Raw genomic sequence first — 57671 nt, 5'->3', positions numbered from 1 at the left:
TTGGATGCCTTCACCGCATCATCCTTGTAGGTCTCATAGAAGTCACCGCAGCGAAACAAAAGAATGGCATCAGGATGCTTCTTCTTCAAGTCAAGATATTGTTGGACAAGGGGAGAGACAGCAGCCTTGACAGCCTTTTCATCCTTCTTTTCTTCTTTCTTTTCCTCTTGTTTCTTCTCTTCCCTTTGTTCAGAGCTTTTATCTTCCTTAAGTACCACTTCCTTCTGTTCATCATGCTTATCGACAATTGCCGTCTCCGCTTGCTTCACCTCCGTCGCTTCTTCCTGCTTCTCTTGTGTACTTTGCTCGACATTGTTGTCTTTCTGCAATACATCAGCAAACAGCGAGGCGGCAAGGTTCTGCTTGTAGGAATCCCTGTCAGGAGCCACCCACAATCGTTGCCATTGTGACGGACTGACACTTCTCGGCTGCAACTTCTTGCCGTCAATAGTGGCTGCACACAGGCATTCGCCCGATTTGGCACGGAATACTGCCACACGCTGGATGCGGTTCAAATCAACCTCCTGCTCATTACCTCCGAAGATGTCCACCTTCAGGTCGGGTTTCGCCTCTGCCATAGCATAATACTTCTGTGCCAGTTCCTCACGCACACGCTCGATGTTGTCCATCGACTGCTTCAAGGTGGTGAAGAAATGATTGAGGTCTCCTTTGTCGGGATAGACGGCAAAGCCCTCCTTACCTTCGGGCTTGATGTACAATGCCCACCGCTCCTTGTCATCCTTTACCAACTGCACATTGTCGAAACCGATGTCACGGCTGTGGGTTACGGCCTCAGAAGCATCCAACGAGGATAGGTCTTCGATAGACCAGTTGCGCAGTCTTGATACCGTGATTTTCTTGTCGGCGAAATAACTGTCGTCGGGACGGAAGCCCAAGGCTCCGTCGGGATTGTAGAAACGCACGTTGTCATAACCCTCTTTCTGCAAGGCATTGGTGAAGCGTTGCTTGTTCATGCCCTTGATCTCGTTGTTCACCTCCAACGATGCACCCTGTGGCAGCACCACATCGGCGGTCTTGCTGGCATCATCACGCACGATGACCACAGTACGCTGCTCCTCGTTGGGATGCTGCTTGATTTCGTCTGCTACGAAGTAGTGGTTGGGCAACTGCACCTGTATCTGCGCCGTCTCTCGCTGATGCTGGTCGGTGGCATACTCCACCTTTTCACCCAGTTCGGCTTTCTTCAACACCTTCAGCGCACCGTTCACCTCACTCTCGATGGCATCAATCAGACAAGGGTCTTCCTTCAGTTCCCTCGTCCAATAGTCCACCATGCTAAGGCTGTCCTTTGACAGACGGGCAGGCAGTCCCAGTTCGAGCATCTTCACGCCCGAAGCTATCTCAGTGATGAGTCGTTCCTTCTTCACGGCATCCTCCGACGGGGCTTTGCCGTTCTTCATGACCATGCCCTCACGTGCCAACCGCTGCTGATGACCGGTGGCAGACACCAACTGACGCATCATCTCCTGTACATAGTCATTGTAGTGCTCGAAGTCACGCTGCCGTGGCAGGTAGATGACATCCTTCTCGGTGTCGTAGTGCGCCACACCCGTGCCGTCCTGACGTACATTCACGAGGTTGTCCTTCATCTTCTGAAGGAATCCGTTGACGCACCCATGCAGCTGCTTGTCCTCCTTGTCGCCATAACCTCTATCCTCCACCGTGCCATCCTTCTTCAATGCCGTAGTGTAGGCTGTTTCGTTAGCCATAGGCAGTAGCGTCTGGTCGATATTGAACAGCACACGGATCTCACGGTTTTTCACTCCCTTGTACTGCTGTTTGTCCTGTTCCGACAGTTCTGCGTATGCCTCCTTGGTGATGACATCGTCGGGATTGTTGCGGTTGACGTACTTATTCCAATTGTAATACAGGAACGGCACACCTTTCTCATGCTCCCTCACGCTCTCACCCCGTGCCTTCGCTTCGGAGAACTGCGTAAACAGATTGCTCTTGCAACCCTTGGCATCGGAGTCAAGGGCAAGGACAAGGGCATTGAACGGACTGACCGAAAAGCCCTTGGGATAGAGCTTCGGATAGAGTTTGCCGCTTGCATTCAACCAATGTCCCTTGGCATCCACCGCACTCGTCAGTGCCTCAGTGAGCAGCGACACCTGCTTCTCCGCCGTCCGCTTCTCAAATTCTGATTTCTCTTTCATGCTTTTATCTTTTTGTTTATCTCAATCACATTCTATAATTGGCTTACCAAGCCACCGTTCCCGACAATTTTGTTGTCGGGCTTCACTGTATTCCCCTCGGTCGCACCACGCTCTCCCGTGCCTGCTCTTCGTACTGCATTGCTGCCATCTGTCGCATCTGGTCGTTCTTGGCAAGTATGGCGTTAGCCAATGTATTCAGCGGCAATGCCCCCGACTGATGCGCCCCAATCACACTGTCAGGCAGTTGAATGGTACAAGGCACATGGTCAATGTTGGCAACGAGACACCGCCCTTGCAGCATCGGGTTGCTGATACGAGGATTGAGTGGTTCATCAGGATATTGGCGGTACTGAATGCGAGATGCAGCAGGACTAACTGTAGGTGCAATGCCTTCCTGCTGTTTCCTGCCCAGCACCTCATGTCCCGCTTTGTTGAGCAGATTGGCACCTCCCATACCCATCAACAGCATCTTCAGTATAGGATTCTTCACGAACATTCCAGCCACGATAGAGGCCAAAGGAAGGAGGCTATTGTCCATATTCAGCGATTTTGTCTTGCCAGTGAACAGTCCCACCAGTACATCGGGCAGCATCGCCAACACATAACCAAGGTTCTTGCCGATGTCTGAAAAGCCGTTCAGTCCAAAACTCTGCAACAGCCCGTCCCATCCATTTTCGTTTGTTTGTAAGGCTGTTTCCTCCTGCTGGACTACAGATGGTGTTGCCTCTTCAGTCGATGAATCAGGAGTTTCTTTCGGTTCTGCCTTCTTCTCCTTCTCAGCCTCTGCATCCAGTCTCGCCTTAACCTCCAGATACTCGTCTTCCTGTCCAGGCGCAACTATCAAGGGCACATCCTTGTACTTGCCTGTACGTTTGGTTGCTTCGTTTCTCTGAGGGTCAAGGAACGTACCTTTGTTCCAAGGAAAAGAGGTCTGCTCGGTTTGTTTCGTCCAATCCATAAAAGTGATATTGCTCGTGGGAATCTTGTTCTTGAAATGGCTGTTGGTAGCCTTGATATAGCTGTTCTCGTGGTTCTTGATGACTTTTGCCTGTTTGCGGAATGAGGCGAAGACGTTGGTGCCCGTACCGAAAACTCCCTTGCTGATACACTCCTCGACACAGACCTCTTGGCTGCTGCCTTTCTTGCTTAGGTGCTCCATGCCGACATTCATCACCATATCGATACCGACAAACTTGGCGAAGGTTGCCCATGAGCCAATCCCTCCCATGGCCACGACATCGGCACCCGCTCCGGCTGCCCATCCCGCTGCCTTCTCTGTTCGAGAGGGCTTATAGGCTGCCTCTCCTTTGGCTTCTATCTCTGCGGCAAGGGGTGACTTGTTCAGTTCGTAGGGCAGACCGAACAGACTGCTTTGTGCCGCCTTGCGGATGATATAGTCGGCAGAAGATGTTGGCATACGGTCTTTCACCATTTTTTCTATCATCAGCTGCTCCATGCGGTGATCGATATAGGCGTATGCCAAATCACAACCGAGTTGTTTAGAGAGTGCATCGTACCGCTCTCGTCCTATCTCCGTCACCACCGCCTTGCGCCATTCCTCAGCCATCACGGCAAGGTCACGCTGCATATCCTTGTTGCCGACAATAGCCTCCTTGCACATCGCCAGATAGTCTTCGGTGGTCTTGCTGTTCCACTTGCCTGTAATCTTCAGCGTGGCGTATGGGTCATCACCAGGCATATTGGCAGTGGCCAATGAGCGTAGGATGCCAGCCGTACTGTTGGAGTAGGCTCGCATCTCGTCTGCCTGTCTGTTGGACAAGTCCCGTTGCACCCTGCCCATCACGGGGGCAAGGTGACACCCGAAGTAGTCGCCCATCAGACGCTCTATCTCTGCGAATCGCTGACTGTTCTTAACTGCCATATACCTTGTTTATATATTATACTGCTGTAATATCTGTTCCTTTGTCTGCTCGATGGCATTGTGATATATCTCCATCTGCTTAGGATAGTGTTCCTCCAACCATGCGTCCTTGTCCACTTGGCAGTGGATGAACTGCACGGCCATACGTTCCTCAATCTCCACGGAGGGTTCCCCCTCTTCCTTACCATTGAACCATGCCTTTGTCCACCATCTCACGCCAGCCCGGTCGGGATAGACGCTCACTATCCTCGGAATGTCGAAGCTCTGGATATCCACGTCCAAGTCGGCAAGAGGGTCGATGATGCCGTCATGCGTCAGGGCTTGCTCTTGGAGTTTTTTTTTAACACCTCGTCCATCGTGGAGAGATATACCTGATGTCGCATGGCAAGATAGTTGAGAAAGTCGGCAATGAGCAGGTTCTGCACCTTAGTCGCCAAAGGCATACAGCGGTTGCCGATGCCCAAGGGATTAGCCATGCTCGGCATGGTCTCGTAGAAATAATGCTTGCTCGCTCCCAACGAGAAGATGTTTCTCAACGACTGCTCCGTATGTTCGGGCAGAGAGTATGCTCCTTGTTGAAGGTCCTCGAAGTAGGAGGGAAGGAAGCGGAGCATCAATGCCTCTATCTCCTGACGGTCGGTGTCGTAGGGTGAAGGGATGTTCATGTCCAGTTCATTGATGCCCATTTGGGAATTGTGCTCCAATGCCTTGATATTGCCGTAGAGCATGGTGAGGAACTCCAACGGATTGATTTCCTCTCCGTCAAACCTCACCTCCATGTGCAGCAGGTCGCCACTGATGGCGATGGTCTGACCGGCCTTGACGCTTTGGGAGAAGTTGGCGAAGACATTGGAGAGATGCCTGTAAGTCACTTCGTATTTGCCGTAGCGGATGGTCTGGTAGATGCCATGCTCCGCGTCCGACCCAATGGCAGAGACGGTTCCCGTTGCCACCGCCGACAGCAGGTAATGGTTCACTGAGAAGTCTATGCCGTGATGGAAGAATGTTTCTCCCGTCACGGGATTTTTCTGCTCTCCGTAACCCAAGGACATCTGCACGTCCTGCTTTATAGGCTCCTCAAACGGCATACAGTAGCCGCTCGATGAGCGCAGTATCATTTCTTCTGTATATCTCATATCACTGTATATTGGTTATCGTTTCATCCCTCTGCTTTGGGTCTCTGCTTCTTTCATGTTCTGCCCATGTGAAGACGTACCGCCTCTGTTAGGCAGAGTTTGCGCCACCTTAGAATTGTTCCCGATGATCATCGCTCCAAGCAGGGCACCCGCAATCTTGCTCATCCAACCAAAGCGTCCGAATACCATGAAGGCGGCAGCCACCAGTCCGACGATGCTCATACCCGACACGTTGCCCTTGCCGATATTGCCAAAGAGATTGCCTATCATGTCGCATCCTACGCCTCCGAACATATTCCTAAAGAAATCACTGATGCCGCTGAACTGGGTGTCCATCTTTCCGGCTACAGTGTTCACCGCATCAACGGCTTCACCAGCCTTGCCCGTCAGACGTTGCACATCGTTGGCGGTTTGTGCCACCGCTTCCGTGGCATTCTCGCCGATGACAGCATCACCTACGATGCGTGCCACGCTCTTGTCTGTGGTCAGCTTCTCCCATGTCACATAGCCTGCGGCACTACCCACTGCGGCCGTCTGCATAGCCTTGCCGGCTCCCATAAGGGTGCGTTGCGGGTGGAGTGCCGCACTGCCTAAGGTCTTTCCAGTTACTCCGATGACATGGCCAGTACCTCGTGCCGCCTTGCCACCATATTTCAATAATGAACTCCAAAATCCCATATCTTATCGTTTTTTAATCACGGTTTGACTTCGTCTTCTTCTGTCACGACTCGGCATAGCTCGAACAAGTTCGGCTCTGCTCTCGCTGCTCCATCAGTTTACGTTCTTGCCCACCTGCTTCCACCGCCTCTTGGCAGCCGCTGCTATCTCGGCTTTGTTCGCTTTGGTGGGTCTTGCCCCTTCGTCTATCTCCATCCAAACATCGCCCATGGTGGTGTATTTCACCGCCCTCGTCAGTCGCTTCAACTGCTTGTTCATCTTCTTCAGTTTGGGTCGGATGCCGAAGACTATCTCCACACGCTCCTTCTCGGTCATCTTGTTGCCCGACAGGCATACCGTGCGTATGTCATTAACTATCTCGATGCTGTTCATAATCAGCTCGCGGTATATCTTGTTGCGCTTGGCTGACAGGGCTACGGCAAGTCCGTTGGCAGGATGGGCATCCAACTGCGCCACCAATCCACCCATATTGTCCACCAACTGACCTATCTCGTGATAGAAACCATATATCTGTGCGGCATAGCTGACGATGGAACGGAAGGAGTCCAGATAGTTGTTGAACTCCCGCTGCAGGTCGGTAGTGGCTTCCACTTCCTCCTTGGTCCAGATATGGCCGGTGGATTGTAGCAGCATCACTTTCTCCTGATTCTTCAGTTCTTTCTCCGCCTTGTTGGTGTACATCAGAATCATCCCCGCAAGAGTCGGGTCGTTCTGCGCCCGCACTCCTGCAAAAGATGATATAAACATAAAAATGGCAATTGATATGAAATACTTCATGACTGATTCCTTTATCGTTAATCACTGATGGTCATACGTCCTGCTCTGCGCCATCTGCTAAGGGCTTGGGTGGCTATCTCTCCATTGCTTCGGTCTATCATCCCTGCCGTCACGCCGTTCCACACATCGGTCATGGTGTAATATCGTATAGACAGATAAAGACGATGCAGCTTCTTGCTGAAGGCACTCAGCTTGTCGTTCAGTGCCCACAGCGTCTTGCTCCTTTCCGCACCAGTCAGCATGTTCTCTTTGCCTCCTTTGGCGACTGCATCTTTCAGCAGTGTGAAGACGGACACCAATTCCGTGGCGGTCTCCATATACAGGTTGTTCATCGAGAGGGTGGCAACGATGCCTTGCGGATTATTGTTGATGGCCTTGCGCATCTTACACAAGGTGATGAATATCTTCACTCCATCGTCGTACAGATAGGTACAGGCTTTGAGGGAAGAGGCATAACCACTGGCGGTTTTCAGATAACTGTTGTACTTCTTCTCCCATTCGTGTATCTTGGTGAACTCTGCGGCGATGGTATTCTGCAACAGGGCAGTCTTGGTCTGACCTTTGATTTCCTTCTCTATCTCACCGTTGATGGCTTCGTTGCCCTCTGCTAATGCCATCCATTCCAAAGGGTTGGCAGTCACAATCTGTGCATGGGCTGACGGCACGCTCAGTACCAATGCCACGACAATGAACCAAATCTTATCTATTCGTAATCTCATATACGCCCTTTCTTCGTTTGTTCGTTTCTACTCTTGTTCGTATCACACTCACCACGTCATAGCTGTTGCTGATGCCGGTCATTTCCAGTTTCGGTGTCGTTCTATCCATCGACAACACGGTCACGCTTTTCAGTCCGCATAACTGTTGTATCAATGTCTGATGCTCGGCAAAGTCCACCACTCGGTACAACTCCATGTAGTTCACGCTCCGCTGAAACACTCCGTGCTCACAGATGAGTTGCTCGCTCCCGATATGGTAGCGGATACTCCTCAGATAGATGAATCGGTAGAGTAAACAGAGGGAGAACAGGAGGCTGAAGACAAGCAACAGGGTACTATATGCACAACCGGGCAATCCTCCGATTAGGAGCATTGCCACGCACAACAGCAACAGAGGCAGTTCGTTGATGAAAAACTGTCCGATGCTGGGGCACAAGGTGATGATGCTATTATCTTCTTGTCTCATACGCTTCTATGATATGTGTTCTTTTCTTCTTTTTCCCTTTGTTTCTCTGCCTTGCCGGCTGCGATAAACTCGGCATAGTCGAAGGTATCTGGTTCGCCCTTGGCAATCAGTTCTGCTGATTTCTTGTTGAGCAGCGCATCGTTCCAGTCCTTGTAGCAACCCAATGGATGATAGGCTTGCACATGCTCGTGACGGAAGCCCATCTCTGCTGCCACCTTCCTGAAGTTTGCAACAAACTGCCGCCCTGCATCGTCCTTGTCAAAACCCAAATAGTGCCGTGCGTTGGGAGTAACGGACAGAAGTCCTCGCATCTGTCCCTCGGTGGGTGTGCCGCCCGTAGATACATACACCATCTTTACAGGATTTATCTGATACTCTGCCATGGCATCGTAGGCACTCTCAAACCATACAATTTCGCTTGCTTTATCCAACGGCTCGCCCGTGAGGTTGGCAATCCACAGTCCTTCACTGCTGTTGCTTCCTTCTGCCTTGCCCTTGTAACCGCCGCTACCGTCCATCTTCGGTCGTCCTCGTTCCTCAAAGCCCACAGTCTTGTCGGGTGTCTTGGGCAGTACAAGCGGAAAGGCAAGGTTGGCAAAGGTAAGTCCATCCGTCCGATGCTTAGTAGCCAGACAGAAATGCCGATGAAAAGCATACTGCGTATAGAGGTCGATGCCTCGGAACTTAAAATAGGGATAAAACCTTTTCTGCGTTTCCCTGTCCTGCGGATTGAACTTGTGGATGTCGTAGTCATTCAGGTTGAATGGCTTTCCGTCCTTTCTTGGTTCTGTAATCTTCGATGGTCTGTCCTCTATGGGTTGGTTGAGCAGTCGGTTGCAGACGAGGTTGACGAGTCGGTCAGGAGACATTCCCACCTTGTTCTCTGAAAACATTTCTGGATGCTCCTTGATGAACGAAATGACATTATACACCTTCTGCTGCGGTGGTTGGAAGCAACATTTCCCATTCTGCGTGACAATGAACTTATCACCACGCACCCGTCTGCCCTCACTGTCAGTACGCACATACGACGGATAACGCAAGCCATCTCTCTTGTTCAGATGATACCCTGCGTCCACCAGTACTTCCTGTATGCTCAACCTGTCCAGAAAGTCATCGTATGTCAGTTCACTACTCATTATAAATTATAAATTGTAAATTATACATTGTTAATATCCTCTCCTTATCTCCGTGGCAACATGATTTGCTTCTGCCTCAAAGTACCTTGCCGCAATCTCCTGTGGCGAATCCACTCCCGGTTTGAAGTAAGGACGTGGACCGCCATGATGCTCTGCATAGAACTCCGGGGCTGGATGGTGATGATGGTGGCTTATGTCATGCGCCACCTCTGCTGTAACGACTGCTCCTGCCGTCAGAGCCGCCAATATCTTCGTGCCCAGTCCGGCGTTGGTTTCGGGGCGTGTCTTCATATCCACTTCACTGAAAACCTTGGAGAAGAGTTTCATGCGATGGTAGTCATCCACCGCCAAGAACTTGTCGTAGTCCTTCTGCTTGATTTCGTGCGTGATGGCTTCTCCATTGATAATGGCGGTCATGCGATACTTATCTTCGCCTTTCTTATCTCCCTCCATCGGAGGCACTTTCTCCACCATGATGTCACCGACTTTCACTTCACGCCCATGCGCTCCCTCACGATACCAACCCTTGTTCTCATTAATCAAGGCAAGGTCTTCACCTCTCACCATGGCATCGCCTTGCAACACGTCACGTCTGACAGTCTCGTCCTCTTCCAACGGAAGCAACCGTTCCTCGTCTTGTTGCTGACGCTGCTGCAACTCCTGTTCAAGTTCGGGATGCAGATGCAGGTCGATGCGCTCCTTGCTATTCAGTGTGTCCATCAGGATTTTGTCAGCAAAGTCGTCCTTGATGATGCCATTCAGCAGTTCCAAGCGTTGAACGACGGGCACTTCCTTGATGGAGTTGGAGGTGAGTTTCTTCAGTTCCTCATCTGTCAGGTCATACACCATGTCGGCATTGACGCTGTTCGACTGAATGGTCAGCGTCTTCGCATTCTCATCAATGATGATGCCATGCGATGCCAGACACTCCTGCCACTTCTCATTGGTGAAATAGACAGGCGAGGTAATCAGTTCCTTATAAGGCTTGGCTGGCTCCGTGCTTCTCGTGCGGCTGATGGAAGGCATTATGATTCCCTCCAAATCTTTCAGCACATCCTGTTGCTGAGGGCTATAACTCTGTTGCTGTCCCTTATAATAGAACCCATAACCGCCGCTCTGCAATTCGCCAGGCTTCATTCTGCCGTCCCAACGTTCAGGCACAATCGGGGCTTCGGGGAAGAACAATCGTCCTCCAACTCTGCGAAGATGGAATCCCTCCTGACTGCGTGGTGTCCAACCTAAAAAGGGTGGTGGCATATCGATGCGCCCCATCCGTCCATACTCGCCGATACCAACACGATAGCCGTGCAGCCCCATAGCTACACGACCGTTGGCATTGCGTGCATGAACGAAGTTCTTGGGCATATAGAAGTCGTTGCCCACAATGCCCGTAAAGGTATTGTAGGCTAACTTGTTGGCATGATTCGTACCCCAGTCGGTCAGAGCCAACATCTGCTTCTCGGTGATGTTATAGGTAAGCAGCGGACTGTCATGCCCTTGCACCACAAGCTGATAGCCGCTGCCATTACTCACCACATGAGCCTGCATACCATTGCGCATGAGCAAGTCACGCATCTCTGGTTGCAGGTCCATCTGTTGGGGATTCGTATTCTTTCTTATCGCCATACTTATTCTTCACTCTTCATTCTTCACTCTTCATTTATCATGCTTCACCGTTCTCTATTGCCTTCTCCAGTTCCTCATCTTTGTGATGGACAAACTGCTCCGCACTCTCTTCACAAATGCAGAGTCCGTTGTTCAGACAATAGCTCTCATATTCTTCCTGCCATTCAGCAGAATGATGGTTGACATACTCCAACCAACCGTACTCGCCGCTCTGTATCTTCTCGACGAGCACATCCTCTGGATAATATTTATTTGATGCCATATACTTATTATATTATGTGTAGATTATTTGTGCATGGAAAAAGAGGCGCGGTTGCGCTCTCCATTCTTCTTCTGCTCATTCCAAAGTTCTTCCGTGTATTCCTCTTCAGGCACATAGTCAAGATTACCGTCATCGCCCATTACCCAACAGCCATAGCACCCGAAGGTGTATTTGTCCCACTCTCGCTTGGTGTTCTCCTTCCACTTCTGACTGTCGCCTTGATTAATCCTTATGCCGGTCTTATCGTTCAGGTCAATACCCACCGTCACCTGTTCGTCCTCCATGATGAGCGTGAGCGGCTCACCCTTCTGCATCACGGTCAGTTCTGCCGAACTCAGTTTCAGTTCATCCTTCAGCACCTCCAAGTTGCGCCCGATGACAGGCGTAGGTACCGACATCACCTGATTGGTCTCCGTGTCAATCTGCACGAAAGCCTTGCTGCTCCTGCCATCAGCATCCTTAACATCGGCAAGGATAGCCTTTCCAGCCAGCAAGTCCTCCTGCTGTTCCTGAGTAAAAGCCTCCAATGGTGATTTCTCCAACTGCGGATAGAAGACCACATCCACCTTGCCGTCCTCCATACGGACCAACGCAAATCGGGTGCGGCTCTTCAATGTCTCGCCCTCATCATTATTCACCTGAATGGGCAGCAACGGTGAACGTCGTCCCTGACCAATATCTTCCAACGCCCACATGGGCAGGTCTTCAATCTTCTCTTGTGTGAGACCAAAACGAGCCAGTGTCTGATAAGGCACCTCGCTCTCTTCAAATCGTACTTGCTTCATACTTTAACTTTGAATTTGAAATTAAACTCATGCAAAGTTATATACCTATTCAGAGACAAGCAGAATTGCATAAGATAATGCGTGTTATTTTTGACGATTATTATTATTTGAGTTTGATTTCTGCTCAAAAATCAAACTCGATTGCTATATTATGTTACAATCTTCTTGTCTTCCCTTTGTTCTTTATGCCAGTCAAAGAATTGCTTGTTACTTTTGCACCATGAAACGATTTCTACTCATCACAATAGCAGCAATATTCTGTTCATCAGCAACAGTATGCGCTCAGTTCAATACCGTCACACAGACTAAGGTACACCGCAAGGCTGTGCCAAAAACGACGCAGTCCGCAACATCCGAACAACTGCCTCCGTGCTCGCCGCATCAGCGGCGAGACTCTCTTGCCTTTGCCCCATTACAAACCCAAACGGAGCAGACCGACCGCCACACGGCACTTGTCAGTCCACTCCGTCATATCTCTGTCACCAGCCCTTTCGGCTACCGCAGAGACCCATTTACAAAAAGAAAAGCCCTACACAACGGGCTTGATTTGAAGGCAAATTACGAACCCACATACGCCATGATGCACGGCGAGGTCATCAAGGTAGGCAAGGACAAACGTTCAGGCCTCTATGTCACCCTCCGTCACGGCGACTTCACCGTCAGCTATTGCCACCTCTCCCAAACTCTCGTCACCAAAGGCACCCACGTCCGTCCCGGCATCATCATCGCGCTGACAGGCAACAGTGGTCGCAGTACTGGTCCCCACCTGCACCTCACACTCAAAGACACAAAAAAAGGACGAGCCATCGACCCGTCCATTCTTCTCAATCTTATCAAGCATCCACTCTAATAGAACGCCTTGTCTTTTGTCGTTCACATCACCCCTTCCGCATTGCAATAATGTCTTAAATATCTAATCCTCAACAATTTCTATTCTTGAAAAACAAGTGTTTTATTCACGAATATAATATGATTTCGTGAAAGATGTCATAAGATGATACTAATATCTATGCTATTTGTCAATAAAGAACCCGTTTCTATGCAGATATTCTGAAACGGTTAGTGTTCCAATCCCTATCTGCTCACACAACAAAGGAAGTTTCTTGAACAACTTACCGTCATTCTGCTGCCTTGTTTCCTCCGTCATTACTTGCATCTCTTCCAGATGGATAGCGTCCGAGTGTCGTACATTCAGTGCATAAATGATAATCTTAGCATCACCTGTTTTAAGGTATTCTTCCTTTTGCTCTATGTATTCTTCTTCAGTCAGTTCCTGCTTCTTCAGTCTTACACAGAAATTGTTGTCTATCATGTTGCTGAATCTCTCTGGGGCACATGGAAATAGATCCTTTGTCGGAATGACCAATTTCTTGTCTTTGAGGAAAGGCATCTTTTCAACTGCAATTCCTTTGGAGGTGCGTTTTGATTCATCCAGAATCACATCAAGTAGCATCAAATCCTTGCGGGAGAACGCCTCTTCCAGGAATGAGTACAACTGTCCGTCCTTATCCAAGGGAAGATAATTCTTGGCAATCATCACCAATGAGCATGTATCAACAACTATCGCCATAACTCCCTCTCAAAATTTGCTGGTTTGACATTGAGTCTCGAACAGAAAGTGGTCTCGTTGACCACTCCATTGAAATAGGCATATTGCATGGTTTTCAAGAATAGCGGAGAAATGATGGGCTTTGGTGTTCGCCCGCCTCTCTTCTCAGAGTTTTTCAACTTTTCCTGTTCCTCTCTTCTTCTGTATTCCTCTGCCAATTCACTCTTGACATTGCTGTAGCTCGAATAGCTGATTTTCCTGTCGATATACATCCTTGTATATAAGGCAAGACGGCTAATGTGCGTCCGTGCACTGATAGCCTTGAAGAGGTCAATGCAGTAGTCGTTACGGGAATCTACACATGCTATGTTAGCAAGTGTTTCTGCTTCTTGTCCCATAATGAACTGATATGCAAAATCATTGCACCATCTTTCGACATCACTGTATGAAGTCTGTGCCGAGATGTCCATCATGTCCACCGACTCCACTTCTTCAATCCCCAATAGACAATGCCCCAATTCATGCGCCAGAGTGAATATTTCTCGCTTGTAATGCTTATGATGCTTAAGCACTATCACATTGGGCTTAAGGTAAAAACCGTCAATGTTGGTTTTCTCTTTCTTGTTCCATGTCTCTATGTATTCAAAGACAAAAATGCCATGATCGGCGATTTTTTCTATCATCTTCACAAGAAACTGCCTATGATTGACAGTTTCCCCGGGATAAAAAAAATCTCTTGCACGTACGGCTACTGTCTTAGGGTCATCTTGTAGGGTGTAGTGTTCTATGTCAAACTTCACATCCAGTTGCGACAGTTTGTTGTATGCATCCAAAGCGTTTTTCAGACTCTCGAATCGGTTTACAGTACGGATCGACTCCAAGTTCAGCTCTGTTCCGAATGAGGTCTTGCGGAAGAAGATACTGCTGCTTGCATTGGTTGACAACTTAGAATAGTCTTGAAAGAAACTGACTTCTTTGTCGAATATCTCACCTATACGCTTCAACACCCCCAAATCAATAGAATCTCCACTGATGTCTGCGGCTCCTGTTATCCGTTTCCTGCCTTTGTTCAGAAGAGACAACAAGTCATCCACCGACATCTTGTATAATGCCAGCAGGTATTCTAAACGTTTCTTGTTAATCTCTACTTTCATATCAGCCTCGATTGAACTATTGTTGTTTTGATGCAAATGCTTAGGCACAATTTTGCGTTGCAAAATTACACATTTTCACTTAAATGGGCGAATTTTCATGCTGAATATCACTGGAATTTATGTTTATTTTGCTAAATCGCTACATTTCGCCACCAAAAAGACACAAAAATAGGACGAATCATCGACCCGTCCTTTTGTTTTTAGCCTTTTTCGTTCTAACCACAGCCTGCAATGTTATTCATCAACTGGTTCATCACTCGCATGTCTCATTTCGTAAACTGTCCATAAGGCTAACACACATTCAATGGCTATCACGGTAATGGCCGCAGTCATGCCCCACCAGTGGGCAATAAGCATAAAGATGCCAGCCTCAATGCACAACGCAAAGAGGATGGTAACAATAAGTGATAATATTCTATTCATTCTACGGTAACTGATTTAGCAAGGTTTCTTGGCTGGTCAACATTCCTATCCTTGTTGATGGCGATGTAATAGGCCAGCAACTGCAATGGGACGGAAACAACGAGAGGTGTAAGGCATTCGGGTACGTCGGGCACTTCAAGGCAATGGTCGGCGATGTCCTTCATTGCGTCATTGCCCTTGGTAATGATGGCGACAACCGTACCGCCACGCGCCTTCACCTGCCTTACATTACTGATTATCTTGTCATACAGCGAGTCCGTTGGAGCAATGACCACCGTGGGCATCTCGCTATCTACAAGTGCAATCGGTCCATGCTTCATTTCCGCAGCAGGATAACCCTCCGCATGGATATAGGATATTTCTTTCAGCTTCAACGCACCTTCAAGGGCGGTGGGGTAGTTGTACCCACGACCGAGATAAAGGAAGTTGCGGGCATAGGTGTATATCTTCGACAAGTTCTTGATTTTGTCAGCAAGTCCCAACACATCTTTTATATACCTTAATTCCGCAACACTATTATAAATATAACTTTTTAAGTACCTGAGCAACAAAAAGTTGCTCAGGATTTTGTCATGTCAGATTTTTCACCTATCTTAGTGTTGCAAATCAAAATATGTATCAAACCCGACAGACATGGCAAAGAAAGCAATAAAATCTGAGAAACTCACTCCTTTTGGAGGAATATTTGCAATGATGGAGCAATTTGACTCCACATTGTCATATGTAATTGACACAACCCTCGGTCTAAGATGCAGGCTGTATGGTTATCAATACAGCGAAATCATCCGTTCTCTCATGAGCATCTACTTCTGTGGCGGCTCATGTATTGAGGATGTCACAACTCATTTGATGCCCCATCTCTCGCTTCATCCGACACTTCGTACCTGCAGCTCTGACACTATCCTCAGAGCGATAAAGGAACTGACGCAGGAGAACATTTCATACACGTCAGATACGGGTAAGAACTACGATTTCAATACGGCTGACACCCTCAATACCTTACTGCTCAATTGTATGTGTGCAGCTGGTCAGCTGAAAGAGGGTGAGATGTATGATGTTGATTTCGACCACCAGTTCATAGAAACAGAGAAATATGATGCAAAGCATACATACAAGAAGTTCCTTGGTTATCGACCAGGTGTGGCGGTTATTGGAGATTTGATTGTCGGCATTGAGAACAGCGACGGCAACACAAACGTCCGTTTCCATCAGAAGGACACGCTGAAGAGATTCTTCGAAAGGTTTGAACAGAACAATCTTGTTATCAATCGTTTCAGAGCTGATTGCGGCTCGTGCTCTGAAGAGATCGTGGAAGAGGTTGCCACCCACTGCAAGACCTTCTATATCCGTGCCAACCGCTGTAGTTCGCTCTACAATGACCTCTTCGCTCTCAGAGGCTGGAAGAGGGGAGAAATCAACGGCATTGAGTTTGAGCTGAATTCCATTCTTGTAGAGAAGTGGAAAGGCAAGACATACCGGCTTGTGATTCAAAGGCGGAAACGGATGGACGGTGAGCTTGACCTCTGGGAAGGAGAATACACATACCGCTGCATCCTGACCAACGACTACGAGCCTTCCGTAAGAGAGATTGTCGAGTTCTATAACCTCCGCGGAGGAAAGGAGCGCATCTTCGATGACATGAACAATGGTTTCGGATGGTCCAGATTGCCCAAATCCTTCATGGCAGAGAACACAGTGTTCCTTCTTCTTACAGCACTTATCCGTAACTTCTACAAGGTCATTATCCAAAGACTTGACGTAAAGAGGTTCGGACCCAATAAAACAAGTCGCATAAAAGCGTTTGTCTTCAGATTTGTCTCTGTACCAGCCAAATGGATCAGAACATCAAGGTGGTATGTGCTGAATATCTATACCTGTAATAATGCTTACGCAGATGTATTCCAGACTGATTTTGGATGACGACTACAACTTATGGGTATGATACTGCGTATTGTCTCAAGTCGCATTGTGGGGTAAGGGGGTATTGTAGGCAGAAGTGGGTATTTCAGCCTCAATTTATCTAATAATTCAGTAATGAGAGAACGTGTACACGTAAATAGGACGATGAAGGACTTAGTTGCGGATTTGAGGCTTATGAAAAGCGTATTGCTTTCTCAATACATGCCGTTCCTCTTCGCTCAGCGACAGGAAATAGGCTTTCCATCCCGGACAGAAATTGATGTGCCATCGCCAAAAACGACCCAACAATGACTTGGGTGAACGGTCGTATCGCCGCCTCAGTGGGCACTGCTGACAGTTATGTTTCTTTTCCAATACTTTATCTATTTATCTTTCGTAAAACTCTCGTGGCAAAAATAAGGATTATTTTCAGTGATCAAGCACACAGTTCATTAAAAAAGAGAGGATTTGCTAAGATTCAGAATAACGACGAGCCATCGACCCCAACGGGAGTCGAACTTCAAGTAACCGCACATGATACAATGTGCGGGTCGAAGTGCCTTCCCAATCCACGACCCCAACGGAGGTCGAACCTTTCTACAGATTATATGGTTCGACCCCGTTGGGGTCGGATGTATAGGAGTCATCTGGCCATCCGCAAGTCTTTGACATTGCGGTTAACGGGGGTGAGACCCTTTTCAGGGTCTGTTTGTTTGCACACCTTCATTCTACATAAACGGCTAAATTCAAATATTAAAAGCGTTTACATATTGCAACGTATTTATCTGTTATGCTCCTATTAAATTGTTCTATATCCTTATACTTTTCAACTAAATCCTTTATCACAGGCGCATTTAAATCGACGTTTAGGGTATATTGAACAAAAGCACGTAGCATCTCATAATTATAATTTACTCAAGTTTCGGATTTAGGTTGAGAGGATAGATTTGGGCATAAAAAAGGCTTTGAGGATTTCCGTATGTCACGGAAATTTAGTAATTTAGAGGTGCCCAAACAACTAATTACAATCACTCAAAGCCATGAGCAAAATTACAAAAATTCCATCGGAGATCCGCAACTTTTTCACGGGAAAACGAATCAATCCCGCATTTTCCAAGTTTATGACCCTCCTTGAGGGGATGAGGATTTCAGACAAAGATCTCGGAGGGAAAAAACGTGAGAACTGTCAGCTTACCAACCTTCAACTTTTCCAGATCATATTGATTCTGCCGTTTATGGCCGTCCCGGGTTTTTCTCATTATGCCGGATCGTCAATCTCGAAACTGTTCGGGGGTAAGAAGGACCTACTCTATTCGTTTATGGCCAAGGACAATATAGACTAGCAACATCATCTGGCACATCGCCTGTCATCTCATCAAGGCCGTGACCATAAGGAAAGACTATCAAAAGAGCCATCTTCCGGCAGTGCTTATTGTGGATGATTCCGACCTGCCGAAGACCGGATTGAGGATGGAGTGTATTGGCAAGATATTCTCGCACGTGTTTCAGCGGTGCATTCTCGGCTACAAGCTGCTGGCCCTGTGCTGGAGCGACGGCCGCTCTCAATTTGTCGTGGACTTCTCGATTCACGGCGAGAGAGGGAAGGTCGATGGCAAGGAACAAGGTCTTACGGCCCGGCAGCGCGAGAGGCGCTACAACCGCAAGCGTGACAGAGACTGCCAGACCGAAAAACGCAAGGAAGAGTATTTCGTATCCAAGCTTGAGCGCCTGAAGAGCATGGTGAAGAGACCATTGGAGGATTGTTCGCCGATATATATGAAGGCGTACACGAGCTCACCGTCGTGGAAAAGATCTGGTCAATCATTATTGATGTAATAGCAATCGTGGCTGAGATTTTTACCATTGACGAGAACGAATTGATGGAGCAAATTATACGGGATAACCGCAGGTTCAAGGCCATGCAACTGATCGCTCAGACTGCATAAAACCTAAATCCGAAACTTGAGTAAAATACATAACTGTAATAATCTACTACTAATCTAAAATAAAGCGATTATAAGCTATCCTTTTTCCTGTGTTTGTTTTAAAGTTTTCATCTATACACTTTTTTATCTTTTCCTGTTCTTTTTCTTTATCCATAACCGTTAAATTTTCAAGCAAATCAGCTTCCCATTGTATTTGAAAATCAAGTCCATCAATTTTAGATGGAGTATGATGGTTGCCTATTATAAAGCATATTCTATCAATATTTTTGTTATAGCCTACCTTTTTTAATATTTCTTTCGCTACTTCTGGTCCTTCCTTTTCTTGATAGACACCATCAATAGAACCGTATTTTTTTTGTGCTTCAACCGCACCAATATCATGTAGTATAGCAATAATACTGATGAATTCTTTTTCTTCCTCTCCGATATTTTCTCCTTTCATTATATCTTCTGCATTTTTCAAAACTTTGAAAGTATGCTCTATGCCAAAAGGAATTTCTTTGAATACTTCTTTCATCTCTATAATAATTTTTTCTTTAAACATAAATTACCTCCATTTATATCTTATAGGTGTTTTAGTTCTATCTATACACTTTTTTGTTCGCCGATACAATCAGCATCATGGGACGGCGCATTTCATCCTGCATCCCCGGAATATCCATCATGTTTTCCGGCGGCTGCGGCTCCACAATATGATTTATTATAAAACCATTTGAAAGCAGTGTATTTAGATATGTGGTCAGTGTTCTATGATATTTTGTAACCTTTTCTCCCAAAAACACAGCTGTCCGTTTGCCCTCATAATAATAATTATCCACCGGAAAATGCAGTATTTCTCCTTTTTCGTTATAATGCCAGTCTTGTGTTCCATAGGCAGTAAAAACAGGATGTTCAACCGTAAAAACTAGATTACCACCAGACTTCAGTATTCTATATATCTTTTTTACTAAAATCTCATAATCTGCTACATAGTGAAACGCAAGTGAACTTAATATTACATCAAAACTCTCCTCTGGGAATTCCACATCTTCTATAGCACAGCATTTATATTCAACCTGTGGAAAATGTGTTTTTTCTTTGGCTACCTCGAGCATTTTATGAGAAATATCAACACCTACAACAGAAGACGCTCCGTGTTCCATCGCATAAATACAGTGCCATCCATAGCCGCATCCTAAATCAAGCACACGCTTATCTTTAAAATCCGGCAGCAGCTTTCTCAATGTTTCCCATTCTCCTGCACCGGCTAGTCCCTGCTGTGAGCGACTCATTTGACTGTATTTTTGAAAAAATATATTATCATCATATTTGTTTTCTTTCATCTGAATTCCCCCTCGTTTAAAAAGTTATTTCTCTCCGTTCTTCTTCTCTTAGGTTATGGCAATGGTCTTATGTCAATATTTTTGTCTATCCAACCCCAAATCAACACTTCTGTCTATCCAACTATAAAAATTCATCTCTTTGCAGCCTCTAAAACGCGGAAAATCCGAGGACCTGGATTTACGTCCAAATCCTCGGATAAGCCTTATATTTCAAGCATTTTCACACTATCAATTATGTACTTTAGTCAACAGAACCACGCTCTCAACATGGCTCGAGAGGACAGAATGAATGTCATTTGAGCGTATCCGTTCTCGGAAACATATCCACTACGTTTTTGGCACTATCGGTAGGCGGGAACATATCCAATCTCTCTCTGGAATGTATACCATACTTTTAAAAGGCAGAATAGCATTTTAACTTATGCTACCCTACCTATAACTAAACATTTACAGTTGCATGTGGCCTATTGTTTTTAGCCGTTAAATATTTTATAACTATTAAATAGCGATACAAATTGTTCGAAACTAATATTGTTTATATCATATATTCTCGCATATTTTAAAGCTTTATTAAATTGATTTTTTGTAAACAGTTTTTCATACTCTTTGTTAACCCATTTCATTACAAAAGTTTCATATTTTTTTCTCTCTTTAAATGCCATTTTTGCTGGCTTTCTTTTTAATACAATTAATGCGCTATCCACTTTAGGTTTTGGATGGAAATAATACCTGGGAATTTTTGCTAATATAGAAATATCTACCTCTGCCATTAACAGCAATGCTAGTGATCTGTTTGTATCTAATAAACTTTTAGCAAAACCATATTCCACTATTAAATAACTTATTGTGGCTGAACTTTCAAAAACAATTTTTCGAATTATATTTGTGCTTATGTTGTAAGGTATGTTGCCAAATATTTTATATGGATTGTGGCTAGGAAATGTAAATTTTAGTATATCATCATTTACTATTTGATAGTTAGGATAATTTAAGAGCTTATTACGAGTTACCTCACATAATTTAGAATCAATTTCTATCGCCGTAACAAAATTACATCTCTTTACCAATTCAGCAGTAAAATGACCTTTCCCTGCACCTATTTCAAAGATGTTATCTTTTTCATCTAAACTTAGAAGCTGTTTTGATTTCATTCGATAAATCTGTTAAGCATGATTTGGATGAATGCAATCTGTACCATAGCTTCTGCGGTTTCAGCAAGGAATTCGTAATCGATGGTCAGCCTTCTGAAGTTTTCCAGCCATGAGAAAGAGCGTTCCACAATCCAGCGTTTGGGCAGTACCTGAAATTTGGATGGACATTCGTCCGGTCTGAGTACGACCTCCAATATCCATCCGAATTTCTTCTTGACCCAATCAGCCAAATCTCCCCTGTAGCCTCCGTCCGCCAGGATTTTCACCAAACGCGGAAATTTATAAGCGAGTTTTTCTATGGCTTGTGGGGCGCCCTTGCTGTCATGCAGGTTGGCCTCATGGATTGCGACGGCTAACGGAAGGCCAAGCGTATCGACAATGATGTGCTCTTTCCGTCCTTTGATTTTCTTGTTCCCGTCTATACCACGGTCTGAATCAACATGATGGGAAGTCTTTACGCTTCTGGAATCCATGATGCCAAGACTGGGACTTTCCTGCCGTCCTGCCTGTTTACGGATGAAAGCGTGCAAGGTATCCATCACTTCTTCAAACACGCCTTCAAGCTTCCATTTACGGAAGTAGTAATAGACGGTTTGCCAAGGGGCGAAGTCAGAAGGAAGCATACGCCACTGGCAGCCGGTCTTGTTGATATAAAGGATGGCATTCATTATCTCTTTAAGCGAATGTTTTCGGTTCCTCGCTTGCGGCTCTAAAATATTTTTTATAACTTGCCACTGTTTTTCAGTCAGGTCGGTTGGATACTGTGTCATAACTTTATTGTTTGGTACCTTTAAAGATATAACATTTTTCCAATTGACCGGCTGATTCTGAATTGTATGTAGCCCTATAACATTATTCTTAAATCAATTCAAAACAGTTTCTTATGCAATTCATTATTTTTTCTATGTGATATTTTGAAGTAATAAAATTTTGACTATCTTTTATATTTACTTTGTTCATTATAACCCCTCCTTAATTTATTTCATCTCTTTTCGAATATTTATTCATTAATTCCTCTAACCCTGCTTCGGATGTTAGAATTTCAAGATTATCAAATATTTCCTCTTCGCTCCAGTTCCACCACTCTAGCTTTAGCAAGAATTCAATCTTTTCGTCACTAAAGCGTTTTTTGATAAACTTAGCTGGATTCCCACCATATATTGAATAGGGTTCAACACTTTTTACTACTGTTGAGTTAGCAGCAATAATCGCACCATCTCCAATTTTAACACCTGGCATTATGGTTACATTTTGACATATCCACACATCATTGCCAATCACTGTGTCACCCTTAAAAGGAAGTTGTTCTATTGTAGGAGTCACTTTTTCCCATCCACAGCCAAAGATATTAAAGGGATAGGTTGTAATTCCATCCATTCTATGATTTGCACCATTCATGATAAACTTAACACCCGCTGCAATTGCACAGAACTTGCCTATAATGAGTTTATCTCCAAGAAATTCGTAGTGGTGCTCTATATTATCATAAAATTTCTCAGGAGATTTATTATTGTCGCTGTAATAAGTGTATTCACCAATCTCAACATTTGGTCTTTTAGGTAGATTACTTATATAGCAAACCGTCTTTATATTTTCATTCGGATAAAGCTTTTTCTTATCTGGCCCCGTCATTGAATATGGGCTCCTTTCAGGTATTCAACCTCATTTACTAGTCTTTGAAGAATCTCTATTCCTTTTCTTGTACAATCTACATTAGTTGATATTAAGGAAATAACCTTATCGACCCTTTCCTTGTAATCGCTTGGCTTGATCTTAAAATCCTCGATCATCTTAACAGCCTTTTTTTCATTTATACAGTATTCTTTATTTACTGCAAATAAGACTTGATTAAGGGAAGATATGCTTCGAAAGCAATGCCCGCAAACATAGGATACATCGTCTTTATCTATATTGTTCTCAGCAAACATTAAAGAGAAACCTGCCTCAAACATAAAAAATTCAGTTAATCCTTTCTGCAAAGCGGTTGGATAACGTTCTGCTTGCTTTTTAAACTCATAAAAGTTTTCATCATTAGCATATAGTATTTTGCTAATCGCTAATTCTCCTCGATACATAGCACTTATATATCCATGGGGATGCCCCGTCTGATAATTAGCAGTAGCAATTCCTTGCTCCGTATCTTTGATTATTTGTACCACCCGTTTAATATCACGTAAAATTAAGTCAACATGATACCCGTTAATAACTAACCATCCGCCTCCATTGACCCAATCACCCCACGCTCCGGGAGGTACAACAAGGTTGTTTCTATTCTCATCATCCAACTCTGTAGCAATTTGGTTAATCGCTGTCAGGTCAAATGATTCTTGATTGTAATAAATTCCGATATCTATATCAGAATCCTCTGTATGGGTACCTCTTGCACGGGATCCCCCTAATACGATGCCTTCTATAAAAGGCAAAGAGGATAATTTTTCTGTCACTGATTGAATAATATTATATATCATACGAACACACTCCTTTATTTTGCATCTAATTTTCTAATCTCAGTTATCATTGGGCAAACGATAGCAATGCAAATAATTAAAATACCTGATAGTAAAAACCAATGATTTACACCGATTCTATCAGCAAAGAATCCAGAAAGAATTAACCCAATTGGCATAGCAAGAGACATGATACTTCCAGTTAAAGAAAATACACGTCCTAAATATTCAAGCTTAATTTTCTCCTGAAAAAGAGCTGTTTGCACACCGCTATAAAATGGCACCGAAAGCCCCATTATTGCACAGCAGACTACAAATATGAAAAATCCACTTTGGGGAAGTAATCCTGAAATGGTTAAGCTTATCCCCATCATAAAAATGGATGCCGTTATTAATAAGATTCGCTTTTGGTAATTCCCAAATAACCCTAATAATAGACCCCCTATCAACATACCAGAGGCATAAGCAATCTCCGTAATAGAAATATGCATCGGTGTACCATTAAAATATTCCATAGTGATTAAAGGATATAAAGCATTTATGGGCATATAAACAAACATATATAATGTTCCAACGAGTAATAAAGCAAATAATCCTTTATTTTGCCGTAGTACAGCCATTCCTTCTTTCATTTCTCGTATGAAATTTGGTTTCAAACTTTGCACTTGATCACCCAGCTTAGGAATACGTACAATTGCTACCGTAATAGATGCAATCACAGCACCCAATACATCGATGGCAATAATAGCATTTAGTCCCCAAACGGAGTATAAGAGTGCTGCAACCGCCGGACTAACAATATAGCTTATAGACTGCAAAGACTGACTATAGCCTGCACATTTCGTAAGCTGCTCTTCTGGTACTAAAAGTGGCGTAACCGCATTGAGAGCCGGGGTATGAAAAGCTGTTCCAATGCTACGGATAAACAATACTACCATAACCATCCAGATAGGTAACTCCATATACAATGCAACAATAGCTAGCACGGCCCCAGCTGCTGCGATAATTAAATCAGCACCAATCATTATCTTCTTCCTATCATGACGATCCACTAATACACCAATGGCTGGTCCAAAGACCGCATAGGGTAAAAAACCAACTAGTGAAGCCATAGACAAGACCATCGCAGATCCTGTTTTTTCTGTAAGGTAAAAAATAATCGCCATTTGCAGGATGGCACTAGTGATTAATGATACTGCCTGCCCTGCCCATATTGTATAAAACTTAAGTTTCCAATTGTTGTATTTTTCCATTTATATTATCTCCCTTAATTCCGCAACACTTTGATTTAACTTTATTTATAAGTTCCTGAGCAACAAAAAGTTGCAGGATTTTGTCATGTCAGATTTTTCACTTATCTTAGTGTTGTAATTCAAAACAAGCGTAAATCGTAACAAGACATGGCAAAGGTACAAATTTAATCCGAAAAACTCACATCTTTTGGAGGAATTTTTTCAATCATGGAGCAATTTGACTCCATGCTTTCACCTATTATCGACCAGACACTTGGTCAGAGATGCCGCAGTATCATCGGATACCAGTACAGCGAAATTATTCGTTCTCTGATGAGCGTATACTACTGTGGCGGTTCATGCGTGGAGGATGTAACATCGCATCTGATGCGTCATCTCTCGTATAATCCGACCTTGCGCACATGCAGCTCTGATACCATCCTCAGAGCCATCAAGGAACTGACACAGGAAAACATCTCATATACTTCCGATAAGGGCAAGACCTATGATTTCAATACGGCAGACAAGCTCAACACCTTACTTGTAAACGCCTTGGTTTCCACCGGTGAGCTGAATGAGGTGGAATCCTACGATGTTGATTTCGACCATCAGTTCCTTGAAACAGAGAAGTATGATGCCAAACCGACATACAAGAAGTTCCTCGGCTACAGATCTGGCGTATATGTCATCGGTGACATGATTGTCTATGTCGAGAACAGCGATGGCAACACAAATGTGCGCTTTTATCAGGCTGAGACCCACAAGAGATTCTTTGCCCTACTGGAAGCCAAGAGCATCCGTGTGAATCGCTTCAGAGCCGACTGTGGTTCGTGCTCGAAGGAAATTGTCAGTGAGATAGAGAAGCATTGCACGCACTTCTACATCCGCGCCAACAGATACAGTTCGCTCTACGATGACTTGTTTGCACTGAGGGGATGGAAGACGGAGGAAATCAACGGCATCCAGTTTGAACTCAATTCCATTCTCGTTGAGAAATGGGAAGGCAAGTGCTATCGTCTTGTCATTCAGAGACAAAAGCGCATGGATGGAGAGCTTGACTTGTGGGAAGGTGAATACACCTACAGATGCATTCTTACCAACGATTACGACTCATCAACAAGAGACATCGTCGAATTTTACAACAAGCGTGGGGGCAAAGAGCGTATATTCGATGATATGAACAACGGATTCGGCTGGAACAGGCTCCCCAAGTCGTTCATGGCAGAGAACACCGTATTCCTTCTGCTTACGGCATTGATATACAATTTCTATAAGACCATCATTAGCAAGCTTGACACCAAGGCTTTCGGGCTCAAGGAAACGAGTCGCATAAAGGCTTTTGTCTTCAGCTTCATCTCCGTACCTGCCAAGTGGATCATGACAGCAAGGCAATACGTGCTGAATATCTATACTGAAAACCGGGCTTATGCAAGACCTTTCAAAACTGGATTCGGATAAAGTCCGTTCCTTATGGTTTTAATCTGCGTATTGCCTCAAGTCGCATTGTGGGGTAAGGGGAAGGTATGCACAAATCGGACAAAATTCACGCTCATACTATCATGATGCATAGTGTTCAAGCTCTTTACTGCAATTGAGATTGCCATTGAGATTGCTTGCGGATTTTAGGATATATAGGGGCATGTTCTTCAACTCCCGGACAATCCTCTCTACGGTTGCATCATCCACAGTACCACGCATCTGTCCCACGCAGAGGGCAAGCAGCATCAGCACCGTTACCTGTCCTGTAAAAGCCTTGGTAGAAGCCACACCTATCTCAGGTCCTACATGGATGTATGTCCCGGAATCCGTATTTCTTGGGATAGAGGCACCCACGACGTTGCAGATGCCATACACAAAAGCCCCCTTGCTCCGTGCCAACTGTATGGCGGCAACGGTTCCGAGCGGTCATACTTCCTTTGTAACTCCATACACTTCTCAAAGGAGAAGTCGGATGCCTCAAAAAGAGGCTGGATAAGGTGGGCGCATTCGTTCAGCAGTCCCTTGACGATGTGGATGTTCATCTCGTGGCAGTTTCGGCAAATTGCACTGTTGCAGTTGATATACCGATGACTGTTGATGAAGTCATCCACATAGCGGTCATACCGCTTGCCATTCAAAATCACATCCTGAAGATAGAGTTCTCTCGCTTCTAAGAGTAACTCAAACAATTCTTCTGCTACATCCTGTTCGGTAGCGAAGTGGGTCAGGTGTTGCTTCTCTTCAAAAAAAGAGAAGACTTTTTAATTTGTTTTTGCATACTAAATTACTTATTTATAAGTTTATGACGACTGAAATATAAAAATTACACAACATGGTTCAGTATTAGGTTATAATTCTTGTAAAGTTACATTCCTCCTCCCAACGCATGGTAAAGTTTAATTATACTTTGTATGCGTTCAAAACGAGTTTGTAACTGTTGCACTTCCGCTTCGAGAAGAGACTGTTTGGCGGTCAGCACTTCCAGATAGGTGGTATTGGAATGACGCATCAGCGATTCTGTCTTTCGCACAGCGTCGCATAATGTTTCAACCTGCCGAGCATTGATTTCAATTTGCGATTTTGCCGTCTGCCATGCGGTCAGAGCATCGTTCACTTCCTTTCCTGCGTTCAGTAATGATTGCCGGAACAACAGTTTGGCTTCTTCCTGACGGCTTTTGGCTATCTTCAAGTTGGCGATGTTTACGCCCCGGTTGAATAACGGCTGTGTCAGGGAACCGATGGCATTAAGTAACCATTGTCCGGGATTTACGATTACGCCACCGCCGTTATTAGTCCATCCAAGAATTCCCGAGAGGGTAATATTGGGATAGAAGGCGGCACGGGCCGCATTGGTGGCGTAGAATGCTTGCGCCAGTTCCATTTCAGCCTGACGCACGTCGGGACGGTTGGAAAGCAGTTGCAAAGGGACTCCGATCGAGACAGTATCGGGGAAAGCAGCCTCGGCCAGATCACTTCGTCCAATCGAGTGTGACGGCATGGCAAGTATCGCAGACAGGGCGTTTTCTGTTTCGGAAATACTCTTGCGTATGGATAACAGGGATGCTTCGAGTCGCATCACGTTCGCCTTTGCCTGCAATACGCCAGCCTCGTTTGATTTCCCCACTTTTTTCAACGCTTCAAGAGTGCGTACGGTAGTCCGCCAGTTCTCCAAAGTCCGGTTACTTATTGTCATTTGTGCGTCAAGCATGGCAAGGGTGTAGTAACTGTCTGCAATAGTGGCGACAAGCTGTGTCTGTACGGCCTGCCGGTAGGCACGGCTTCCTTGTAATGCGGCGGCTGCGCCACGCTTTGCCGCCGTAAGTTTGCCGAAGATGTCCAGTTCCCAGCTTGCCGACGCTCCCACATTATATGTCTTTGCCGTTGCTCCGTCATGTTTATTGGCATTACCTTCGGCAGTCAGTCCCAGTGATGGAAGATATGATAGTCTGGCAGTCATCAGGACGGCTTCTGCCGCTTCCACGCGTAACCGTGCCACATTGAGGTCTGCGTTCCGTTCAAGTCCGGTTTCAATCAAGGACTGGAGTTTCGGGTCGGTAAACATTTCCCGCCACGACAGGGACGCGATGGTCATTGTATCAATGTCCGCCGGCATGTCCCGATACAGATTCTCCGTTGAGAGGTCAGGGCGATGATACCGGCTGTATGTGCCACAGCCGGCAAGCATCCATCCCGACAATATGATATATATTACTGTCTTCTTCATTTAATTATGCTTAACACGTTCTTGGATATATTGGAATACAATAAACAATGACGGCACAAGGAACAACAGAGCCAAAGTACCTACAATCATTCCACCGATTACACCTGTGGCAAGCGAACGGCTGCCGTTGGCACCCACTCCGTGCGCCATCATCAGCGGGACAAGACCGAACACCATGGACAACACAGTCATCAATATGGGGCGCAGGCGGACTTTTGCCGCACTGTATGCCGCCTGTGCCAGCGTCATGCCTTCCGACCGCCGTTTACCGGCGTATTCGGTAAGCAGGATCGCTGTCTTGGCAAGCAGGCCTATAATCATGATAAGTCCGGTCTGCATGTAGATGTTGTTCTCCAGACCGAAGAGCCACGCAAACAGGAAACTGCCCATCAGTCCGCAAGGCACCGACAACAGAACCGCGAAGGGTATGAACACGCTCTCATACAAGGCGCACAGAATCAGATAGACCAGAACCATGCAGAGCAGGAATATAAGCGTGGCATTGTTGGTCGTCTTGCTTTCCTCACGCGAAATGCCGCCAAACTCGTATGTGTAATTTGACGGAAGCACTTCACGTGCCGTCTCGCCGATGGCTTCGAGCACCTGCCCCGAACTGTAGCCCTGAGCCGGAGACCCGCTAATCGAGATGGCGTTGAACAGGTTGAAACGGGTGAGGTCTGACGGGCCGTTGGTCTTGGTCAGGCGCACGAACCGGCTCAAAGGCGACATGCCGCCATCGGTGGCACGCACATACATGTGGTGCAGGGATTCCGCATTCACACGATATTCCGCCGGAGCCTGCATGGTCACATGGTAGAGCTTGGAGAACCGGTTGAAGTCGGAAACATATTGTCCGGTATAATAGCCCGACAATGTGGAAAGCACATCTGCGGGCGACACACCCGACTGTTCGCATTTGGCGGCATCGATATCCACCCAGTATTGCGGATAATCCGTGGCAAAGGAGGAATAGACTTCGCCGATTTCGGGTCGCTGCGACAAGGCTTCGACAAACTTGTCTGCCTCTTCCTTGAAGGCGGCGATGTTTCCGCCCGCCTTGTCCTGCAAATAAAGCTCGAAACCGTTTCCCATGCCGTACCCGGCAATCATCGGAGGCGACATGGCGAACACCGTGGCATCGGGAATATCCGAAGTGGCGGCATAAATCTTTCCGATGACATCATTGACCGACTGCCCCTCTCCCTTACGCTGCTCCCAGTCTTTGAGTGTCACGAAATACATCGCCTGCGAGGGACCGGAACCGCTGAAAGAGAAACCGGCGACCGCACCGCTGTATTCAATCTCGCCGATGCTGTCGAGACGGCTGTTGATACGCTCCATCACCTTACTTGTCTGAGCCATGGATGTGCCGGGCTTCGTGTTCATGCTCACCATGACCGTCCCGGTGTCCTCTTCGGGAATAAGTCCCGTCTTTGTGACATTGACCAGCAGCACCAGCAACCCGAAAGAAATGCCTATGATGCTCCACAACAGCCATCGGCGATGGATAATGAACATCACTCCACGTACATAGCGTCGGCTCAGACGGTCGAAGACGGCATTGAACGCTTTACGGAAACGGGCTGCAAAATTGTTCTTGGTGTTGCCCTGCTCATCGATATAGGGTTTCAGCAGCAGCGCGCAAAGTGCCGGTGAGAGTGTGAAGGCATTGACTGCCGAGATTCCCACGGCAACAGCCATCGTGATACCGAACTGCGTGTAGAACGCTCCCGAAGTCCCGCCCATCATGGCAACGGGGAAAAACACTGCCATAAAGATGATGGTAGAGGTCAGGATAGCCGACGAAACGCCTTTCATGGCATCATCAGCCGCGAGAACCGCAGACTGATAGCCCTCGTCGAACTTCGCCTGCACCGCTTCCACCACCACAATGGCATCATCGACCACAGTTCCGATGGCAAGCACAAGCGCGAACAGGGTGAGCAGGTTGACGGAGAAGCCGATCATGGACATCACGGCGAACGTACCGATAATGGAGACGAAAATGGATATCGTAGGAATAAGCGTGGACTTAATATCTTGCAAAAATACATATACCACCACGATAACCAGAAGTATCGCTTCAATAAGTGTCCGGATAACAGAATTGATGGAAGCATACAGGAACTTGTTGGTATCGGTAAGCACCACGAATTCCGTCCCTTCGGGCAAGTCCCGGCTGAGGTCGTCAAGCACTTCGTGAATCTCCTTGATGGTGCTTGAAGCATTGGACCCGGCTTTCTGGTTGATGAGCATCATGGCTGCCGGATGCCCGTTCACTTCGGAGGAATAGTTGTAGTATTCATCGCCCAGTTCCACATCGGCAACCTCCTTCAGCCGAAGCACATTGCCGCCCGGCAGTGACTTGATGACCAACTCACCGAACTCTTCCGCGCCGGACAAGCGTCCGCGGTATTTCATCGTGTATTCATTGGCGGTAGGATGATTGGCACCGAAGGAGCCGGTGGCGGCCTCGATGTTCTGTCGTGCGAGTACGGTGGATATGTCATCGGGGATAAGCCCGTATTGCGCCATCTTGTCGGGACGCAGCCAAAGTCGCATGCTGTAGTTGGAACCGAACAACTGTGCCTTTCCCACGCCGCTGATACGTTTCAGCCTCGGCTCGACATTGATTTTCACGTAATTGTTCAGGAAGGTCTGGTCGAAGCGGTCATCGGGCGAATAGAGCGCGAAAGTCATCAGTTCGGCATTCTGCTGCTTTTCAGTGGTGACACCGGTCTTGGTGGCTTCCGCCGGAAGCTGGCTCAGCGCGCCGTTCACGCGGTTCTGCACGTTTACCGCCGCCATGTCCGCGTTGGTTCCCTGCTTGAAATAGATGTTGATGGAAGCATCGCCCGTATTCGATGCCGTGGAAGTCATATAGGTCATGTCTTCCACGCCGTTGATGGCTTCTTCCAGAGGGGTTATCACTGCCTTCTGCACAGTTTCAGCGTTTGCTCCAGGATAAGTTGCGAATACGTTGATGGTCGGAGGTGCGATGTCGGGGTATTGTTCCACCGGCAAGGAAAACATGGAAATCATGCCCAACAGTACAATCACCACCGAGATAACGCCCGAAAACACCGGGCGGTCTATAAAAAATCGCAGGTTCATTTCGTTTCGTTTTTAGGGGTTATGCTCATGCCTTCTCTCACCAGTCCCACGCCTTCGGCGACAATGGTGTCACCGACCGAAAGACCTTCTTTTACGATAAACCGGTTGCCGTCGTTCAGGCGGTCCACCGTGAGATAGGCGGCTTCCGCCTGTCCGTTTTTCAGACGGTAAGCGATAATCTTGTCCTGCAGTTCCACGGTGGCGGTCATGGGAATGGTTACGGCCTCCGTTTTCGGGTTTTGAAGGATGACATTGCCGATGCTGCCACTCAACAGTTCGCGGTCGGGATTGGGGAACAGGGCTTTGATTTGTACCGTTCCGGTAACAGGATCCACCACGCCGCTTACGGTTTCAATACGTCCTTTCGCCTTGTACAGGCTGCCGTCGTTGAGTTGCAGGCCCACTTCCGGCATCCCGGCTATCATGCTGTCAATCGAGCCATAGCGAGCCAAATATCGCCGTAGCATATTCTCCGAAATGGAGAAATAGGCATACATCTCCGCATTGTCGGACACGACCGTGAAAGGCTGTGCCATATTGGGACCGACAAGCGCACCGATGCGATAGGGCAATGTGCCTACTACTCCGTTGCTCGGGCTTTTGATTTCCGTATAGGAGAGATTGTTGCGTGCATCCGATTCTTGTGCCTTTGCCTGTTCGAGTTCAGCACACGCCACTGCCAGTTGGTTCCGGGCGAGAGAAAGCTCGTAGTCGGATATGACCTTCTCGTCAAACAATGCCTGCTTGCCCCGCAGCTCGATTCTTGCCGTTTCCACTTTTGCCTGTGCCGCGCTGACATTGGCCTGCGCCGTGCGTAATGCCGCCCGATAGGGCACTTGGTCAATTACAGCCAATACTTGACCGGTCTTCACCCGTTCACCCTCTTTCACTTTCAGACGGATAATGCGCCCGGATATTTGCGGCAGGATGTCCACATCCTGCCGTCCGCGTATGGCGGCGGAATAGGACTCGGAGATTTCCACCGGACTTGCCGCGACCTTTATGACCCGATAACTCTGCACCGCATCCTGCTTGCCGTCCGCCTGCCTGCATCCGGTCGGCAGGAACAGCATGAGAGCAAATGCGGCGAAATTCGTGATAATGAATTGCTTGTTCATATTTTCTTCTTGTTTTGTATTAATTCATAATAGGTTTGGTGTGTCACCACTGACGGATGGTATTCCACTCTTTTTCGAGAATGGCATAAACACAGGTATCTTCATATTTTGGGGAGCCGTCAGGATTGTTTACGAATGTCACAAACTCTTTGAAACATCCTTCGCGGCGCATACCAAGACGTTCGCATAAGCGTTTGGAGCGGATATTGTCATCTTCCACAAATCCATAGATACGCCGTGCGCCCGCCTCTCGGAAAAGATAATCCAACAATCCGGCTGCCGCTTCACAAGCGAATCCTTTGCCTTCAAAACGTTTGTTGAAATGCCACCCCACATTATAAGTGTCTTCATTCTCACGCAAAGCGAACACGTCACCGATAATAAAGTCATCTTTTTTCAGACTCACCGCATAGCGCAGCATGTCTTTCGGGGAATACTGCATATATGCCCATGCCGCCTCTCTGGAACAAAGGCGGTCTCCGGCAAAGCAATTCACACGCGGATGGGAAAGATACTCCAACAACCCTTCGGCATCCTTCTGTTTGAAATTTCGAATGATAATTCGTTCGGTTTCGATATATATTTCCTTGTAATAATAAAATGGTATGAGTACGCCCAAAGTAGCGAAGGCAAGCATGGCATAGAGATACTGGTGGAACCAGATGAAGGTCATCCCGTAGAACAGGAAGGCAATGCTGCACAGCCCAGAGGCCAGTCCGTCGATGCCGTCGATGAGGTTGATGGCATTGATGATGAAAACCGTAACGAAAACGGTGAGAGGGATGCTAATCCACGACGGCATGGAATGGATGAACAGCATTCCGTGAAGGTCGGACAGTTCCACTCCGCCAGCCACCAGCATGATGCCGCAGACTATCTGGATAAAGAACTTGGCACGGTAGCGCACACCGATAAGGTCATCGGCAATGCCGACAAGGTACAACATGATGATGGCGCAGAAGGCGTATGCCAATGGCAACGCTTCTGCGCCTATTTCCTTAAGCAGCTCATCATGTCCGGTTGAGACATTGACCGCCAAAAGCAGGACAAAGGAGAAGAACACTACGGGCTTGAAGGCCATACCGCCAAGGCGAGGCACTACACACTGATGTATCTTCCGCTCGTCCGGCTCGTCGAACAGTCGCCTGCGGAAGGCGATGAGCAGAATCTGCGGTATCACGATTCCTGCGAAAAACACGCACAGGAAGAATACCGACAGGATGTTGACAATCCAAATTAAACTCATTCTCTATCTAACTTTAATAGGCCGTTTGTGTCGGTCTGTCCTGTACTAATCCCTCTGTATCAATCAATTCGGGGGGGGTAATTCGTGTTTCCATAATCTCAGTCTATGATTTGAATATATTCCGGCTTCACCTCAGCTGAAACCGCCAGTAGGTCGGGAATAATGACGACAAGCTGCCGACCTCTCTTTTTTGCCACTTTTATGAAGTAGCCCTCCACCTGGTCGAACGGTCCGCCATGTACCCTTACTCTTTTACCTTTTTCAATGTTGATTTTATCTTTTTCCTTGTTGATTTCGCTGATTTTGTAGAAGTGTACCTCTTCATCTGCCTGCTTGCACACCTTGATGAAGTTGGTCATGTCTTCATCAGGTACAGTCAGATAGACAAGTTCTCCGCCACTTTTCCATGTGACAAACTGTAGGTCGTAATAATAATTGTGTTTGAAATCAACAATCTTCTGATGACTTGCATGCACAAACACCAGACTATGGATGACGGGTACCATGAAAAAGACTTTCTTGCCCTTGACAGTGCGAAGGACTTTCTGCTTGGGTATGAAATACTCTAAGCCATACGTTTCATTAGAGAGCCGATCTTCGGCAGTATTCTCGTTCTTGTAGACCCGCATGACATACCACAGTATCTTATCCTTGTCCAATACATTCACCATACTGTTTTGACATGTGTTTTTTTGAGAAAAGAACGTACTCATGGTTCATCCCGATATGCGTATCGGTCTGTATATCAGCAACTTTCTATGTGTTTCAACTACAATAGTCATCTATTCTCATCTTTCTGAGTCCACCCCCTGCAAAGCCCCTCTTTACGACATAAAAATTCGGTCGGAAAAGGTATGCAAAAGATGTTTCTCTCTTTAAGAGAAATATCGTTTTGCTAAACAGTTGATATTGAGGTATCATTTTATCGTAAAAGACATATTTGCTCAACAATTGCTTGACGGAAATCAACAAATTTTAGCATTTTTGTAAAAAAGTCGCTATATAATTTGGTGAATTGGAGTTATTTTCATATTTTTGCATCCCGAAGAGTTTCTCTTAAAGAGAGAAACACCTTTTTGCTCAACAATCCCCGACTTTTTTATTATAGTTGCGGTATCACACCGCAATACAATAGTTATAAATATTGAAATAAAGGTGCAGTGAGACGCTGCACCTCCTAAAGAGAATTGATGATGAGATTGTTGGCGTTGTCAACGACAGAGGTGTCCAATGAGGAGAGGTATATCTGTGTGGTTTTCTCGGAGTCATGCCCCAATGCCTCGCTGATAGTAGATACGGGCACGTTCTTGCTCTTGGCTATGCTTGCCCAGGAGTGGCGGGCTACGTAGGTGGTCAGGGGTACGGACAGGCCTATCATTTCTCCGATTTTCTTCAACTGCTTGGTGATACGGCTATAGGCATTCTTGTACTGTCTCCAGAATATGGCTCCCTCTCCTTTTGCTATAGGGAGCAGGTAGGGAGAATCATCTGTTTTGTACTTCGCCACTATCTCCTGCATGGCAGGTTCCCATTTGATGTGCAACTGTTGTGAGGTCTTCTGACGGCGGTAAATGAGCGTACTGCCATGCAGATTGCTTGGTGTAAGTTGTGCCATATCGATGAACGACATCCCACGGGTATAGAAACTGAACAGGAACATATCCCTTGCAAGCTCCAAACGGGGGTTCAGACTCAAGTCCAGCTCTTTCAGTTGCTTGATGATTTCCAAGGGGAGTGCCCGCTTGACGGTCTTGTCGATGCCGGTATATACATGCTTGAACGGTGAGGAAGAGATGACCAGTCCGTCATCTACGGCATGATTGTAGATGGTGCGCAGGTTGCGGATGTAGAAAGAGGTGGTGTTGCGGCACAGTCCGCTGTCTTTCAGCCACTGTTCATAGCCTTGTATCGTTGTCCCATCGACTTCCTCCAATGGCACATCGCCTCCTTTCAGGTAACGCTGGAGGCTGTTGAGGGTGGTTTTGTACCTTGCTACCATCCGCTTCTTGCCGATGCGTCTCAGTTTTTCGTTCAACTCCAGCGTATAGCCGATAATGCCATGTAATTCTTTTCCCTCATGGAAGTTGTCAACGACGGTGTCTGCTGTATATGACTGCCCTTCCTTGTCCAACCGTGCAATGACCAACAGCAGTTTCTTCCTGTCAGCATCCAATGTATCTTTCAAGGAAAGAAGATAGGCTTGACGTTGTGGAGTGACGGAAGTTGGCAAAATGATGTTTGAATGGTCCGCATCCCACTCTGAGGAATAGATTCTGTACTCTGTATGGATCTGACGTGCCACACGATTGTGTATCACCTGATAATACAGGCGACCCTCTTTCTCTTGAACAGATGATGTTCTGAACTTTAATTTGATGGATGCCATAATGCTCTGACTTTAACATTGAAATTGCAATTATTACCTTTATATATAATATAAGTGACAGACAAACAGGTATAGGAGGGATGGTGCCTCACCGCTCGGCATACAACAGCTGATATTCCACCCACCTCCGTTTCCTAATGGATGCCACTGCTTTTCCCCTCCATTTGCAATAGCTCAGATAGAGTGGCAGGATGTCCCTGTCGCCACGTTCCAATCGGGTGAGCAGGGACGCTTTCGGGTATCGTCCATTGCCTAACAACTTGGCTGGTCCAATCTGGTACGAGAGGGTGGCAAGCAGATAAGCATCCCTGCCATAACGGGCATATAGGCGCAGGTGCCGGAGGAGGTCTGTCCGTAACAGCAAATCTGCACGCTGACGTGTCAGTGTTTTCGGGAAACGCTCTCCCTTCTGTAGCTGGTGACCATAGCCCACATAGCCCGGTGTGGTCTTTGGGTCGTGCCAACCCTCGAAGTGTTTGGTAATGGCTACCATCCGTTCAAACAGTGCCCTGTCAATGGTTTGGCTTTGACAGGGCACGCTACAGATGGCCAACATGCTCAATAGTACGATGATGTATCTTCTCATTACATTATTTTATATAGGAGGTGCGATGTCTCACCGCACTCTAATCAATATCACTACATCATAGTGCGGAACTGCTGAATCTCTTTAATCATGGCTTTCACGTCCTCCCCAACCTGAACGAAGTTCTTGTAGAGGATGCGCTCTCGCTCTTCTTTCGACTTGAACTTATAGAACTTAGGGAGAGGGACATACTCCGATTCCTCCTTCTTTATTTCCGTCATATCGAAGTCGGTCTTGCAGTAGAACTTGGATGTCTTGAACTCCTCGCTCTCCTGGATGTTCATGCTTCCGTTCATCCCGGTCTTGGTGACTACGAAGTCACGGGCGGTCTGTCCACATATCCAACCTGTGGGCATATCGGAGATTTTGCTTGCAGGCACCAGGCTGTCCATATTCTCATTGAGGTTGATGGAGGTCTTGTCACGGTCGATGGTCACGCCCTTTTTGAGTTGCACTACTTTACCGAAGATGTCACTCGACAGCCATTCGAGGGTTTCCTTGGCTCTTGCCGAACCGCTCACCACATTGCCCACGGTGGTGATGATTTTCTGCATACCCACCTTGCCATAATCGGCTTCCAACTGCGGAAGTTCCTGAAAGCCAAGTGCCACGCTCACCTTGTTGCTTCGGGCTGTGCCTATCAGTCGGTCTATCTTGTGGAAATACAAGGTCGGCAACTCATCGACGATGATGCTGACAGGAACGTTCTTGCCCTGTCCTGTATTCACCCTCGTTACAAGGCGGTTGAGAATCAAGGCATTCAGTGCACCGATGATGCTCTCCATCTCGGGGTCGTTGGCAATGAGCAGATAACTTGGATTCTTCGGGTCACTGACCTTCAGGTCGAAGTCATCGCCGTCCTTGTGGAATATCCAGTAAGATTCCTTGGTGGCGAGACGGGAGGTATAGACACGTAGCGTGCCAATCATACCTTCCAACTGCTCCATGGCTTTGTTGGCAAAGGCAGTCTGGAACGGGCCAAGCAAGGGGGCTACCTCGTTGTCGGTCTGAAGTACCTCGAAGATGGTCTGATAACTCTCATTGAGGAACGATAGGATATGTGGCATGTCGCTGTACTTGCCCAACCAATAAGCGGGCTGCACCTCCGCGCCCGAATGGTCGAACACCCGTCCTGTGGGTATCAGCCTTTTCGTCTTTGGGTCTTCACGCCGCTCGGCAATCAGCATCTTTCCGTCCTTGTCGTAGGGCTCCTTGCCGTAGTTGCAGAAGAAATAGATGCAGGCGGCAAGGAAGTTGACGGCAGAGGTCTGGAAGAACTGGTCGCTGCCACCGCCGCCTTCCTTCTTGCCTTTTTGCAGGGATTCAAGCAGGGTCTCGGCGGTCTCGCTCGCTGCGGCAAGGTTGTTGATGTACTTCAACTGGATGGGGTTCACACGGCGCGAATACTCCACATCCACAAAGTTGATGATGTTGAACTTCATGCCATGGGGCATCTTGCTGTCCTTGGCATTCTTGTTCTTCAAGTAATGATAGTAGAGTTTGGTGGCGAGAGTGGGAAACTTATAGTCGTACACCACCATGGCAAAGCCCTTCTCGCTGTGCTGCCTGATAAACGGCTCGATGATGGAGAAGGTCTTACCAGAACCAGGAGTACCCACAACCCATGTGCCACGGAACGGATTGACGATGTTCACCCATCCCTTGCGGAACTTGCCCTTGTAATAATAGCGCATAGGGATGTTCACGCTGTACTTGTTCTCCTGCAACTCCCTGCATTGCTCAAAGCTCTCATTCTCGAAGTTGAAGCGGTCTTTCAGCAGCCCTTCCTTCAGGAACTTAGAGATATTGTCGAGGGCGATATGCACCAATACGACACCGACGATGGAAGTGAGCATATAGAGCCAAGTGTTCAAACGGAGGGTATAGAAACAGGGCATTATCGAATGACCGAACAGCCATACGGACTGCACAATCAGCAGCACTCCCGACAGCAGCGGATAGAGCACCTGCCTGCGAGCGTCAAACTCCAGATGCTTCTTGTTGCGCGTTCCCACACAGGTGATACATATCAGCAGGAACGTAGCCACCTTGCTATACACGAGGTTGCCGTCATGGTAAATCATCCACCGCTTGATGCGAGTGTGGATATCCGTCACTACGCCGCCCAAGAAGTCCAACTGCTCCGGCTCCAGTGCGTAGGCGAAGAACTCCATCAGGATGGAGACATAAATCACCGCCCTGAATATCTTGTAAAAACCCTGTAACTCTTTGCTTTCTTCCATTTACTTTACGATGATGTTGGGTGATAATGAGAAAAGATGAAGGATGCCACGGTGGACACCCTCCAATCCTCTTATGAGTTTTATTCGTAGCCGTTGATGGTCTTCTCAGACTCTACTGTCCACGGAGAAATAGTTGCAGATATGACCTCCAAGGTGTTGCGTACAGGCTTCAATGAATAGCTGTAGGAATGACCCGCTTTCCACGTGTCGTTTGTGAGGAATACGAAGTTCTCCCCATTGCTGAGTTGCAATGTCATGTCTGGCATAACCTGTGCAGGAACATAAAGCGTATATTCCATGTGGTCACTTTGTGGGTCGCCGAAATAATAGGTCGTCACCGACTCGTCACTGCATTCTACCTTTCCGGTCTTGATGTTGAAAGTACCGCTGTCAAAATAACCGACGAACGTGAGTAGGCTTCCTGCAAAATCATTGGTGGTGAAACCGTATTCTGGTGAGGTATAGACCTTGATGATGACACGCACCATCTGATGGGTGAAGTTCAATGTAAGGCTCGGATTGGCGTATGATGCCGCTCCACTGGCAAACAGAAAATCATTGACCTTCTGCTCACTCTGTACAGCTGCCTCCGGCACTTGGAACTCTATGAGGTCGTTGGTAGGATTTGCCGTATAGGGATAGTAGGCATTGAAGGTGTGAGTGTCTGTGTCCGTGAAAAACACCTTGTTGGCTGACACAAACTGATTCGTGCCGCCGCTTCGGGTGAACTTCATATTGTTGATCATCCCTGTGGAAGAGATGCCAATCATATCATTGAGTTCCCACTGGTTGTCAACGGCTCGTGTGGAAACGGCAGGTTGCAGCATCTCCAGATTGGTGAATACCTGAAGCTGCTTGGTTGATGTGCTGTCGGTCACGACCACAGAACCTCCGCCACCGGGCAGGTAAATCTCATTGACGATGTCTTGGTCACAGGACGTGAGGAGCATGGCTCCAAGTCCCAACATTAGAAACAAATTCTTTTTCATGCTTTTTCTTTTTTAATTGTTGTACTTTGATGATGATACGGGTGATACTCGATGTCTGTATATGGGCTAATCCATAATCGTGATGATGGGTCTCGCCTTATGCGGCTGCCACTTGGGAGTCTCCTGTATGGCACCGCTTCCCAGTGAGTAAAGCCATGCCTTGGCGGTCGCTTGTCCTTCTACCTCCGTTGAAGTCCAATACCAACAGTCATCATCCTCATCGGGGATAGGTGTGCCGCCGCATTTCAGGATGTATGGGTTGATGATGTCCTTGGCATGATAGAGCAGACGCATCTGTGCCACACTGGGGATATAGGCACTTTGCCCGTAACGCCACATGTCGAAGACACGCTCAGCCAAAGGCGACTTCACATCGGTCGTGCCATAAAGGGCAAAAGTGTTCTTGTTGCCGTCGTAGGCGGTGAGGTCACAGGATGTGTCCTGTTCCACACCGATACTGTCAGCAAAGGCTTCGGGAGCGATGTCCCACAGATAGACGGCATATCCGTTTCCCTCCATTTCTTCCCTCTGATTGACGTTGAACACCACTGCAATGGCTTGCTTGCACGATTGCTCGTAGGTTTCGTAGGGCATCACCTTGCCGTCAGTGGTCAAGATATGGGTGACCTTCATGGCTGTGTCGGGAAAGTCCTGATGCTCGTCACAGGCAGTCAGCAACACCGTTGCCGCAACTGCCAAGATTGAAAACAGTTTCTTCATACGCATAGTCATTTTACAGGAAGTTTCACACCCAGGACAATACCCGTTCTGAACAGGTCTTCACCCTTGATCATCACATCGGTCTTCACCTGCCAGAAGAGCTTCCAGCCGTGTCTGAGTGTATAGTTTTGCTCATAGCCGAGGTGGATGCCACCCAAGAACCTGTCAGTATCGCTACCTGCCGATGCTCCTATGCGCATGTTGCCATGGTGGTTGCGTCCTCTTGCCACACAGGGCTTATAGGCAAAGCCGAAACCATAACTGCGGTAGTTGTTCCAAAAACTCTCAGGACAGACATGACCGCACGATGCGCACTCGTTCCACTTGATATATCCGTTTGCAAAATACTCCCACGCATTGTGGTACTTCGTCTCATACTCGTAGGACAGCGTCACGTCCAGTCCTCGCTCATACAGGCATCCGAACCCCAAGGATATGCGGTCGCTATTCTGCTGCGCCATTGCCGGAGTCATGCTTGCCATAAAACAGATGACAACGAGTAAGGTATGCACAAGCCAATTCCTCACTCCTAATTCCTCATTCCTAATTCTCATTATTCCTCCTCCAACAGTATATGGTTAAACGAATCGGCAGACAGCACATCCTCATAGTCGATGCTGAGCGAGATGGTGCGTCCACTTATCTGTTTTTCCGACAGCTCGATGGTCAGCACCTTGTCGTTGGGGAAGGTCATCTTCTTCACCACAATCACGTTGCGATAGCCATACTTGAAGGTCTTCGCATCGTCCAACACAAGAGATGGGGTCAGTTCCACTATCTGCGCATTGGTAGCCTTGCTCTGCTTCTTGTCCGATAGTTTGATGCGCATCTCGTCGATGTCGAAGCGGATGTTGGTCTTGTTCTCCACGGAGAAGTCGATGAAGAAATATTCGCCCACGCTGTAGATGTTGTTCAGGCGCATTACCATGCGGTGCATCTTCGTCGCCACGTTGCGGTATTTGGCAGACGATGACCATATCTGACGTGCATACTTGGTCATGTCGGCAGTGGACAGGCTTACAGCGGGATTGTTGTAGGCATTGCGCTCCGAGCATTCTATTTCCTTATCGGTTACTGCCTCCTGCATCCTCGTGGTATAGAGCAGTGCATACTGCGTGCGGTAGCGTTCCGTCACGATTGTCACTATCGCCAACACCTCACCGTCGGCATACACGTTGTCCTTCGGCTTCAGGCGGATGGTGTTGTTGATGGGTTGGTCGCCCACCACCTTGTCTGTGGATATATCGACAAAGCGGATGGGTTCGGAGGCGGTGATGACGGTGGTCACTTGGTCGTTGACCGTCAGCTGCTCCATCTCCATGTAGGTGGTCTGCGCCTTGGCTGAAAGCACGCTCAGCGAAAGCAATGCACAGACATTCATTTTCTGAAAACAATTCATATTAGTTGATTTTTTGATGTTTATACTCTATGAGCCACCGTTCCCGACAATTCCGTTGTCGGGCAGTGTCTATTTCCTTTTCTCTTTCCCATTTACAAGGTAAACAAACGTCCCATACTTCAGCTTCACTTTGTTCTTCTTGATAGCCTTGCTGATGGCATTGCTTGTCTTCTGGTAGGCATTGGTCACGGCTTGCATTCCCCATTGCGAGAAACTGTTGTTCGCTCCACTCTGGTCGATGTTCATGTTGCTCTGCATAGCACCGCTCGCCACATCTTTCGTGGTCTCACGGAACTGGCTGCCGGGGACATACAGTCCCTCCAGTCCGTCCGTGTCATAAAGCGAAAGCGAAACCTTTATCAGCTCGTCATCCACAAGGATGGAGTTGATGCTACCCTTCACTCGCTGCGAACCGAAACCGCTCATGGTGGCATAGAGGTACGACCCTTTCTTCACCACGGTCTCACCAATCTCAATATCGTCCAACAGTCTCAGCCGCACCCTCGACCCGTCCGTAGCCTTCACGTCCTCGTCAATGATGGCCTTGATGAGCTTTGGCTCATGCTCGTTCTGCGTCAGGGTGTTGAAATAGTCCGAAGTCACCTTCACCTTCTTCACCACCTCCTGTGCCTTGTCCTCCTCGTCCAGTGCCTTCACCGCCTTGCTGTCCTCGGCAATCTGACCTTTCACCTCAATCTGCTCCTTGGGAGGCCCAGCCTGTGTGGTATCCTGGGCCACGGGGGCAACTGCCGCCTGTCCTCTCAGCCTCGCTTCGGCGAGTGCCTTGTTGAGTGCTTCGAGTGCTTCCGCTTCTCGCGCCTTGGCATCGGCCACTTCGGCTGCATCGTCCTTCTCTTCTGCCTGACGGACGAGTTCCGCAAGGTCTTCTTCTGTGTACTTGGATTCATACGCTTCTTTCTCTTCTTCGTTGTCACGCTCAATGTTATCAACAGCCGAATAGTCTGCTATGCGACCATACGACTTCGCCATGTTCTCATACTTGCCACCGATGCCGTCACCATTCTTAATCTGCGCTCCGGGCAGGTTGGGGTTCAGAAACTCGGTGGTCTGCAGGTTCTTGTCCTGCGTTTCCGCCACCTCCGTATTGAACATGTCAAAGACAAAATAGCCTGTGGCAATCAACGGGATGTACACGATGGCTGGCAGCATGTACTTCGGCTGACGGAAGTTTATCTTATCTGTTATTCTCATCGCTGTCTGATTTTGATGTTACTGACTTGTCTCGATTCTCCTCGTTGGTTCGATGCGTCACGGGAGGAGTGATGCAATGGGCTGCATTCATCATCTGCTTCATGCGCCCTTCCTGCCGCTCGATGGCACTTGCAGCCTCCGTCCGATGACCGTAATACCGCACCATCCTGTAGATGTTGATGCCGAAGCACGTGGCGACAAAGCCGAAGACGATGACGAGAAACAGCGTCTTGTGGGCATTGGCAAAGCCTTGCACCTTAGCCGCCGCACGGTCTATCCTCGCGGTCTTGGCAAACTTGCGCCCTGCCGCCACCTCCTTCTCATACCGCTTCTTGTACTTGGGGTCGTTCTTGTCGGGCATATCCTCGCCCACAAGCATCCGTCTGATTCCTTTTACACTCATACCGCTAGGATATTAGAAGTTTGACTTCGACTTCTGCTCAATATCCTTGTTGAGCAAGGTTCTCCAGTTCGTGATGAGCAGTCCATGAGGATTGTTCTCCGTCCTCGGCACGCGCTTCACCTGTCCCGCCGTCACCAATTCACGCATCAGAATATTGCTCCTTCGCTCTATCCTTTGCCTACCGTAGTAGGTGAACTCCATCTTCTCCTTGTTGAACTTGATGCTGTCGCAAAAGATGCTGAACACGGCACTCGTACCCATGATATTGTTGTAAAAGCCCTTTTCCTTCAGCGTATTGTACTGCGCCAAACCAGTTTCATCGACCAAATACATCGCCTTCTCCATCGAATAGCGGATGTACTTGTCATCGGGAGCAAGCGTAAAGAAGTAATGGTGGAACATCTCGATATGGCTCTTTGCCTCCACATCCAGCGTTTCCTCCATCGTGGTGCGGTTCACCAGTATGGGCACGTTGCCGTCCAATACATACACCTTTTGCTGCGCGTCCGTCACCATGCAGCGCGCCGTCCAGATGCTCGACACCGAGATGATGATGCAGCCCATGAGGAACGCAGAGCAGATGATGCCCACCAGCTTGATTTTGTTTTCTAAGTTCTTGATTACCATACGTTACTGCTTGTTTGAGGTCTGATTTCTCTTCATTCTCACATATTCACGGTGCAGGATGGTGTATATGTCCTTCTCAACTTCTTCCACCAGTTTGGCGTAATACTTGATGCAAGCCTCTACGTAGATGCCTTCGTATTTCAGTTGGATCCACACCCACCAGATGTCACGTTCACGTCTCCGTCGATTTCTGTAGATTTTGGCACGATGCAAGCGATAACTCAGGTAATCTACCATAGGCACTACATACTCGTCGTTATCCTCAAAGCCTTCTGCCATCTCCTCATACTGTGGGTCGATGTAGTTGTTTTCGGAATTGAAAAACTCTTCCTTTGCACGCTTGTTGGCAAACGCCATGAATTTCTCATCTTTGAGCCAACGCTCAATTTCATTTTTTGCTTTCATTTTTCTTGATGGTTACTTTTATTTGTTTCAATAGGAGGTGCGGTGACTCACCGCACACTCACATGTTATCTCATCACGGTCGCCATGGTTCCCGTAGCCGTCATCTTGGCTTGTTGTGCCACGCCCTCGCCGAAGTTTCGGGTTGAGAAGGCGGTGTCGCCCTCTGGTATCATCCATGCCGCAAGGTCGGGCACGAGGTTCAGGCATTTCAACGCCACGATGCTCGCTGCCATCAGATAGCCTGCCGAGAAGAACGAGTTTTGCAGATAGGCTGCCATCGTCTGCTCACTGGCGGTGATGGCCGTCAGGTTCTCTACCTGTATGCAGAGCACAATATCAAACAGCAACAGGACGTAGAAACCGACGAAGTAGAGCATGGCTCCGTAGAAATGAACTGTCAAATAACGGGTTAGCCACTTCGCCCACGCTCCTTCCCACTTGGGCAGCAACGAAAATGCCCATTGTATTGGACCGAATATAGTGAGCATTCCGAGCAATATCTGCTGACAGTATATCGTCGCCCACCAACCGATGCGGAACACGATCAGGGCTATCAGCATCACTATCTTGTCGATGCCCACCACGGCCCCTGCCGTCAGTGAGGTGAACCACAGTTTGCTGGCATCCTTCTCCATGTTGGTCACTTCGTCCACGCCCGTCTGCTCCATCGTCGCCTCTATCAGGTTGGGGTCTGATGTGCCCTTATGCGCCACGTCTGCCTGTGCCTGGAGGTCAGTGTACATCGAGTCCCTGACATATACCAACTGCTGCACCTCCTCAAACTTGTCGGAAATTTGGGTCGCCTCTGCCTCATAGAGGTCGTGGGTGTAACTGCCGATGCAATTGGGAATATAGGATAGAAAATCCAATACGCACCAGCTGCTGCCGCTGTTGGTCATGCCTGTGTCAGCAGGTGGGTACCACCAACAGAGGATGATGCTCACCACCAAGGGCTTGAACAGTTTCATCACGTCCAACGGTTCGTTCTTCACCATCATCTTGTAGGCCATGCTTGCCGCCACGATGATAGAGAACAGTGCCGCCAATGCCATACACATTTGGAGGATCCACCAGAACGGCCCTTGTGAGCCTGTGAAGGTGGCATCGGTCAGGAACTCGTTGGTCTGGAATATCACATCGTCAATCTCCTCTTCGAGGATGTTGATGCCGAAATCGCTGAGTATGTTGTCTGCCATCAGTGCCTGGTTCTATTGTTGATAATCTCTTTGATAAACTCTATGCCTTTCGGTGTCCATGACAGATAGAAGTGGTAGAAGCAGCGCATCCTGCCTGTGACATATACCGCAATGCCCTTGTCCTGAAGGTCTTCACGCAGTTTCCACATTCCATATTCCTTGGTGATGATGCCTTCCTCTTTGAGGGTCTTCACAATCTTGCCGTAGTAACTTCCGACATATTTGTGAAGCTTTGACATTGAAACTACCTCTAAATCAGATGGCATATAATGCTCATCAACGATGGGTGTCCTGCCGATAACGCTGATTCGCTTCGGCATCCTTGACATCTCCAACTGCCACTTGCCGTTTTTCCTCTTGGCGGCATAGAGACGTAACTGTATTTTTGATATTGATTCCATAGCTATTTCTTTATTTTATGTTCTTTCGATAACAGGAATGACTCCCACGCTCTTCAGTTTCTCATAGAGGAAGCGGCGACCTTTCTGTGTCCATTTGGTGTTCATGCGCACATCCTCCGTACCGTCCTTGTGTTTAATGAGGTAGGTCTCGCTGGTCACATAACCGCAGTCCTTGTAGTCGGCATACAGAATCCACTGCTTGCCACGCTGATACTGGATGTTCATCTCCTTCAGACGTCGGTTGAAGCGGATGGACGACTCGCCATAGTCCTGTGCTATCTGTGTGACCAGGACACTGCTCTTCGTGGCAAGGATGATGTCAAGGTAACTCACCTTGTCCTTCATCTCCGTCACCTCCTGTTGCAGGTCATCCACCTTGGATCCCAACTCAACGATGCGTGTCCTTTGGTGTTCACACTCCTGTTCGACAAGCAGACGCTTTTGTCGTTCTTCCTTCAGATTGACTGCTAACCGTATCAGGAAGTCTGGCTCTGCCAATGCCTTCTCGATGGTCTGCTGTGTCATATAGGCACCATGCTTGCGGATAGAGGGGAGCACCTCCGATGTCACCCACTTGCGGAAACGTTTGGCTTCGGGTTTGCGACTGTCAAGGATGACATCATACAGTCCGTCTTCATTGATAAAGTTTGTAACCTGTTCTCTTCCAAGACTATCCGAGATGGGGTACTTTGAAAGTACATCATCCGAAAGTCGTTGTACCAACTTGCTGGTTTTTAGTCCAAGAACTCTTGCCACATCAGCCAAACAGAACAAGGGTTGCTCTGGTGTTCCTGTGGTTCGGACTGCTCCAAATTCCTCGTTGTTGAAAATCTGAATATCGTTCATATCTCTATGCTGTTTTGTGATTATTTCTTCTCTTCCCTTATTTCTATCTGTTCACACTTTCTTCACCCTCACCGCTGTTGGCATCATCGCCGTCAGTGCCTGTCGAGCTCCTCACGCCCTTCATGTTTTCCTGCCAACGGCTCTTGGCATCGCTGATGATGCTGCCTTTATGTACTACACGGTCGTTGGTGGCTGCCAAGAGGGCGGTAGTCTGGCTTTGGGTGTTGAGCTGCACAAGGTATTTCAGTAGTGTCTCGTTCTGTGTCGTCAGGTCGGCATAGATGCTAAGATACTGCCGCTTTCTCTGTGCATTGGGCATATAGGCATCCTTGGTGGCTTTCACGGCACACTGGTACATATTGTACAGTTCCTCCCACCGACGCTTGTCGTTGATGGTGCCTCCTGTAGGGATGATATGGTCTATGTTCGCCTTCATCTTGTCCAACTGACCGTTGATCTTGCTGCTTTCGGCAAGCCAGGCGAGGTCTATCTGTCGGTCGGCTACGTTCAAGGCTTCCACCTCAGCACGCTTGGTGAGGGCAGAGTCTATCTTCTCCGCATCATCTACTTGGTTGTAGAGGTTGATGCCGGCAAGAGTGCGGAAACCTAACTTGTTCTTCTCTGCCGCTGTCTTCTTATAGTTGTTATGTAACAGCCAATAATAGAACTCAGGGGTGAGAGAACCGCCACCTGTCTCCATCACCGTTATCTGGTTCTGCTTGGAGGAGTCGTGGTTGTAGGTCACGCTCTGGGCTGTGGCTTTGATGGTGGTTGCTACCGCCATGATGAGTATCATTGTCTTCTTCATGTCCGTTCTTCTTTTGTTTACAATCCGTCAATAGTCAAGTTTTCCTGCCACTTTCCATCGGCTGAAGGCATCTTCCAGTATCTCTTCCTTCGTCCTCGTCCGATACACCTTCTCCTTCCAATAGCCCATGCGCAGCTGCACATACCGCCATGTCTGGAAGTAGGCTTGGTTCAGATGTTTTTCTATCAGGTCCAACGAATTGTTGATATTGTCCAACACCATCAGCAGGTCGGAAGTTGAACAGGCTGCCGCTCCTGTGGCATACAACACGAGGTCGTTGACGCTATGGTAGAGTTGGCTTCCTTCGTTGTATATGTTGTCGATGGCTTTCTTGTTGATGCTGATGAGCATCGTGTCAGCCAGTTCGATGTGTTTCCGCTTGATGACCTTATCATTGAAGTCCTCCAACAGGTTCTTGTAGTCACTGATGCGGTCGCTCACCGTCTGGTAGGTGCTCTTCACGTTCAGCACCGTGCGCAACGACTGGTACATCACATCGATGATGTCGAAGGCCCGGGTGTATTTGTCCAAATCCACATTCAGTTCCTTGTATTTGCCCACCTCTTCACTGCTGTATTCATGCAGCAGTTGATTGCTGTACTCCAAAGTGCTGCGTGCCAGCAAGAGGCTGCGCTGCTTCTTGTGGTCGTTGATGTATGCTTCCACCGATACCGCATCGAATCCCCATTGCGCCAAGGCTGTATTGGGGAAGAGGGTAATCAGCAGGAGAGCTATGATGATGGTATGTCTCATTCTCCGTTCCTCCCTCAGTTTTCGTTCTCGTTATCTTCACCATTCCCTCTGTTAGGGTCTGCATTCTCTCTCCATCGCTCGTAGCACTCTTCAATGAGTGTCCTTCTGCGACCTTGGTCTGCGTCGATTGAAGGAAGAATGTCCTTCAGCACGTCAATGATGCTGCGCTTGTAGTGCATCATTTTTTCTAATGATACCAAGTCGGCGTAAATCTTGGTGATACGGCTATCTACTTCACGGGCTATCTCCAGACGGTCGCTCGACCAGAGCAGGTGTATTACATCGTCATTGTCGGCGGTCTGGGTTGCCTCGCTCTTGGCATATTCTGTGGTGATGCTGCACGACGGGAACTCCTGGGCTATCTCCGAGATACGGCTGTTCACCTGCCTCGTCTTCTCCTCGTCAGAGGCATTCGGGTCAAGGGTCAGCACATCCACCACCTGTGTGTCGGTGTATTCCGAGGTCAGCTCCCACGATATTTGCAGTATCGCACGGTGTATCTTGATGCCAAGGAAGTACTTGGGCTTCCTTGCAATGGACAGTGTCGCCTTGAAGGTGATAATGCCGTTGATGTTGGGCATGGTGGCAGTTCGGACGTAGGTGTAGCCGTTCCACGAACCGGCACCTTGCCACGTGAGATTGTAGGCTGACTTCACATCCTGCATGATGGCAGGGATGCGGTAGTAGTCATCGGTGGAGGTGGCATTGTCGTTAGCCGCCTCGCTCTTGGCATTCTGTATGTCTGCCAACTGCTGCTGCCATGTCGCCAATTCCTTCTTCAGGTTGTCTATCTTCGTCTTGTTGACATTATGTTGCTGCCGCAAGGCAGGGGCTTCCTCCACAGAGGCATTGGCTATCTGCGTGAGCAGGTTCCTGTTCTCTGTCTCCAACTGGCTTATCTGCGCCTCCAACAGGGCTATCTTGCTATTCGCCTCACGTTCCTTCTCGTCCAGTTCCGATAGGTCGAGATTATTTTCTGATACGCTTGTCCTCATGGCGCATTCCTTGCTGTGGGCATTGAGCGAACCGCCGCACTCACGGCACTTGTACTGCGTGCTGCCCTGTCCGAGGGTGACACCGTCCGAACAGGTGACGCTGATGGTCACGCTCTCCACGCCCTTCAGTTTGGCGGCATCGGTGGCTTGATAGTAACGGCGTGCGTCACTGCCGATGTAATAGACATAGCCCTCCTCGTTGTCGTTATACTCCGAGAGACGTGCCTGCAACTGACGCTTGAAGGTATTCAAGTCCATGCTGTAGGAGTCGAAGACATCCTCATACACCTCTTCCACGTTGTTCCAGCTCTTGGTAACGTGTATCTCGTAGGCGTAGGCCTTCTTGGTCTGCTTGCCGCCACGGCTGATGATGTACGACGACATCCAATAGTTCATCGTATAGGTGAAGCCGTCGCTCTGGGCGTTGAGCTGCTGCACACGGCTGCGGCTCCATCCGGCATGGTTCTCCGAGTTGGCCAGTATCTGCTCTCGCTGCGTGCTGTTAGGGTAGAAGTTGGGGTCGGAGGTGTTGATACGATACCAATGGTCACCGTTCAGAATACTGTTGTCATCGGTCGGCGGATAGTAGTCACAGAGGCTTACGCTGCCTTGGTCTCGTCGGGCAATGTACCAACGCTGTGTATAGTAGTTGCCCTGCGTCTCGCTCAGATAGTCTGTCATCCACGAGGTGATGTTGTAGTTGGAGAGGTCGAAGAGGGCTGCCACGTTGTCCTCGCCACCCACCAGACTAAGGAGTGTGCTGCCGATGCCGTTCTCTGCCTGTTCATAGAGGTCATGGTAGTTGTCATAGATGTCGATGATTTTACTCACCTTGCCATTGAAAAGGTCGTTGAAGGCACTCTGCTGCAAGAGTGCGCCTGATGCCCCGTTGATACCTGCCGTCGCCAACGATGCTCCCATATTGTAAAGCGTCTCGATGTCGGCGGTGAGGTTCTCCACGGTGAAGTTGCCGGGCACACTGGCGATGTCATCCAACAGCTGCTGCCAATCTACATTGCCTATCTCCGAGAGTTTGAGGATGGCGGCTATCTCTTGGTTGATTTCCAAGAACTGAATGTCGGCAAAGGTCAAGCTACTGTTGGTCACGACACTCTCAAACTGCATACACAGCGACTTTGTGTCGGCGCATATCTTCATCAGGTAACTGCCCCAGTAGAGGGCGGTCTGCGGACTTTTCAGCATCATTCCTGCCACCGTCCATATCTTGGGCATAATCTTGTTCGCCACCATATTGTGGATGCGGCGGTAATAGTAGTTCTCCGTGCTACTGCTCCAAATGCCGAGGTCGGTGAATGCCTTGCGCTCCAAGAACTTGGCAGCGAAGATGCCGGCAGTGGCAACCTCTGCGGCATTGTAGTGCTTCAAGATTTCGCCCACCTGCTCGTTATAATAGCTCTCTGCCATAGCTCCAGCACCGAATGCGGCAGCCATGGCGGCAACGATCTGCTTGTCGTAGTTCACGCTGTAATACTGCGCATGAACCCTTCCCACGACAAGTGTAAGACACATATATATTATAATAAGGTATAAACGTCTCATTGCTTCACTACTTTACGTTTTTACTACTTTCAGTTTCTACTATTCCACTACTTTACTACTTGTAGTATTTACTATTGGTAGTATTCACTACTAATCGTATTTACTACTAATCGTAAATACTACCCAGCCACCGTTCCCGAAAGTTTTGCTTTCGGGCATCTGGGCTTTACGTCTATTCCGGGATTTCCGTTTCCATCAATCAGCCCCCGTGCTCGCCGTGTCAGCGGCGAGTGGCTCCATCGTCCGTCAAATTGAGCACATGCCCCGCCTCATTGACCTTCTGCGCAAATGCCAACGACTTCCCGATGCCACTGGCATCCCAATCTCTGCAATACCGCTCGATAGCCTCCTGATGTCTGCACTTCAGTTCATGCTTATAGAGTTTCAATGCCTCCTTCTCAGCTCGCTCGGTGGTGTAGGTCATATAGCACTCGTGCGGCTCCTCCACACCATACACTCCGCTCGTCGATCCACGTCGGATAAACACCTCACGGAAGAAACTTCTTCCCTCCTTGTTATCCAAGCGGTTGACAGTGAATATCTTCTTGCAATCCACATCCGTCAATCCTAATATCGCCTTGATCTCGTCGAATCGCTCACGAAATTTGCTTTGGTCGAGCAGCATCACCACGTCGGAGTTGTTGATGATGGCTTCCTTCACGATGGGACTGCCGATGATGTCCTGTATCTCCTGTGTCACTACGCCCACGCTCGCCCAGAACTTTCGGGCTGTCTTGTGTAGGCTAAGCACCCGGCGCCTTATCATATTTCTATGGCAGGTTTCCAAATGCTCGCCCCCGAACCGGACTTACACCTCTCAGCGTATCCGGCTCTCCACTAATTTCAGTCTATCTTTCCGTCATGTATCTTCTTATGACAACTCCTGCACACTGCAATCGTCTTGCGTTTGCGGGCAATCATGTGTCGTTCCCAGCTTTCCTTTCCCTGCAAGTTCTTTAGCTTCCTTACATGGTGCATAACAAGGTCGTCTGTCGCTCCACATAGTTCACACTCACGGGCTTTCAGCCTTTCAACAAGACTTGTCCGTCCCGCAGTATAAATTGTTCGTGGCATAGTGTCACATTCCGATTTATAGGTGGGTTTCTTTCGTTTGAAGCCACCATCGTAAAAGAATCTTTCCTTTACACCTGTTTTAGTCATGTGTTTTATGATAAACCTACCGTTCTTACGATATTTTTTGTTTACCTCACGTGTACGGCATTTATATTTGCCTGCAAACGTTTTGTACATGCTGTATTCCATGATGTACTTGAAATTATTCAAGGCATGGGCGCAGTTGTTGGCTATGGAGTAATAGTTATAGAAACCCACGATTTCTCGATTATAACTATCAAGGATTTCAAGGTCATCATTGAATATCAGTCCCGATTTACATTTCGGTTTCCATATTTCCTTTCCGTTACGGTTTGTCAGTTCTAAGACTCCCAAATTGAAAAGTTTTTTACGGACAGTTTCCATACTGACATTTAAGCAGACCCTTTTACCATAGGTTCTTCTTAATCTACCCCGTTTATCCCTTTTTTGGTCGTTGGACTTTCTTACAGTGATTTCATATCCGAGAAATTTGGCTGGTCTTTCCGTGTGAGTGACAAGTGTCTTTTCATCGGACAGCTCCAATGCCAGTTTATCAGCAAGGAAGTTTTTAATATCTTCCTTTATCTGTTGTGCATCTTGCTTGCTTCCGATAATTCCCACAAGAAAATCATCTGCATATCTTGCATATTTCATTCTTCTGTAATCGGCGTCCATTTCTTCGCCGTTGGGATATTTAGCCCGTCCTTTTTCTATTGCTTTCAGTTCAAGGATTAGCTTTGTCCTTTGCCTTTCATCTTTTACGGATTTCAATTTTCGCACAATACGTTTTCTTGCATTGCCAAAGTCCATACTTTCTCTACTGAATCTTCGTTTCTTCCCTTTGTCGAATTTGGCTATGTATTCCTTTATATACTTATCCAGCTTGTCAAGGTATATATTAGCCAATATCGGGCTGATGATACCCCCTTGCGGTGTGCCACTGTAAGTATTGTGGAATTGCCACTCCTCGACATATCCAGCTTTCAAAAACTTGCGTATCAGTCGGATGAATCGTTCATCCGCAATGCGCTCCGAGAGAATGTTTATCAATACATCATGGTTTATATTGTCAAAGAAGCCTTTTATATCTCCCTCTACAAACCATTTTGCACCGCTAAACTCCTTTTGGATATGAGTTAATGCAGTATGGCAGCTTCGATTGGGACGAAACCCATGCGAGGTATATTCAAAACTTCCCTCGTATATGGCTTCCAATACCATTCTTACCACTTCCTGTATCAACTTGTCATTGAAAGTCGGCACGCCAAGAGGTCTTTTCTTACCGTTTTTCTTCGGTATGTACACTCTCTTTGACGGTTGGGGTTGATACGTTTCGTCTTTTAACGTATCAATCAACTTTTCAATTCGTTTCAGGCTCATGTTGTCAATGGTCTGACCGTCCGAACCTTTAGTCATGTTACCTTCTTTAGCGTAAATACGCTGATAGGCAACATAGAACATTTCCTCATTGAACAAAATTCTGTAAAGACGTTCAAACTTATAGCTTGCATCCTTACTGTGTTCTGATAGACTGTTTAATACTCTTTCTGGACTTCTCATAATGTCTCTCACATTTTCCGTTAATTGTATTAATAATTAGCTGCTTCCCTTCGCCATGTACAAGGCGTTACCTTGCTCAAACTACTATGGAAGCTCCGTTACCACTCCGAATTTTCATAGGTCGAACCTAATAGCCTTTCGGCACTTCGGGATAGGTAATCCCCGTTTATCACATCGTAACTGTTGGCATGATAGATTGTCGGATACGACTTCCGTCCTTTACTCGCTTACTGCGGTTGTGTCGTGATAAGTTCTTGCTACATTCATACCTATTCACTGAAGTAGTATCACGATATGGCGGTTGATAGTTACCTTACGCCATAGCCTCAAGGGGGACCACTCAGACTATCGTTCAATCAATTCGGACTTTATCCTCATATCTATCTTTTCATCTCGCCATTCAGTCGCAGTTTGGTAACTAACTGACTTATGACTTTTCCGACATGCTACACTCCCTGCTCGGTTAAGTTTTCCCGAAACAGATAAGTCGGCTGATGATAGGTTATTTTCAAAGAACACGTTCCTAATCTCTTGCCAAAGAGATATTTACGATGCAATCTTTACGGGCGCACAGAGGTACTTGATGTACTCGGCCATCAGCGGCGAGGCGATGGCTTTCCATGCCTCCTCGATGACAAGGCACTTGCGGTTCTTCTTCAGGCGCATCTTCTGCAGGAACACGTCCATGATGATGAGCGTCACGATGGGGAAGAGCTGCTTGTTCTCCTTGATGGCATCCACCTCGAAGACGATGAAGGTCTCGTCGAACAAGGTGCTATCCACGTTCTCGTTGAGAATCTTGTCGTACTTGCCGCCACGGTAGAAGTTTTGGAGCATATAGGCGAAGTTGTCGCAGTCGATGGTGGTGATGTTGTTCTCGATGCAGATCTGGTCGAGACGCTCACAGGCGAACTCATAGAATGAGTCGAAGGAGAGGGTCTTCACGCTCAATGCCATGCGCCGTTCCTCCAGTCCCTTGATGAGTTTCTCCACCTTGTCGTGTATCTGCGTCAGCTCCGTGCCGCGCCGCTTCTCCATGGTGGAGAGGTTTTTTCTCAGTGTCTCCTTCTGTGAGGAAGGATAGGGCTGCACACCGTTGAAATAGAAATCGTAATACTCCGTCACCAACTGCTCCACGACACGGAACTCCAGTTCGGGTATCTGCGTCTCCGAGCCTTTCCATATCAGCAGTATCAGGTTCTTCAGGAAGTCTATCTTCTCAATGTTCAGCTCCCGCTTGCTGATGTTGAAGGGGTTCATGGTGATGGGCTTGTCCTCCGTATAGGCGATGTACTTGCCGCCCACATACTCGCAGAGTCCCTCATACGAGTTACCCGTATCGACCATGACGATGTCGGTGTTCTGCTCCCACAACTGACGCACCACGCTGTTCATGTGGAAGCCTTTTTACTTATCCTAACACGTTGAGCCACAATACTTTCTTAAAAACAATAAATTCAAAACGGTACAAATTTTGAACAGGCGAAAAACTATAGTTCAAGGCACTCGACAAAGAGAAAAAACTATGACAGGGGCAAAAAGCAGTTTTAAGATTATTTATGAAAAAAATTGGGCAATTTTGGCTGGTTGCTATCCAAAGAGCGCATTTTTGATGAAAAGTCCCACTTTCATCAGCCATAAAGAGTGAGACAATCGAAAAAGAAAAGGAGGGGTGAGAGAGCCTTGTTTGTGGCTTCAACATAGGGCGAAAATGGATGTCTTGTACCTTGGTTGTATCTCAGTCAGCATATATTGCTGATAGACAATGCAGGTTAATAATTCGGCGGCAACAACAATAATAAATAGTATGCAGGTTCAATAAGAGTTGCATTTTATAGTATGGAAGGATAATGTTTTGCTCTTGCAAAAATGAATAACCATATTATAGATTTGGTTGAAGTTATAGGCGAAATCCAGAAAAACTACCTACAAAAATATAAATATTTATCAAATAACGATAAACTATCAACTTTTTTTGTTATATTTGCACCCAAAATTCAATAGATATGGCAGGACATTCCATAAATAGGATAAGAGTTGCTTTGGCTGAACAGAATAAAACCAATCGTTGGTTGGCTGAACATGTTGGCAAATCAGAGATAACGGTTAGTCGATGGGTGCAAAATAAGGCACAACCGTCTTTAGAACAATTGCTTCAAGTTGCAAAAGTTCTTTCTGTTAGCCCTAAAGATTTGATTAATGACATAAATGAATAATTAAAATATGACAATAAAAGAACAGAATAATTTCAATAACATAAGAACAATATCTTTGTTCTCTGGAGCAGGTGGCTTAGACATCGGAGCCATCAAGGCTGGAGCTCATGTCGTTTTTGCTAATGACATGATGAAGGAGGCTTGTCTTACATACAAAGAGAATATAGGAGACCATATTATTCAAGGAGACATCAACACTCTGTTTGATGAGATTGGCAAGGTTGATAATCCCGATTTGGTTATTGGGGGGCCTCCTTGTCAAGGCTTTTCTGTTGCTGGAAAAATGGATGTCGATGACAAGAGAAGTCAGTTGATATGGTCATATGCGAAGGTCATTGAATTTACAAGACCTCGTGCTTTCATAATGGAAAACGTTAAGGCGTTAGGAACTCTAAAGAAATGGGAAAAAATAAGAGAAGCATTATTGGAAAAATTGCGTTCCTTGGGTTATTCCGTCAATTTTATGGTTCTTAATGCTACAGATTATAACGTTCCACAAGCAAGAGAAAGGATATTTGTAGTAGGTATAAGAGGCGATGAACACAAAAAACCCAATTGGGAAAAAATGATATTGAAGTATCGCCACAAAGCCCCTACGGTTAGGGAAACCTTGTCTGTATTGGATAAAGCGGGAACAGGGAATAACAAAGGTGTATGCAAGGCAAAGATTACATTGTGCCTTAATCCTGTTTTGCGCAAATCTCCATATGCAGGTATGCTATTTAACGGTTTAGGTCGCCCAACCCGTATAGATGGATATAGCGCAACACTCCCAGCATCGATGGGTGGAAACAAAACACCTGTCATTGACGAAAAGGAACTTTATGAAAATTGTGAAGCTTGGATAAAGGGCTATCATAAGAAAGTTTTGTCTGATCCATCCTCAGCAGAATATAAAGAAGCTCCATCTTTCTTGCGTAGAATGACTGTTGAGGAAGCAGCACTATTACAAACATTTCCAATTGACTATAACTTCTGTGGCCCACAGTCATCAAAATACACTCAAATTGGTAATGCCGTGCCTTGCAACCTTGCCCAGGCAGTAGTAAGCATGGTTATTAACGTGTTGAATGGAAACGAGGAAGTTGTTTATTTACCCAAAACAAGTTTATTTGATTAACACATGAGAAGAATAGAAACAGAAGCTGCACAAAAGGTCTTATTAAGAGCCAAAAAGAATCGCAAAAAAGTAAAAGATACGACAGGAGAACTGATAGAAAAAGTTCTTCGTGGTTCTCATAAGACATATCGATACATTCTTATAACAGCACTATTGGCAAAAAGCACAAATGCGGACATAGATGCTCTTAGCCTTCAAGC

53 protein-coding genes and 7 pseudogenes (2 of these 60 cut by a window edge) are annotated in these 57671 nt (G+C 47.2%); 8 read left to right on the top strand and 52 right to left on the bottom strand.

What is annotated here, in order from left to right; all coding sequences use genetic code 11:
• The 12 genes from GKD17_RS05765 to GKD17_RS05710 all read right to left on the bottom strand — a co-directional run.
• Positions 1-2177, bottom strand: the 5' portion of a protein-coding gene (locus GKD17_RS05765) for a MutS N-terminal domain-containing protein (protein WP_005816257.1). The gene continues 280 nt to the left of window position 1, outside the view; 2177 of the gene's 2457 nt are visible here — the first part of the coding sequence; the start codon lies at positions 2175-2177; its stop codon lies off the left edge, out of view.
• Positions 2178-2259: 82 nt separating this feature from the next.
• Entirely contained in the window at positions 2260-4059 is a 1800-nt protein-coding gene (locus GKD17_RS05760) for a hypothetical protein (RefSeq protein WP_005816255.1), read from the bottom strand.
• Between the two features lie 9 nt (positions 4060-4068).
• Positions 4069-4341 carry a hypothetical protein gene (locus GKD17_RS05755; protein WP_007897422.1) on the bottom strand — a complete coding sequence of 91 codons (273 nt, stop codon included), beginning with the start codon at positions 4339-4341 and terminating at the stop codon, positions 4069-4071.
• 32 nt (positions 4342-4373) lie between these two features.
• The gene (locus tag GKD17_RS05750; RefSeq protein ID WP_005816253.1) at positions 4374-5195 is read right to left on the bottom strand and encodes a M23 family metallopeptidase; all 822 of its coding nucleotides are present in this window, start codon (positions 5193-5195) and stop codon (positions 4374-4376) included.
• Positions 5196-5210: 15 nt separating this feature from the next.
• Positions 5211-5873, bottom strand: coding sequence for a hypothetical protein (locus GKD17_RS05745; RefSeq protein ID WP_005816251.1), 663 nt, complete (start codon positions 5871-5873; stop codon positions 5211-5213).
• A gap of 93 nt (positions 5874-5966) precedes the next feature.
• Complete coding sequence (locus GKD17_RS05740) at positions 5967-6650, bottom strand: hypothetical protein (protein ID WP_005816248.1); 684 nt, start codon at positions 6648-6650, stop codon at positions 5967-5969.
• A gap of 17 nt (positions 6651-6667) precedes the next feature.
• Positions 6668-7369: a hypothetical protein gene (locus GKD17_RS05735; protein WP_005816246.1), complete on the bottom strand. Its 702-nt coding sequence runs from the start codon at positions 7367-7369 to the stop codon at positions 6668-6670.
• On the bottom strand, positions 7350-7835 hold the full coding sequence (locus GKD17_RS05730) for a PH domain-containing protein (protein ID WP_005816244.1): 486 nt from the start codon (positions 7833-7835) through the stop codon (positions 7350-7352). Before GKD17_RS05730 ends, GKD17_RS05735 begins: the two co-directional genes overlap by 20 nt.
• Entirely contained in the window at positions 7832-8974 is a 1143-nt protein-coding gene (locus GKD17_RS05725) for a toprim domain-containing protein (protein WP_005816242.1), read from the bottom strand. The genes GKD17_RS05730 and GKD17_RS05725 overlap by 4 nt, the downstream gene beginning before the upstream one ends.
• 30 nt (positions 8975-9004) lie before the next feature.
• Positions 9005-10600 (bottom strand): hypothetical protein, encoded by a 1596-nt coding sequence (locus tag GKD17_RS05720; protein WP_005816239.1) that lies wholly within the window; start codon positions 10598-10600, stop codon positions 9005-9007.
• A gap of 37 nt (positions 10601-10637) precedes the next feature.
• Positions 10638-10862, bottom strand: coding sequence for a hypothetical protein (locus GKD17_RS05715; RefSeq protein ID WP_005816237.1), 225 nt, complete (start codon positions 10860-10862; stop codon positions 10638-10640).
• Positions 10863-10885: 23 nt separating this feature from the next.
• Entirely contained in the window at positions 10886-11647 is a 762-nt protein-coding gene (locus tag GKD17_RS05710) for a DUF4099 domain-containing protein (protein WP_005816235.1), read from the bottom strand.
• A gap of 220 nt (positions 11648-11867) precedes the next feature.
• On the opposite strand from GKD17_RS05710, the gene GKD17_RS05705 reads away from it, so the two are divergent.
• Entirely contained in the window at positions 11868-12497 is a 630-nt protein-coding gene (locus tag GKD17_RS05705; protein WP_007837448.1) for a M23 family metallopeptidase, read from the top strand.
• A gap of 162 nt (positions 12498-12659) precedes the next feature.
• Here the strand turns inward: GKD17_RS05705 and GKD17_RS05700 are convergent, their stop codons facing one another.
• The 4 genes and pseudogenes from GKD17_RS05700 to GKD17_RS05685 all read right to left on the bottom strand — a co-directional run.
• On the bottom strand, positions 12660-13217 hold the full coding sequence (locus GKD17_RS05700) for a DUF4411 family protein (RefSeq protein ID WP_005816230.1): 558 nt from the start codon (positions 13215-13217) through the stop codon (positions 12660-12662).
• On the bottom strand, positions 13208-14350 hold the full coding sequence (locus tag GKD17_RS05695; RefSeq protein WP_007897423.1) for an ImmA/IrrE family metallo-endopeptidase: 1143 nt from the start codon (positions 14348-14350) through the stop codon (positions 13208-13210). Before GKD17_RS05695 ends, GKD17_RS05700 begins: the two co-directional genes overlap by 10 nt.
• A gap of 234 nt (positions 14351-14584) precedes the next feature.
• Positions 14585-14773 (bottom strand): hypothetical protein, encoded by a 189-nt coding sequence (locus GKD17_RS05690; protein WP_005816226.1) that lies wholly within the window; start codon positions 14771-14773, stop codon positions 14585-14587.
• A pseudogene (locus tag GKD17_RS05685) lies at positions 14770-15267 on the bottom strand (SIS domain-containing protein); the annotation flags it as partial. The pseudogene GKD17_RS05685 and the gene GKD17_RS05690, both read right to left, overlap by 4 nt.
• Positions 15268-15406: 139 nt before the next feature.
• Between GKD17_RS05685 and GKD17_RS05680 the strand changes: the two are divergent.
• Positions 15407-16693, top strand: a complete 1287-nt coding sequence (locus GKD17_RS05680) for an IS1380-like element ISBaov1 family transposase (RefSeq protein WP_007664617.1) — start codon at positions 15407-15409, stop codon at positions 16691-16693.
• Between the two features lie 153 nt (positions 16694-16846).
• On the opposite strand, the gene GKD17_RS05675 is transcribed toward GKD17_RS05680, so the two are convergent.
• A complete protein-coding gene (locus GKD17_RS05675; RefSeq protein WP_007837439.1) occupies positions 16847-17047 on the bottom strand; it encodes a hypothetical protein in 201 nt (66 codons plus the stop codon).
• A 665-nt stretch (positions 17048-17712) separates the two neighbouring features.
• Between GKD17_RS05675 and GKD17_RS05670 the strand changes: the two genes are divergently transcribed.
• The gene (locus GKD17_RS05670) at positions 17713-18015 is read left to right on the top strand and encodes a hypothetical protein (protein ID WP_007664625.1); all 303 of its coding nucleotides are present in this window, start codon (positions 17713-17715) and stop codon (positions 18013-18015) included.
• 40 nt (positions 18016-18055) lie between these two features.
• Entirely contained in the window at positions 18056-18508 is a 453-nt protein-coding gene (locus GKD17_RS05665; RefSeq protein ID WP_007664626.1) for a hypothetical protein, read from the top strand.
• 159 nt (positions 18509-18667) lie between these two features.
• Here GKD17_RS05665 and GKD17_RS05655 read toward each other — a convergent pair whose 3' ends face one another.
• The 8 genes and pseudogenes from GKD17_RS05655 to mef(A) all read right to left on the bottom strand — a co-directional run bounded on the left by GKD17_RS05655 (position 18668) and on the right by mef(A) (position 24791).
• Positions 18668-19162, bottom strand: a complete 495-nt coding sequence (locus GKD17_RS05655) for an HD domain-containing protein (protein ID WP_007664627.1) — start codon at positions 19160-19162, stop codon at positions 18668-18670.
• A gap of 37 nt (positions 19163-19199) precedes the next feature.
• Complete coding sequence (locus tag GKD17_RS05650; protein WP_007664628.1) at positions 19200-19940, bottom strand: class I SAM-dependent methyltransferase; 741 nt, start codon at positions 19938-19940, stop codon at positions 19200-19202.
• A gap of 473 nt (positions 19941-20413) precedes the next feature.
• A pseudogene (gene erm, locus GKD17_RS05645) lies at positions 20414-21073 on the bottom strand (23S ribosomal RNA methyltransferase Erm); the annotation flags it as partial.
• Between the two features lie 14 nt (positions 21074-21087).
• Positions 21088-21861, bottom strand: a complete 774-nt coding sequence (locus tag GKD17_RS05640) for an IS5 family transposase (RefSeq protein WP_007839296.1) — start codon at positions 21859-21861, stop codon at positions 21088-21090.
• Positions 21862-21955: 94 nt separating this feature from the next.
• A pseudogene (locus GKD17_RS05635) lies at positions 21956-22051 on the bottom strand (23S rRNA (adenine(2058)-N(6))-methyltransferase Erm(G)); the annotation flags it as partial.
• Between the two features lie 12 nt (positions 22052-22063).
• A complete protein-coding gene (locus GKD17_RS05630) occupies positions 22064-22723 on the bottom strand; it encodes a Vat family streptogramin A O-acetyltransferase (protein ID WP_007750461.1) in 660 nt (219 codons plus the stop codon).
• A complete protein-coding gene (locus tag GKD17_RS05625; RefSeq protein ID WP_007837431.1) occupies positions 22720-23559 on the bottom strand; it encodes a nucleotidyltransferase domain-containing protein in 840 nt (279 codons plus the stop codon). Before GKD17_RS05625 ends, GKD17_RS05630 begins: the two co-directional genes overlap by 4 nt.
• Positions 23560-23573: 14 nt before the next feature.
• Complete coding sequence (gene mef(A) / locus GKD17_RS05620; RefSeq protein ID WP_007837430.1) at positions 23574-24791, bottom strand: macrolide efflux MFS transporter Mef(A); 1218 nt, start codon at positions 24789-24791, stop codon at positions 23574-23576.
• A 207-nt stretch (positions 24792-24998) separates the two neighbouring features.
• On the opposite strand from mef(A), the gene GKD17_RS05615 reads away from it, so the two are divergent.
• On the top strand, positions 24999-26228 hold the full coding sequence (locus GKD17_RS05615) for an IS1380 family transposase (RefSeq protein WP_007837424.1): 1230 nt from the start codon (positions 24999-25001) through the stop codon (positions 26226-26228).
• 99 nt (positions 26229-26327) lie between these two features.
• Here GKD17_RS05615 and GKD17_RS05610 read toward each other — a convergent pair.
• From GKD17_RS05610 to GKD17_RS05480, 27 genes and pseudogenes are all read right to left on the bottom strand, one after another.
• A pseudogene (locus GKD17_RS05610) lies at positions 26328-26666 on the bottom strand (SIS domain-containing protein); the annotation flags it as partial.
• Positions 26663-26977, bottom strand: a pseudogene (locus tag GKD17_RS23160) (hypothetical protein); the annotation flags it as partial. The pseudogenes GKD17_RS23160 and GKD17_RS05610, both read right to left, overlap by 4 nt.
• A 137-nt stretch (positions 26978-27114) precedes the next feature.
• Complete coding sequence (locus tag GKD17_RS05600; RefSeq protein WP_005816221.1) at positions 27115-28473, bottom strand: efflux transporter outer membrane subunit; 1359 nt, start codon at positions 28471-28473, stop codon at positions 27115-27117.
• Complete coding sequence (locus tag GKD17_RS05595; protein WP_007837417.1) at positions 28474-31587, bottom strand: efflux RND transporter permease subunit; 3114 nt, start codon at positions 31585-31587, stop codon at positions 28474-28476.
• Entirely contained in the window at positions 31584-32705 is a 1122-nt protein-coding gene (locus GKD17_RS05590) for an efflux RND transporter periplasmic adaptor subunit (RefSeq protein WP_005816213.1), read from the bottom strand. The genes GKD17_RS05595 and GKD17_RS05590 overlap by 4 nt, the downstream gene beginning before the upstream one ends.
• A 43-nt stretch (positions 32706-32748) precedes the next feature.
• Positions 32749-33951 carry a GNAT family N-acetyltransferase gene (locus tag GKD17_RS05585; protein ID WP_008021343.1) on the bottom strand — a complete coding sequence of 401 codons (1203 nt, stop codon included), beginning with the start codon at positions 33949-33951 and terminating at the stop codon, positions 32749-32751.
• Positions 33952-34049: 98 nt separating this feature from the next.
• Positions 34050-34622, bottom strand: a complete 573-nt coding sequence (locus GKD17_RS05580) for a UpxY family transcription antiterminator (RefSeq protein WP_007837407.1) — start codon at positions 34620-34622, stop codon at positions 34050-34052.
• A gap of 506 nt (positions 34623-35128) precedes the next feature.
• Positions 35129-36337: a putative resistance-associated DNA invertase gene (locus GKD17_RS05575; protein ID WP_005816149.1), complete on the bottom strand. Its 1209-nt coding sequence runs from the start codon at positions 36335-36337 to the stop codon at positions 35129-35131.
• An 88-nt stretch (positions 36338-36425) separates the two neighbouring features.
• Complete coding sequence (locus GKD17_RS05570) at positions 36426-36923, bottom strand: lysozyme family protein (protein ID WP_005816141.1); 498 nt, start codon at positions 36921-36923, stop codon at positions 36426-36428.
• A gap of 53 nt (positions 36924-36976) precedes the next feature.
• On the bottom strand, positions 36977-39166 hold the full coding sequence (locus tag GKD17_RS05565; protein ID WP_005816140.1) for a type IV secretory system conjugative DNA transfer family protein: 2190 nt from the start codon (positions 39164-39166) through the stop codon (positions 36977-36979).
• 80 nt (positions 39167-39246) lie between these two features.
• Entirely contained in the window at positions 39247-40155 is a 909-nt protein-coding gene (locus tag GKD17_RS05560) for a fimbrillin family protein (protein WP_005816138.1), read from the bottom strand.
• A gap of 66 nt (positions 40156-40221) precedes the next feature.
• A complete protein-coding gene (locus GKD17_RS05555) occupies positions 40222-40875 on the bottom strand; it encodes an Lcl C-terminal domain-containing protein (protein WP_005816136.1) in 654 nt (217 codons plus the stop codon).
• An 8-nt stretch (positions 40876-40883) separates the two neighbouring features.
• Entirely contained in the window at positions 40884-41357 is a 474-nt protein-coding gene (locus GKD17_RS05550; RefSeq protein WP_425285375.1) for a hypothetical protein, read from the bottom strand.
• 71 nt (positions 41358-41428) lie between these two features.
• Positions 41429-42274, bottom strand: a complete 846-nt coding sequence (gene traN / locus GKD17_RS05545; protein ID WP_005816133.1) for a conjugative transposon protein TraN — start codon at positions 42272-42274, stop codon at positions 41429-41431.
• 69 nt (positions 42275-42343) lie between these two features.
• Positions 42344-43486, bottom strand: a complete 1143-nt coding sequence (traM, locus tag GKD17_RS05540) for a conjugative transposon protein TraM (protein ID WP_005816128.1) — start codon at positions 43484-43486, stop codon at positions 42344-42346.
• Positions 43470-43889 carry a hypothetical protein gene (locus GKD17_RS05535; protein ID WP_005816127.1) on the bottom strand — a complete coding sequence of 140 codons (420 nt, stop codon included), beginning with the start codon at positions 43887-43889 and terminating at the stop codon, positions 43470-43472. The genes traM and GKD17_RS05535 overlap by 17 nt, the downstream gene beginning before the upstream one ends.
• A 12-nt stretch (positions 43890-43901) precedes the next feature.
• Positions 43902-44516 carry a conjugative transposon protein TraK gene (gene traK, locus GKD17_RS05530; protein ID WP_005816126.1) on the bottom strand — a complete coding sequence of 205 codons (615 nt, stop codon included), beginning with the start codon at positions 44514-44516 and terminating at the stop codon, positions 43902-43904.
• A 3-nt stretch (positions 44517-44519) separates the two neighbouring features.
• The gene (locus GKD17_RS05525; RefSeq protein WP_005816123.1) at positions 44520-44921 is read right to left on the bottom strand and encodes a hypothetical protein; all 402 of its coding nucleotides are present in this window, start codon (positions 44919-44921) and stop codon (positions 44520-44522) included.
• A gap of 65 nt (positions 44922-44986) precedes the next feature.
• A complete protein-coding gene (locus GKD17_RS05520) occupies positions 44987-46117 on the bottom strand; it encodes a hypothetical protein (protein WP_005816122.1) in 1131 nt (376 codons plus the stop codon).
• Positions 46117-46518 (bottom strand): hypothetical protein, encoded by a 402-nt coding sequence (locus GKD17_RS05515; protein WP_005816121.1) that lies wholly within the window; start codon positions 46516-46518, stop codon positions 46117-46119. Before GKD17_RS05515 ends, GKD17_RS05520 begins: the two co-directional genes overlap by 1 nt.
• Positions 46519-46533: 15 nt before the next feature.
• Positions 46534-47364 carry a phage antirepressor gene (locus GKD17_RS05510; RefSeq protein ID WP_005816120.1) on the bottom strand — a complete coding sequence of 277 codons (831 nt, stop codon included), beginning with the start codon at positions 47362-47364 and terminating at the stop codon, positions 46534-46536.
• Between the two features lie 43 nt (positions 47365-47407).
• A complete protein-coding gene (locus GKD17_RS05505; protein WP_005816119.1) occupies positions 47408-48172 on the bottom strand; it encodes a DUF5045 domain-containing protein in 765 nt (254 codons plus the stop codon).
• A gap of 27 nt (positions 48173-48199) precedes the next feature.
• Positions 48200-48925 carry a hypothetical protein gene (locus GKD17_RS05500; RefSeq protein WP_005816118.1) on the bottom strand — a complete coding sequence of 242 codons (726 nt, stop codon included), beginning with the start codon at positions 48923-48925 and terminating at the stop codon, positions 48200-48202.
• A gap of 14 nt (positions 48926-48939) precedes the next feature.
• Positions 48940-51480 (bottom strand): hypothetical protein, encoded by a 2541-nt coding sequence (locus tag GKD17_RS05495; protein ID WP_005816117.1) that lies wholly within the window; start codon positions 51478-51480, stop codon positions 48940-48942.
• A 220-nt stretch (positions 51481-51700) separates the two neighbouring features.
• Positions 51701-52222: pseudogene (locus GKD17_RS05490) on the bottom strand (TraG/VirB4 family ATPase); the annotation flags it as partial.
• A 101-nt stretch (positions 52223-52323) separates the two neighbouring features.
• A complete protein-coding gene (locus tag GKD17_RS05485) occupies positions 52324-54135 on the bottom strand; it encodes a reverse transcriptase/maturase family protein (RefSeq protein ID WP_007839225.1) in 1812 nt (603 codons plus the stop codon).
• 573 nt (positions 54136-54708) lie between these two features.
• Positions 54709-55542, bottom strand: a pseudogene (locus GKD17_RS05480) (TraG/VirB4 family ATPase); the annotation flags it as partial.
• Positions 55543-56141: 599 nt separating this feature from the next.
• Here GKD17_RS05480 and GKD17_RS05475 point away from each other — a divergent pair.
• The 3 genes in view from GKD17_RS05475 to GKD17_RS05465 are tightly spaced (at most 7 nt apart) and all read left to right on the top strand, a layout consistent with a single transcriptional unit that may run on beyond the window.
• Complete coding sequence (locus GKD17_RS05475; protein WP_007837387.1) at positions 56142-56351, top strand: helix-turn-helix transcriptional regulator; 210 nt, start codon at positions 56142-56144, stop codon at positions 56349-56351.
• A gap of 7 nt (positions 56352-56358) precedes the next feature.
• Positions 56359-57471, top strand: a complete 1113-nt coding sequence (locus GKD17_RS05470) for a DNA cytosine methyltransferase (protein WP_007837385.1) — start codon at positions 56359-56361, stop codon at positions 57469-57471.
• A gap of 3 nt (positions 57472-57474) precedes the next feature.
• Positions 57475-57671, top strand: the start of a protein-coding gene (locus GKD17_RS05465) for a restriction endonuclease, SacI family (RefSeq protein ID WP_007837383.1). The gene runs 883 nt beyond the window's last position; only the first 197 of its 1080 coding nucleotides appear in the window; it begins with the start codon at positions 57475-57477; its stop codon lies off the right edge, out of view.

Source organism: Phocaeicola dorei (assembly GCF_013009555.1).
GTDB lineage: Bacteria > Bacteroidota > Bacteroidia > Bacteroidales > Bacteroidaceae > Phocaeicola > Phocaeicola dorei.
The sequence above is the reverse complement of the archived record's forward strand: the minus strand, read 5'-3'. Positions and strand labels throughout refer to the sequence as shown.

Coding starts and splice junctions, on each gene's coding strand:
- GKD17_RS05760 (WP_005816255.1), bottom strand. CDS start 4,059: ATGGCAGTTAAGAACAGTCAGCGATTCGCAGAGATAGAGCGTCTGATG.
- GKD17_RS05750 (WP_005816253.1), bottom strand. CDS start 5,195: ATGAGATATACAGAAGAAATGATACTGCGCTCATCGAGCGGCTACTGT.
- GKD17_RS05745 (WP_005816251.1), bottom strand. CDS start 5,873: ATGGGATTTTGGAGTTCATTATTGAAATATGGTGGCAAGGCGGCACGA.
- GKD17_RS05740 (WP_005816248.1), bottom strand. CDS start 6,650: ATGAAGTATTTCATATCAATTGCCATTTTTATGTTTATATCATCTTTT.
- GKD17_RS05735 (WP_005816246.1), bottom strand. CDS start 7,369: ATGAGATTACGAATAGATAAGATTTGGTTCATTGTCGTGGCATTGGTA.
- GKD17_RS05730 (WP_005816244.1), bottom strand. CDS start 7,835: ATGAGACAAGAAGATAATAGCATCATCACCTTGTGCCCCAGCATCGGA.
- GKD17_RS05725 (WP_005816242.1), bottom strand. CDS start 8,974: ATGAGTAGTGAACTGACATACGATGACTTTCTGGACAGGTTGAGCATA.
- GKD17_RS05720 (WP_005816239.1), bottom strand. CDS start 10,600: ATGGCGATAAGAAAGAATACGAATCCCCAACAGATGGACCTGCAACCA.
- GKD17_RS05715 (WP_005816237.1), bottom strand. CDS start 10,862: ATGGCATCAAATAAATATTATCCAGAGGATGTGCTCGTCGAGAAGATA.
- GKD17_RS05710 (WP_005816235.1), bottom strand. CDS start 11,647: ATGAAGCAAGTACGATTTGAAGAGAGCGAGGTGCCTTATCAGACACTG.
- GKD17_RS05705 (WP_007837448.1), top strand. CDS start 11,868: ATGAAACGATTTCTACTCATCACAATAGCAGCAATATTCTGTTCATCA.
- GKD17_RS05700 (WP_005816230.1), bottom strand. CDS start 13,217: ATGGCGATAGTTGTTGATACATGCTCATTGGTGATGATTGCCAAGAAT.
- GKD17_RS05695 (WP_007897423.1), bottom strand. CDS start 14,350: ATGAAAGTAGAGATTAACAAGAAACGTTTAGAATACCTGCTGGCATTA.
- GKD17_RS05690 (WP_005816226.1), bottom strand. CDS start 14,773: ATGAATAGAATATTATCACTTATTGTTACCATCCTCTTTGCGTTGTGC.
- GKD17_RS05680 (WP_007664617.1), top strand. CDS start 15,407: ATGGCAAAGAAAGCAATAAAATCTGAGAAACTCACTCCTTTTGGAGGA.
- GKD17_RS05670 (WP_007664625.1), top strand. CDS start 17,713: ATGAGCAAAATTACAAAAATTCCATCGGAGATCCGCAACTTTTTCACG.
- GKD17_RS05655 (WP_007664627.1), bottom strand. CDS start 19,162: ATGTTTAAAGAAAAAATTATTATAGAGATGAAAGAAGTATTCAAAGAA.
- GKD17_RS05650 (WP_007664628.1), bottom strand. CDS start 19,940: ATGAAAGAAAACAAATATGATGATAATATATTTTTTCAAAAATACAGT.
- GKD17_RS05640 (WP_007839296.1), bottom strand. CDS start 21,861: ATGACACAGTATCCAACCGACCTGACTGAAAAACAGTGGCAAGTTATA.
- GKD17_RS05630 (WP_007750461.1), bottom strand. CDS start 22,723: ATGACGGGGCCAGATAAGAAAAAGCTTTATCCGAATGAAAATATAAAG.
- GKD17_RS05625 (WP_007837431.1), bottom strand. CDS start 23,559: ATGATATATAATATTATTCAATCAGTGACAGAAAAATTATCCTCTTTG.
- GKD17_RS05615 (WP_007837424.1), top strand. CDS start 24,999: ATGGAGCAATTTGACTCCATGCTTTCACCTATTATCGACCAGACACTT.
- GKD17_RS05600 (WP_005816221.1), bottom strand. CDS start 28,473: ATGAAGAAGACAGTAATATATATCATATTGTCGGGATGGATGCTTGCC.
- GKD17_RS05595 (WP_007837417.1), bottom strand. CDS start 31,587: ATGAACCTGCGATTTTTTATAGACCGCCCGGTGTTTTCGGGCGTTATC.
- GKD17_RS05590 (WP_005816213.1), bottom strand. CDS start 32,705: ATGAACAAGCAATTCATTATCACGAATTTCGCCGCATTTGCTCTCATG.
- GKD17_RS05585 (WP_008021343.1), bottom strand. CDS start 33,951: ATGAGTTTAATTTGGATTGTCAACATCCTGTCGGTATTCTTCCTGTGC.
- GKD17_RS05580 (WP_007837407.1), bottom strand. CDS start 34,622: ATGGTGAATGTATTGGACAAGGATAAGATACTGTGGTATGTCATGCGG.
- GKD17_RS05575 (WP_005816149.1), bottom strand. CDS start 36,337: ATGGCATCCATCAAATTAAAGTTCAGAACATCATCTGTTCAAGAGAAA.
- GKD17_RS05570 (WP_005816141.1), bottom strand. CDS start 36,923: ATGAGAAGATACATCATCGTACTATTGAGCATGTTGGCCATCTGTAGC.
- GKD17_RS05565 (WP_005816140.1), bottom strand. CDS start 39,166: ATGGAAGAAAGCAAAGAGTTACAGGGTTTTTACAAGATATTCAGGGCG.
- GKD17_RS05560 (WP_005816138.1), bottom strand. CDS start 40,155: ATGAAAAAGAATTTGTTTCTAATGTTGGGACTTGGAGCCATGCTCCTC.
- GKD17_RS05555 (WP_005816136.1), bottom strand. CDS start 40,875: ATGAAGAAACTGTTTTCAATCTTGGCAGTTGCGGCAACGGTGTTGCTG.
- GKD17_RS05550 (WP_425285375.1), bottom strand. CDS start 41,357: ATGGCAAGCATGACTCCGGCAATGGCGCAGCAGAATAGCGACCGCATA.
- traN (WP_005816133.1), bottom strand. CDS start 42,274: ATGAATTGTTTTCAGAAAATGAATGTCTGTGCATTGCTTTCGCTGAGC.
- traM (WP_005816128.1), bottom strand. CDS start 43,486: ATGAGAATAACAGATAAGATAAACTTCCGTCAGCCGAAGTACATGCTG.
- GKD17_RS05535 (WP_005816127.1), bottom strand. CDS start 43,889: ATGAGTGTAAAAGGAATCAGACGGATGCTTGTGGGCGAGGATATGCCC.
- traK (WP_005816126.1), bottom strand. CDS start 44,516: ATGGTAATCAAGAACTTAGAAAACAAAATCAAGCTGGTGGGCATCATC.
- GKD17_RS05525 (WP_005816123.1), bottom strand. CDS start 44,921: ATGAAAGCAAAAAATGAAATTGAGCGTTGGCTCAAAGATGAGAAATTC.
- GKD17_RS05520 (WP_005816122.1), bottom strand. CDS start 46,117: ATGGCAGACAACATACTCAGCGATTTCGGCATCAACATCCTCGAAGAG.
- GKD17_RS05515 (WP_005816121.1), bottom strand. CDS start 46,518: ATGGAATCAATATCAAAAATACAGTTACGTCTCTATGCCGCCAAGAGG.
- GKD17_RS05510 (WP_005816120.1), bottom strand. CDS start 47,364: ATGAACGATATTCAGATTTTCAACAACGAGGAATTTGGAGCAGTCCGA.
- GKD17_RS05505 (WP_005816119.1), bottom strand. CDS start 48,172: ATGAAGAAGACAATGATACTCATCATGGCGGTAGCAACCACCATCAAA.
- GKD17_RS05500 (WP_005816118.1), bottom strand. CDS start 48,925: ATGAGACATACCATCATCATAGCTCTCCTGCTGATTACCCTCTTCCCC.
- GKD17_RS05495 (WP_005816117.1), bottom strand. CDS start 51,480: ATGAGACGTTTATACCTTATTATAATATATATGTGTCTTACACTTGTC.
- GKD17_RS05485 (WP_007839225.1), bottom strand. CDS start 54,135: ATGAGAAGTCCAGAAAGAGTATTAAACAGTCTATCAGAACACAGTAAG.
- GKD17_RS05475 (WP_007837387.1), top strand. CDS start 56,142: ATGGCAGGACATTCCATAAATAGGATAAGAGTTGCTTTGGCTGAACAG.
- GKD17_RS05470 (WP_007837385.1), top strand. CDS start 56,359: ATGACAATAAAAGAACAGAATAATTTCAATAACATAAGAACAATATCT.